The organism is Acinetobacter legionensis, assembly GCF_048552295.1.
GTDB lineage: Bacteria > Pseudomonadota > Gammaproteobacteria > Pseudomonadales > Moraxellaceae > Acinetobacter.
Genome location: NZ_JBIMCW010000029.1, coordinates 1 through 48,588, shown reverse-complemented (window position 1 = coordinate 48,588; position 48,588 = coordinate 1). Strand labels below are relative to the sequence as shown.

The 48,588-nt window shown below is 36.7% G+C and carries 43 protein-coding genes, 2 pseudogenes and 1 other annotated feature; of the genes and pseudogenes, 23 read left to right on the top strand and 22 right to left on the bottom strand.

Annotated elements, in window-relative coordinates:
• Positions 1 to 528: 528 nt before the first annotated feature.
• Both ACG916_RS18115 and repM read right to left on the bottom strand, forming a co-directional pair.
• A protein-coding gene (locus ACG916_RS18115) for an IS5 family transposase (RefSeq protein WP_419286659.1) occupies positions 529 to 1,280 on the bottom strand; the annotation gives its coding sequence in 2 pieces (ribosomal slippage) (positions 529 to 1,052 and positions 1,052 to 1,280; 753 coding nt in all).
• Between the two features lie 150 nt (positions 1,281 to 1,430).
• Positions 1,431 to 2,378, bottom strand: coding sequence for a replication initiation protein RepM (gene repM, locus ACG916_RS18110; RefSeq protein ID WP_010117601.1), 948 nt, complete (start codon positions 2,376 to 2,378; stop codon positions 1,431 to 1,433).
• Positions 2,379 to 2,770: 392 nt separating this feature from the next.
• Between repM and ACG916_RS18105 the strand changes: the two genes are divergently transcribed.
• The 4 genes from ACG916_RS18105 (at position 2,771) to ACG916_RS18090 (ending at position 4,902) form a co-directional block, all read left to right on the top strand.
• A complete protein-coding gene (locus ACG916_RS18105; protein ID WP_004726798.1) occupies positions 2,771 to 3,409 on the top strand; it encodes an AAA family ATPase in 639 nt (212 codons plus the stop codon).
• Between the two features lie 2 nt (positions 3,410 to 3,411).
• Complete coding sequence (locus ACG916_RS18100) at positions 3,412 to 3,711, top strand: hypothetical protein (RefSeq protein WP_004969894.1); 300 nt, start codon at positions 3,412 to 3,414, stop codon at positions 3,709 to 3,711.
• 344 nt (positions 3,712 to 4,055) lie between these two features.
• Positions 4,056 to 4,538, top strand: coding sequence for a transporter (locus ACG916_RS18095; RefSeq protein ID WP_419286660.1), 483 nt, complete (start codon positions 4,056 to 4,058; stop codon positions 4,536 to 4,538).
• 4 nt (positions 4,539 to 4,542) lie between these two features.
• Positions 4,543 to 4,902 carry a hypothetical protein gene (locus tag ACG916_RS18090; protein WP_005245139.1) on the top strand — a complete coding sequence of 120 codons (360 nt, stop codon included), beginning with the start codon at positions 4,543 to 4,545 and terminating at the stop codon, positions 4,900 to 4,902.
• A gap of 533 nt (positions 4,903 to 5,435) precedes the next feature.
• Here ACG916_RS18090 and ACG916_RS18085 read toward each other — a convergent pair.
• The 5 genes from ACG916_RS18085 to ACG916_RS18065 all read right to left on the bottom strand — a co-directional run bounded on the left by ACG916_RS18085 (position 5,436) and on the right by ACG916_RS18065 (position 9,310).
• Complete coding sequence (locus ACG916_RS18085) at positions 5,436 to 6,701, bottom strand: type II toxin-antitoxin system HipA family toxin (protein ID WP_000934717.1); 1,266 nt, start codon at positions 6,699 to 6,701, stop codon at positions 5,436 to 5,438.
• Entirely contained in the window at positions 6,701 to 7,006 is a 306-nt protein-coding gene (locus ACG916_RS18080; protein WP_000366814.1) for a helix-turn-helix domain-containing protein, read from the bottom strand. The genes ACG916_RS18085 and ACG916_RS18080 overlap by 1 nt, the downstream gene beginning before the upstream one ends.
• A gap of 920 nt (positions 7,007 to 7,926) precedes the next feature.
• Entirely contained in the window at positions 7,927 to 8,184 is a 258-nt protein-coding gene (locus ACG916_RS18075; protein ID WP_004726728.1) for a hypothetical protein, read from the bottom strand.
• Positions 8,185 to 8,533: 349 nt separating this feature from the next.
• A complete protein-coding gene (locus tag ACG916_RS18070) occupies positions 8,534 to 9,130 on the bottom strand; it encodes a putative adenosine monophosphate-protein transferase Fic (protein WP_004658347.1) in 597 nt (198 codons plus the stop codon).
• Between the two features lie 12 nt (positions 9,131 to 9,142).
• Positions 9,143 to 9,310, bottom strand: a complete 168-nt coding sequence (locus tag ACG916_RS18065; RefSeq protein WP_002125865.1) for a YhfG family protein — start codon at positions 9,308 to 9,310, stop codon at positions 9,143 to 9,145.
• A gap of 274 nt (positions 9,311 to 9,584) precedes the next feature.
• Between ACG916_RS18065 and ACG916_RS18060 the strand changes: the two genes are divergently transcribed.
• From ACG916_RS18060 to ACG916_RS18050, 3 genes are read left to right on the top strand one after another with little or no spacing between them, the layout of a single operon-like run.
• Positions 9,585 to 10,049: a hypothetical protein gene (locus ACG916_RS18060; protein WP_000911011.1), complete on the top strand. Its 465-nt coding sequence runs from the start codon at positions 9,585 to 9,587 to the stop codon at positions 10,047 to 10,049.
• A gap of 12 nt (positions 10,050 to 10,061) precedes the next feature.
• Entirely contained in the window at positions 10,062 to 12,401 is a 2,340-nt protein-coding gene (locus ACG916_RS18055; protein ID WP_002058482.1) for a hypothetical protein, read from the top strand.
• 4 nt (positions 12,402 to 12,405) lie between these two features.
• Entirely contained in the window at positions 12,406 to 15,606 is a 3,201-nt protein-coding gene (locus ACG916_RS18050) for a tyrosine-type recombinase/integrase (RefSeq protein WP_006582679.1), read from the top strand.
• A 325-nt stretch (positions 15,607 to 15,931) separates the two neighbouring features.
• On the opposite strand, the gene ACG916_RS18045 is transcribed toward ACG916_RS18050, so the two are convergent.
• Positions 15,932 to 16,150, bottom strand: a complete 219-nt coding sequence (locus tag ACG916_RS18045; protein WP_000550047.1) for a hypothetical protein — start codon at positions 16,148 to 16,150, stop codon at positions 15,932 to 15,934.
• A gap of 1,308 nt (positions 16,151 to 17,458) precedes the next feature.
• On the opposite strand from ACG916_RS18045, the gene phnC reads away from it, so the two are divergent.
• The 5 genes from phnC to ACG916_RS18020 all read left to right on the top strand — a co-directional run bounded on the left by phnC (position 17,459) and on the right by ACG916_RS18020 (position 21,825).
• Positions 17,459 to 18,190 (top strand): phosphonate ABC transporter ATP-binding protein, encoded by a 732-nt coding sequence (gene phnC, locus ACG916_RS18040; protein WP_078390317.1) that lies wholly within the window; start codon positions 17,459 to 17,461, stop codon positions 18,188 to 18,190.
• A gap of 67 nt (positions 18,191 to 18,257) precedes the next feature.
• Positions 18,258 to 19,118: a phosphate/phosphite/phosphonate ABC transporter substrate-binding protein gene (gene phnD / locus ACG916_RS18035; RefSeq protein WP_078390316.1), complete on the top strand. Its 861-nt coding sequence runs from the start codon at positions 18,258 to 18,260 to the stop codon at positions 19,116 to 19,118.
• A gap of 18 nt (positions 19,119 to 19,136) precedes the next feature.
• Positions 19,137 to 19,934 carry a phosphonate ABC transporter, permease protein PhnE gene (gene phnE / locus ACG916_RS18030; RefSeq protein WP_004757464.1) on the top strand — a complete coding sequence of 266 codons (798 nt, stop codon included), beginning with the start codon at positions 19,137 to 19,139 and terminating at the stop codon, positions 19,932 to 19,934.
• A gap of 29 nt (positions 19,935 to 19,963) precedes the next feature.
• Positions 19,964 to 20,971 carry a phosphonate dehydrogenase gene (locus ACG916_RS18025; RefSeq protein WP_044432324.1) on the top strand — a complete coding sequence of 336 codons (1,008 nt, stop codon included), beginning with the start codon at positions 19,964 to 19,966 and terminating at the stop codon, positions 20,969 to 20,971.
• Entirely contained in the window at positions 20,968 to 21,825 is an 858-nt protein-coding gene (locus ACG916_RS18020) for a LysR family transcriptional regulator (protein WP_264361666.1), read from the top strand. Before ACG916_RS18025 ends, ACG916_RS18020 begins: the two co-directional genes overlap by 4 nt.
• 493 nt (positions 21,826 to 22,318) lie before the next feature.
• Here ACG916_RS18020 and ACG916_RS18015 read toward each other — a convergent pair.
• The 4 genes and pseudogenes from ACG916_RS18015 to ACG916_RS18000 form a co-directional block, all read right to left on the bottom strand.
• Positions 22,319 to 23,484, bottom strand: a protein-coding gene (locus ACG916_RS18015; protein ID WP_085947552.1) for an IS3-like element ISAba21 family transposase whose coding sequence is annotated in 2 segments (ribosomal slippage) — positions 22,319 to 23,226 and positions 23,226 to 23,484 — 1,167 coding nt in all. Because the reading frame shifts where the segments join, the coding sequence is not laid out codon by codon here.
• Between the two features lie 66 nt (positions 23,485 to 23,550).
• Positions 23,551 to 23,694 (bottom strand): annotated as a pseudogene (locus tag ACG916_RS18010) (SOS response-associated peptidase); the annotation flags it as partial.
• Positions 23,695 to 23,940: 246 nt separating this feature from the next.
• Entirely contained in the window at positions 23,941 to 25,047 is a 1,107-nt protein-coding gene (locus ACG916_RS18005; protein WP_000482094.1) for an ImmA/IrrE family metallo-endopeptidase, read from the bottom strand.
• Positions 25,048 to 25,059: 12 nt separating this feature from the next.
• A complete protein-coding gene (locus ACG916_RS18000) occupies positions 25,060 to 25,770 on the bottom strand; it encodes a hypothetical protein (protein ID WP_001052588.1) in 711 nt (236 codons plus the stop codon).
• An 884-nt stretch (positions 25,771 to 26,654) separates the two neighbouring features.
• On the opposite strand from ACG916_RS18000, the gene ACG916_RS17995 reads away from it, so the two are divergent.
• Both ACG916_RS17995 and ACG916_RS17990 read left to right on the top strand, forming a co-directional pair.
• On the top strand, positions 26,655 to 27,341 hold the full coding sequence (locus ACG916_RS17995) for a phosphoribosyltransferase (protein ID WP_000484193.1): 687 nt from the start codon (positions 26,655 to 26,657) through the stop codon (positions 27,339 to 27,341).
• 393 nt (positions 27,342 to 27,734) lie between these two features.
• Positions 27,735 to 28,934, top strand: coding sequence for a tyrosine-type recombinase/integrase (locus ACG916_RS17990; RefSeq protein WP_348883989.1), 1,200 nt, complete (start codon positions 27,735 to 27,737; stop codon positions 28,932 to 28,934).
• Between the two features lie 48 nt (positions 28,935 to 28,982).
• Here ACG916_RS17990 and ACG916_RS17985 read toward each other — a convergent pair.
• Positions 28,983 to 30,216: pseudogene (locus ACG916_RS17985) on the bottom strand (IS3 family transposase).
• Positions 29,825 to 29,941, bottom strand: a sequence feature (AL1L pseudoknot). It overlaps the preceding pseudogene by 117 nt.
• 163 nt (positions 30,217 to 30,379) lie before the next feature.
• Here ACG916_RS17985 and ACG916_RS17980 point away from each other — a divergent pair.
• Positions 30,380 to 30,928, top strand: a complete 549-nt coding sequence (locus ACG916_RS17980) for a TIR domain-containing protein (protein WP_016653413.1) — start codon at positions 30,380 to 30,382, stop codon at positions 30,926 to 30,928.
• Between the two features lie 558 nt (positions 30,929 to 31,486).
• Here the strand turns inward: ACG916_RS17980 and ACG916_RS17975 are convergent.
• Complete coding sequence (locus tag ACG916_RS17975; protein WP_121775132.1) at positions 31,487 to 32,485, bottom strand: HEPN domain-containing protein; 999 nt, start codon at positions 32,483 to 32,485, stop codon at positions 31,487 to 31,489.
• Positions 32,478 to 33,032: a hypothetical protein gene (locus ACG916_RS17970; protein ID WP_121775133.1), complete on the bottom strand. Its 555-nt coding sequence runs from the start codon at positions 33,030 to 33,032 to the stop codon at positions 32,478 to 32,480. The genes ACG916_RS17975 and ACG916_RS17970 overlap by 8 nt, the downstream gene beginning before the upstream one ends.
• Positions 33,033 to 33,235: 203 nt before the next feature.
• Between ACG916_RS17970 and ACG916_RS17965 the strand changes: the two genes are divergently transcribed.
• The 5 genes from ACG916_RS17965 (at position 33,236) to ACG916_RS17945 (ending at position 40,567) form a co-directional block, all read left to right on the top strand.
• Positions 33,236 to 33,898 (top strand): hypothetical protein, encoded by a 663-nt coding sequence (locus ACG916_RS17965; protein WP_419286629.1) that lies wholly within the window; start codon positions 33,236 to 33,238, stop codon positions 33,896 to 33,898.
• A 21-nt stretch (positions 33,899 to 33,919) separates the two neighbouring features.
• Entirely contained in the window at positions 33,920 to 34,621 is a 702-nt protein-coding gene (locus tag ACG916_RS17960; protein WP_419286630.1) for a hypothetical protein, read from the top strand.
• A 136-nt stretch (positions 34,622 to 34,757) separates the two neighbouring features.
• The gene (locus tag ACG916_RS17955) at positions 34,758 to 36,332 is read left to right on the top strand and encodes a type I restriction-modification system subunit M (RefSeq protein WP_419286631.1); all 1,575 of its coding nucleotides are present in this window, start codon (positions 34,758 to 34,760) and stop codon (positions 36,330 to 36,332) included.
• Entirely contained in the window at positions 36,332 to 37,552 is a 1,221-nt protein-coding gene (locus ACG916_RS17950) for a restriction endonuclease subunit S (RefSeq protein WP_419286632.1), read from the top strand. The genes ACG916_RS17955 and ACG916_RS17950 overlap by 1 nt, the downstream gene beginning before the upstream one ends.
• A gap of 129 nt (positions 37,553 to 37,681) precedes the next feature.
• On the top strand, positions 37,682 to 40,567 hold the full coding sequence (locus tag ACG916_RS17945; RefSeq protein ID WP_419286633.1) for a type I restriction endonuclease subunit R: 2,886 nt from the start codon (positions 37,682 to 37,684) through the stop codon (positions 40,565 to 40,567).
• Between the two features lie 84 nt (positions 40,568 to 40,651).
• Here ACG916_RS17945 and ACG916_RS17940 read toward each other — a convergent pair whose 3' ends face one another.
• Positions 40,652 to 40,876, bottom strand: a complete 225-nt coding sequence (locus tag ACG916_RS17940) for a helix-turn-helix domain-containing protein (RefSeq protein ID WP_070155748.1) — start codon at positions 40,874 to 40,876, stop codon at positions 40,652 to 40,654.
• 152 nt (positions 40,877 to 41,028) lie between these two features.
• Here ACG916_RS17940 and ACG916_RS17935 point away from each other — a divergent pair, with 152 nt between their 5' ends.
• The 3 genes from ACG916_RS17935 to ACG916_RS17925 all read left to right on the top strand — a co-directional run bounded on the left by ACG916_RS17935 (position 41,029) and on the right by ACG916_RS17925 (position 43,352).
• The gene (locus tag ACG916_RS17935) at positions 41,029 to 41,274 is read left to right on the top strand and encodes a hypothetical protein (protein ID WP_419286634.1); all 246 of its coding nucleotides are present in this window, start codon (positions 41,029 to 41,031) and stop codon (positions 41,272 to 41,274) included.
• A gap of 411 nt (positions 41,275 to 41,685) precedes the next feature.
• Entirely contained in the window at positions 41,686 to 42,180 is a 495-nt protein-coding gene (locus tag ACG916_RS17930) for a MobC family plasmid mobilization relaxosome protein (RefSeq protein ID WP_419286635.1), read from the top strand.
• A gap of 11 nt (positions 42,181 to 42,191) precedes the next feature.
• Entirely contained in the window at positions 42,192 to 43,352 is a 1,161-nt protein-coding gene (locus ACG916_RS17925) for a hypothetical protein (protein ID WP_419286636.1), read from the top strand.
• Between the two features lie 120 nt (positions 43,353 to 43,472).
• On the opposite strand, the gene ACG916_RS17920 is transcribed toward ACG916_RS17925, so the two are convergent.
• From ACG916_RS17920 to ACG916_RS17895, 6 genes are all read right to left on the bottom strand, one after another.
• Positions 43,473 to 43,736, bottom strand: coding sequence for a helix-turn-helix domain-containing protein (locus tag ACG916_RS17920; protein ID WP_051065013.1), 264 nt, complete (start codon positions 43,734 to 43,736; stop codon positions 43,473 to 43,475).
• A 159-nt stretch (positions 43,737 to 43,895) separates the two neighbouring features.
• Positions 43,896 to 44,441 carry a Pycsar system effector family protein gene (locus ACG916_RS17915; protein ID WP_419286785.1) on the bottom strand — a complete coding sequence of 182 codons (546 nt, stop codon included), beginning with the start codon at positions 44,439 to 44,441 and terminating at the stop codon, positions 43,896 to 43,898.
• A complete protein-coding gene (locus ACG916_RS17910) occupies positions 44,434 to 45,183 on the bottom strand; it encodes an E2 domain-associated cysteine-rich protein (RefSeq protein ID WP_419286786.1) in 750 nt (249 codons plus the stop codon). The genes ACG916_RS17915 and ACG916_RS17910 overlap by 8 nt, the downstream gene beginning before the upstream one ends.
• Positions 45,170 to 46,672: a transcriptional regulator gene (locus ACG916_RS17905; protein WP_419286788.1), complete on the bottom strand. Its 1,503-nt coding sequence runs from the start codon at positions 46,670 to 46,672 to the stop codon at positions 45,170 to 45,172. Before ACG916_RS17905 ends, ACG916_RS17910 begins: the two co-directional genes overlap by 14 nt.
• Positions 46,673 to 46,931: 259 nt before the next feature.
• Positions 46,932 to 47,168 carry a hypothetical protein gene (locus ACG916_RS17900; RefSeq protein WP_005021575.1) on the bottom strand — a complete coding sequence of 79 codons (237 nt, stop codon included), beginning with the start codon at positions 47,166 to 47,168 and terminating at the stop codon, positions 46,932 to 46,934.
• 39 nt (positions 47,169 to 47,207) lie between these two features.
• Entirely contained in the window at positions 47,208 to 48,140 is a 933-nt protein-coding gene (locus tag ACG916_RS17895; protein WP_419286789.1) for an IS5 family transposase, read from the bottom strand.
• Between the last annotated feature and the right edge of the window lie 448 nt (positions 48,141 to 48,588).

Here is a 48,588-nt window from a genome sequence, read left to right as displayed (position 1 = left end):
CTCAGGATTACATAAGATTGTAAGTTGTGTAAGTTACATAACTTATGTAACTTTATAATTTCATCTTCCTGGCTAATTAATCCAGATCAGTTCTTCGTACTAGTGGAACCTGTAATTTTCAGTGCTGCACTTCCATATATGGACAAATCCCTGACAAGCATTACCGGGAGAGGTTTCCATCGCATCACTCTCCTCAGGATTACATAAGATTGTAAGTTGTGTAAGTTACATAACTTATGTAACTTTATAATTTCATCTTCCTGGCTAATTAATCCAGATCAGTTCTTCGTACTAGTGGAACCTGTAATTTTCAGTGCTGCGCTTCCATATATGGACAAATCCCTGACAAGCATTACCGGGAGAGGTTTCGATCGCATCACTCTACTCAGGATTACATAAGATTGTAAGTTGTGTAAGTTACATAACTTATGTAACTTTATAATTTCATCTTTCTGGCAAATTAATCCAGATCAGTTCTTCGTACTAGTGGAACATATAATTTTCAGTTTATAAAACTAGGGCGTGTCCTCATTTGGCTTGACACCAAATAAACATGCAAGCAATGTAAATCATAGACTGGTAATTTCGTGCAAGCTTATCAAATCGGGTTGCAATCGCTCGGAAATGCTTCAATCTCGCAAACACATTTTCAACTAAATGTCTTAATTTATATAGATATTTATCAAACACCTTATTCGATCTCTTACTGTTTGATCTCAATGGAATAATGGGAATCATATCCTTGTTCTGGGCATATATTTTAATGTGCTCAGCATCATACCCCTTATCAGCAATGAGATAAGTTGCCTCGCCTACAGTATCAATCAGTTGTTTTGCAACTTGACTGTCGTGGACGCCACCCCCAGTGATTTTAAAATCAATCGGTAATCCATTCGCGTCGGTTGCAAGATGTATTTTTGTTGTTCGTCCACCACGTGATTGTCCAATTGCTCTTTCGAAACCATTCCGAGCTCCACTTGCATGTTGATGCACGCGTATGTAGCTTCCGTCAATGAATACCCATTCTTGATCCAAGACGCCTCGTAATCTAAAAAAAATTTATTCCACAATCCCTTGCTTGCCCAACGATTAAAACGATTATAAGCAGTTTGCCAAGGACAAAATTCTTGAGGAATATCACGCCATGTGGCGCCTGTACGCAGTTTCCATAAGATCACTTCCATGATATTTCTACTATTTTTTGAACGGTAGCAACCATGTAATCGCATAGTATCTTGAATTTGCTGCCAGATATCATCGGTAAGAAGAGTACGTGCCATTGAAAATATAGAAATAAAAATAACTCAAAGGAGGATTTTAAGTATTTAAAACCAATTCTTCAAATGAGGACACGCCCTAGGGTTACCAGGGCAGACTAAATTTTTCCTATAGGTTTGTAGTGTTCAAAATAAAAATTTCTATTATTCAGGTTATGATAACTTTTCTGATTTATATTTTTCTTTATAGCCCACTTTTAACAAATCAGAATAATACTTTTTTACCTTTTCAGGGTCGAGGAGTTCAAGTGAAATCCTTTCTTTAAACGCTTCGATCTCTTCGCCTACATTGGCATATTTCCCCCCGAATTCGGGATATTTGATAAGGTCACACAATTTTTGAGCGAAAAATATAGATTGTTTTGGTGTCAGCTGATATGCAGGTTCCAGTACCTTATCACTAACAATTAAGGAAGCTTTTTGATTAAAAGAAAATTCGATATGTGTAATTGTTCTCCCTTCTTTTTTCTGCTCATAACTTACGTCGATATCAGTAAGTTTATTAATTTGATCTATGGCAACCGTCAATACACGCTTTTTGAAATCTCCCATGGTTTTATATTCATTTTCAAGTAGACCTAACTTATCACGCAATTCAACCATACTAATATATAGCTTGCCTTTGCTACGCCATCTAATCAAAAGTTCATACAGCCGTATAGCGTATACACTAGATAATTGAGAAATTTGCTTTAATTCATAACGAGTAAACTTTTCTTCAAGTTTTACAAAAAGCTGTAAAATATCAGGAGCAAAAATTAGTTGAGCACATGCAGCTTCTTTAACATAGCCAACTTTTGATACCCAACGGCTTTTGTAGACCGCTGGCTTACCTGTAACAGGATCTATGGCCTTATAGGTGAGTCTACGTTCAAATAAGTTATCACACGCTCCCTGAAGAGCCTCATAGGCCGCTTGACGACCCAAATTAAAGTGCTTCATGTATTCAGACGCATGTATTGTTAGCAATGTATCCGATGTAAGCTCTTTTTCAATTTCCCTAGCTGCAATAATTGCAACTAAAATTAAGCGTTGTTCAGACAGAGTCAATGCATAAGATGCTTCAATCAAGTTATTGTCTTTATAAATTAGATTTGCCATATTGTGATTAAAGAAATAAATTCCATTAATAGACATTAACATTTAATGTCCATTAATGGAAGATCTATTTATGCCAGGAAAACGTCCATTAAATAAAGGAAAACGTCCATTTAAATAAAGGAAAACGTCCACTTATTGTCAGGAAAACGTCCATTTAAATAAAGGAAAATGTCTACTTATTGTCAGGAAAACGTCCATATAAAACCTCTGAAAACTGGACTTCATAAGGCATTCAGAGGTTCTATAAATATAAATTTATAAAATATATATAAAATTAAAAAAGAACATTACTTGTGGATAACTTTTTTTTAACTTTATTTTTCACAATAGTTGATTCATGAGATTGAAACTTGTACATTATTTTCAACAAAATTACGTAACTTACATAACTTATGATTATTTTAGTAGGTGGTGAAAAAGGCGGAGCTGGTAAAAGCTGCCTTGCCCAAAACTTAGCAGTTTATTTACAAGAAAAGAATAGAGATATTCTGCTTCTAGATGCAGATCCTCAAGGCACAACAACTGACTGGATTAAAGAACGTGATGAGAATGAGGATTTAAAAAATATTCCATCTGTACAAGCTTCAGGCAATATTCGTCAAGTTTTAAAAGATTTATCAAAAAGATATGAAGATATTATCATTGATGCTGGTGGACAAGATTCGGAAGCATTACGTTCTGCTATGACTATAGCAACACATATGCTCTTGCCTTTTAGGCCTAAACGTAGAGATCTAAAGACTTTGGATCATATGGAACAAGTATTAAAACTGGCACGAGCAGTGAATCCAGATTTGAATGCAAGAGCAATCATTACACAATGCCCAACATTACCGTCACAAGTACAGCGAATTTTAGATGCTAAAGAAGCCTGTGTATCGTTCGGAATAAAAGCATTAGACCACATCACGACAAATCGAAATGTTTATGATGATGCAGATGAAAATGGCTTATCTGTTTTTGAAGTAACAAGTGATCCTAAGGCAAAAGCAGAAATTGAAGGGATAGCTCAAGAGTTTTTAGGAGTATAACTATGGCAGGTCTTAGCGGTTTAAAAAAGAAAACTGACGAGCTTTCAGATCAGGATAAACTGGTTGAAAATTTCATATCTGGAGCTGATAAAAGAGTTAAGGATCTAGAAGTTTCACAAAAGAAATTCGTTCGTTGTACCTTTTCTTTGAACCAAGAATTAAGTGAATTAATTGATGAGTTAATTATCAAAAGTAATAACGCTCGTGTTAACAGATCTAGTATTGTAAGAATAGCTTTAGAGTCACTGGCAGAGCAGAATTTAGAAGATTTTAAGCAGCTCGTTGATAAAAGTTTTAAATAAAATAGAGAATGGAAGAGGTTATTCAATCTATAAGATTAAATAACCTAACTTCATAACTTCATAACTTCATAACTTTACTGGCAAATAATTTAAATATTTTGATTTGTTGATAAACCTTATATAGACATCGCGATACTTTGATATTGGAAAATCAAATGGTAAAGTTATTACGTGATATATCACGTTAACTCATTGAGCTGTTCTGTGTTAGCTGGATAGAAACATATAACATCATAATCGGTATTTTTAGGCTAAAGATATTCTGTTGGGCCTAAGTAGTAAATTTAGAAATTAACCATTTCAACTGTATTGAGCTTGTATAGCCAGTATCGATTGAGAGAGTCATGATAGAAAAAATTGGGCATGCAAAAAAAACACCTGAAGTTTTCACCAAGTTAAGTTACGTTTTGATATTAGATTTACCAGACTTTATTCAAGATTTTGTATTGGATCTTAAAAATAAGATGGATGATGAAATCAAAAGAATGCTTGACCAGGCAGCAAAAGACAATCAAAACGTTGATGAATTTGAAATTTTAAAGTGGTTACTCGATACAATTGATGTAGCTCCTGAAGAAACTGAAGAGGTTAAAAAGCACCAACATAAAGAGGTGCATGCTGTGCTATTTACTTGTTTTTTTACTCAATTGTCCGAGGCCTTAAGTCTGAAGTTATCAGAACATATGAGAGTGGAGTCAAAACCGCAGCGTTGTGTTAAAAAATTGACTCAAAGAACTTATAAAAAATATTTTGGTTTGCCTAAAAACTTCAAGCTCAAGTTAGAACGAAACCTGAAAATCAATTTTTACCCTGAAAAATTATGGTAACTGTATGACTAATACTGATGGATTGTCAGATCTACACGAAGAAATCAAAGTATTGGAAAAGTGGGTAAATCAGTCACTTGGTGAAAAAAAAGCTATTTTCAAAGATTTCGACGTTCAAAATAAGAATGAGTTGTATGCTGCTGCAGAAAAAATCCAGGTTACTATTAAAAAAAAGAGAATTGTGACGGAACATAAAATTCTGGCTGGTTTAACTCAATGGACTAAAATTGAACAAGAAGGGCATCAGTATGGTTATCTGTTGACTGGATTAATTTGTGAAATGCTCAAAGAACTTATCAATTTACCGAATTCTAGTTCTAAAGATAACACTAAATATAAAAAAAATGGAAGAATAATTTACTAAGTTATTGTTTTTAAGTTGATCCTTGTTTTATATGGGGGTGATAATAACTTCTGATTACTAGTTTTTACCTTAAATATACCGATTGAAAGATTCATTTAAAGGCTATGAATACATGAGTTTTACAGTTTGGCTAGGTCAGCATGAGTACTTTTCACAAGATTTAAGATCGACCATGAACGTGATTAAGTTATAGGGGATTGATGAAATAGTTTTTATGAATTTCTGGCTTTCTGGGCTGATTTTATCAAATTCATGTCTATGCAAAATTGCGACATATTTCTCGTGCTGGTAGTTATCCAGAGTTTGGTCTGCATCTATCCATAGTGCAGACCTTTTTTTGGTGACAGTTTTTTCTTAGTGATTTTCGATCTGGATGTAGTGATTTCACGTTTGCAGAATATATCTTAGCGGTGATCCATCTAATATTCGTGATTATAAAGAGAGCTAATTCACAGGTTCTACAGATTATGTAGCGACTAACTATATCAAAGTCTATTTGCAGTTGATGGTTGGCGCTTAGTTTATATTTACGCTTAGGTTTCAGTTAAAAAATCAATATTCTGTTGAATCCGTGATTGAATCATCTGTAGGGTAGATTCTCGAATTTGATGGGGATACAGGCGCTGCGCAATTTGACTAAATTGAAGTGCAATTTCACGCATGGTCAAGATGATCTCATCGACTTCTAGAGTAGTCAGATTAGCTTCTGAAGTACCGAGTTTATGTATGTCATTTCGGGAAATATTGAGCGCTTCTCCCATAATGTCCATTTGATGATAACCACCTGGACCCTCGCAGAAGGTCACATCATAGGCTGGAGCCAATTTCCATTGACCATTTTTCTCCATGAGAAATGAAAAGTTCTTAGTATGGTCATCCCGATTATTGAAAAGCACATTAAACACAGCACGTTTAAAAGCATGCAATCTTTCTCGTACATCTTGCGTACACATCAAGGTTGCCCGGAGAAAATTGCGATAGTCTAGGCTACCTGGAACTTTATAGTCTGCTCCTGTATATGCAGCCAAACTCTGCATTGGAATCCGCATACCATTTTGACGATCGAATCGTTTAGAAGCAAAAGCCGTTAAACCATTGGGCAAATTAAAGAAATGGGTATCTGGAGTCTCAATTGCACAAAGTCGCAAACATTCTGCATAGACGGCTTCAATGGCGCAGACTTCAGGATGCTCTTGCTGAGCAGGAAACTTAATCAGCCAGGCTTCATGTTGATCAGAATCTTGAGTCGAAAACTCTAAATTGACAGGATCTCGGTAAACCAACGCTTTTGGTCTGGCACCTTGAGGGGAGCCACCCATGACCAATAAATGCTGTAGAAATTCACCACCTTCACCTTTGAGTACTTCTTGAACTTCCTGGGCCAGTTGTTGTAAAGGGATATTTTCTGAGGTTTGCATGTCAGCAACACAAGGTTCAAAGGAGAGGGCACCCATTGCGTGACTACTAATATAGGTCAGACGCTCCAAAGGTCCAATTCGTGCTGAATTTAAGCCAATTTTTTTGAAATATCGATCCATCAACATCATGCCCCAACCATCTGGTAAAGCGTCATAGACTGGACCTGGGAGTCCCATTTGATGAGTAGGAAAACCTTGTCTGAATGGTAGACCTTTTAAAGGCAGCAAGTAAGAAGAGAGCTCAACACCTTGCTGTATTGCTTCTGGACTATATTCAAAAGCAATGGTGGGTCTACCTGTCGTGGCTGTTGAACTAATCAGCGTTCCCCATAACCATGATTCGCCCCAACCGTTGTAATAAACATTAAGTCTATTGAGCATTATCCCTTCCTCTTAATACGGTGGCGCTTACTTTGACTCTCATAGCGAAGAATGTCATTCACACTGTTAAGCTGAGGTTTAAATAGTTCCTGAAGTTCGTTTAATCGACCCAAGACCATTGCAATACGGACTAAATTTTCAACAGATACATTTCGTCCCGCTTCAAGATTCGAAACTGTATTCACGCCGACACCAGCGCGTGCTGCTACCTCAGCTTGAGACATCTCCAGAAAGAGTCGTTGCTTACGTAAACGCTCACCTAAAAGAGTCACAACTTCTTCTGGTTTAGTGAAATATAAATCCATTAAATTGGGTCTTAAGAATGAATAATTTAATTAAATCACAAAATAATGGAATTAATCTATAGCTATAGTGTGGCTAAGGAGGGCTTTGTTGCACAGCACATCAGAAGGGTAGGTATAGTCCTTGGGTATCGGTTACAGAAAATCATCAGGATGTACTTTGACTGATTGTTGATACGGAGATTTCAGTATTTTCATTTTTCCTAATAGGTCACATTACTTAGAAAGGGTTCTTCGAAAATTAGTTCATACTTTAAAAATCCTATAAATATTGAGGATATTTTCTTAATGCTTTCAATATAGCATGCGGCTATATGTAACTCGAACGGGCTTAATCTGCCTTTCAGTATAAATTTTTTGGGCGTGAGAGGGGAGAGGTGTGAGGGCAAGCAATTTATATCGTGGATACTTCTAAATTACTTATGTAATAGAAGGTGGTAAACATGGATTTAGAGGTAATAACACTAAATATAAAAAAATTGGAAGAATAATTTATTAAATTATTGTTTTTATGTGGTTATTGGTGATGTTATGAATAATAATAACTTTTTTCTTGATGAATTTTACCTAAAAAAATTGATCAGATAATTTTCTTTAAATGTCATGCATACATAAATTTGACAGTTTGAAGGGATCGGTATGTGCATTTTTCACAAGGTTAAAGATCGACCATAAATGTGATAAACGGCAGAGGATCATTGAAAAATGAATGGATTTAAACACTACATGTATGCACGAAAAAAAGTATCGCTGCGGTTCTGCTGACAGGCTGTATTGAGCATTGAATGCAAATGATGTAGTAATTGTCTACAGGCTATAGGACCAGCATGAAGAAGAATGAAATGTAGTTGCCAATTTATAACCTTGGTTGAAAAGCATAGCATTGTTATTCGGAGAAGTGAGGTAAGCCATCCTTCTCTTATTCATTTAAAATGATTCTTACTCAACTGATCTCGACTCATGGGCTGGTTCCAATTAGACGGATAATAACTTCCATCCCCTATCTTTTTCTTACCACATTTCTTGCATTTAATCCCTTCTTTGGAGATTTGATTCAGCATCACTGTTGTCGGTTGAATCAAATCAATGACATAGTTCGTTGGTTCAGGAAAAGCAGAAGAGGCTGCTTTATTGCAAAAGAGAACATTCGGATCAAATGGATTGGATTGCACAAAAGCCATGATACAGCCACAGAGTAATTCACCTGCATGTAATCTGTAACATCCATTCAGGTCATCAGACGAAGATTAATCTGAAATTTAAGCACTAAACGCCATAAATCTATGTATGGGCAGACTTTTTTGAGACATATGTTGATAAACATGCGGCAAGTTACATTGCTTAAAAGTCTATCTAAGTTAACGATCTATTCAATTCTGGATAAGTAATCTGAATATTACGATCCTAAATTACCCGAAGAGTATTAAGATTTCTAAGAATCGTGATTGTTGGTTTATTTGGGAAATTAATCAGTGGATTGAAGCAAAGATGATGGCTCATTAAGGATTGTGGGCTTCGACTACTTAAATTTTAGGTATTTTGAATAAAGCATATTTCAAAAATCTTAATTAATGGATTTAAATTACCATAAAAACCTTCAATATTGGCTTGAATCCATTGTTGTTGAGAGTCAATGCGAGACCAATCAATACCATAACCACAATGAGCAATCAGATGCTCAAAGAAAATCCGTTGTGTACGTCCATTACCTTCACGGAATGGGTGTATGACATTAAGCTCACAATACAAGTCGGCAAGTTGAGGAATCAGTTGTTGTGGTGCTAAGCCTTGAAAGTATTTTTTTTCTTGAAGCGGTTTGAGTAGTTTATTGGTTTCAATTTCAATACGGGAAAAATTACAAAAACGGGTGTCACCTTTGGAAATATCGATTTGTCTTAACTTTCCTGCCCAGTCGTATAAGTCGCCAAAGAGCTGCGCATGAATTGATTTTAAGTATTGTAAGTCGTAAGGTGGTTCAGCATATTCAATTAAGTTACTTGCCAATCCAGACAGTTCTAGTTCAGCTTGTTCTAAAATTTGTTCATCATGAATATTGAGTTTGTTCTTTAGGATATTTGTGCCAGGGTAACAATACAGGCTGTCACCCATTTCCCCATATTTATCCATACATGCACCTGACTAAGTTTCGGGTTGCGAATACTTCTTATATTTTTGCAAGATTTCAGCTTTACTTTGTTGAGTTGTTTGAGCTGTCGTTGTAATGCCTTCAAGCTTTAGGCTGGCTTGATAGTTTTGCGCACGTGTCGCTTGAATATATTTTTTTTTCTGTTCAGTGGTTCTGAGCATTTCGAAACTCCATTGATGCTACACGTGAAGTAAGTATAGCAGAGAATCTTTTTGATCAATGCTGCATACACAGCATTTCAAAATGTAATACAACGGTATTGTTTCATGTAATAACAGAAAACTAAAAAAAAGTGGAAGAATTTTTAAAATTTAGACCACCCATGATAAGTAAACCATATGTATTTGTTGATAATTGTAATTTTGAGAAAATTTAGTTGATAAATTAAATGAATTTTAATATACAAAGATATGCTCATTTTTTATATCGATAAAAATGTTAAAATTTGACTATTTAGTAAAAAATATAGAGATATTTATGGGGCAATTTATCATGCCCTTTTGCTTTGAGCGACAAAATGTTCAATTTAAGATAGTAAAAATTAACTCAGAACTACTGAAAATCAAAAAGATTAAACAGAGCCAGAAAGTAGTAGTACAAGCAAAGTTCAAAATAATCTATGTGAAAATTTGGCAAAAAATATTGCTATTAATGCAAACGGAGCCATGCTTACGTGTACATTCTAATTATGTTGCAATCTTACAGTTGATACATAATCTTGATGATTTTATCGAAAAATCACAGCAACACTTGTGCTTTGAGAGAAAAGCTCAGAAAGAGCTGGATGCTAAATTTTTTGCTAGATTTTTTAAGCTGACAAAGAGTTCAATAAAAGATCAACTTTTACCAAATTGTTCAGATCGTAATGAATTTAACCAATGCAATTTGATAAAAAATTAAGCGAAAGCGAATATGCCAAAGATTGAAACAGAAGAGCAATTCTTAGATTTAGCAGAAAAATTCCAAAAAGATTATTGTTTATTACGCAATCATGTTGTGAATACACAATTTGTCGATCTATCAGATGATTTACGTGAAAAAGCCCATGCTCTATATAAGGAAGCACAACAGATATATGGCTATATATCTAGTTCTAGACAATTAGGTAAATATTATTATCTAGCTTCTTTAAGTTATTTTGCATGCCCGACTACTAGTAATACTCAAGAGCTGTCGTCTGAACGTTATTTGATTCTACAAGCGAGTTTTTTAACATATCGGCAGTATCAAGAATTTGCAAAAATTGATAAAGCTGAGAATAAGCAAAAACATGTTTGTGATCTCTTTCGCTATGTATCACGATATGTTCTGGATTCTAATCATGCTGAATTATTTCAAGAATGCAGTGAGCTACTAAATCGCTATGTCATGTACGAACGTAACTTGAAAAAGGAGGATCGTAATCAACTTTTTAATATTAAAGATTTCAAACAAGTACAAGCCATAGAGTATTTATCGGCTCTATTAATAATTTTTAAAAGACTTGATGATCGTCGTGTTGTTCATCGTCAGCGTAAGTCAAAAAAAAGTAAAGTTTTGCAATGGCCGACGAAAAATGAACTCAAAAAATTTCGTGAAATTAAAACGGGTAAGCAAGTAGATATTGGACATAACGCAAAGATCAGTATTTATGATGCCGCTCTTCACAAAGATGAAGAGGGTGAAGTTGATCTATTAGATCCTGAAATGGAGTTTTATTCAGAAGATGAAAAGTCTAAAAATTTAAATTATATACTCAGCGATAATGCGACGCATCTAATGCGGCATCGCCAGCGCCGTCATGCTCCTTTTGTTACAAATCCACATTATTTGGCGCCAGATATACTGAAGCAAATTGTTTATGTGTTGAGAACCGAGTTATCCGGGCACTGGAGGGATGCTGCAATCGCTGCAGCATGTTTATTGTCACTTTTGACGGGATTATCACCCGTCGCACTGATGGATTTTAACGAGCTTATTCAAGATGGAATTTTGATCCAGAATGGTTCAAGTAGACGTCGCGAATATTTACTCAAATTAAATCTTAAAATTACAGAGCAGAAGATTAAGAGCTTAAATCATGTGCGGTGGAATGAAGTGATGACACATCAACTACATTTACCTTCTGCTTGGTTTGACTATATAGAACAAGCATCGAATCCACTAATTTCATCAACACACATTAATACGAAACTTAAGAATTGGCTTGATAATCGGTTTGTAGGTTCGATCACTGTAGAAAAACTGCAGGCTCAATTATATTTTCATATATATTATGAAACATATAATGAATATCTTGCTCATGTAATTGCTGGGCGGGATAGTCAGCATCACATGCCTGGTATCTATTATGGCGGGCTACCGAAAACTCAACTCAGTAGCACATATCTAGCCTTTTTAGAAAAAGCACTTACACCACATTCCACACATTTTACTGAAGACACGGCTGAACTAAAAATATTGCAACAACAATTCAAAGTGCAATCTGCATTATCTATAGGAAGGATAGGGAGCCAACTGGCACTTGAACCCAATTTTGTGAAAGAGCAATTCCATATTTTACATAGACATTGTCACGAAAACATCCAAGAAGATAAGCACATTATTAATCAACTTAATGCATATGCGTGTTGGATGTGGCATATCAGTTTGTTGAGTTTGGCAAGTCGGCCTAAAAAAAACCTGTTGGGGAATTTGGATGATTATTGTGTTGAGCTCAAGCTTTTATATGTGAATGATAAAAAAAATAGTAAAGCAAGAAAAGATGGTCGTTTTATCCCTTTATCTGATTTTTTCATAAAAACACTGCAAAATTACACTGCCTTTTTAGAACAAATTATTGAAGCGTACGGTTCATTTTTTAGACAAGTCTTTGCAAAGAAGAAGATAACTGTAAATGATCTTTTTGGTAAGGTCATTTTTAGTAAAGATATCTTGCCGATAACTGTCAAAGAATGGCAGAGCAGGAAAATTAAGTTAATCCCTTTATCGAGAAAATGGGTGAATTCATATATGCAAGGAGTCTTTCCAAAGAATATGTATTCGAATTGGTTACGTCATTTTGACATGAACTTTTTGATGCATGAGCAGCAAGAGGGTAAACCAGCATTAGCTTTTCACTTAATTCAGGCCCTGTATGGTCATGACCAACGTGACCGAGAGGCTTTTCATCCGCATTCTTCACTTATCCCGAATGTCTATGTACAGCAAGCCCGCCAGCAATTGCAAGATAATGTCAAATCTTTATCGATTAAACACTTAGAGCGAAAATAGTTGTATGCAAAAAATCAAAGAACTAATAAAACCACAACTAGATGATCTATTTGTTGATATTCATAAAATGGTGAAAAAGTCGCTAGATAGACAGCCTTCTCCACCTGAAGTATTGACGAAAGAAATGCAGCAAAAACTTGATCAGCAGATCGCTGAAAAATGGCATGACATTAAAGATAGTGTTGATTGTTTGAGTCAAAAGTTGAGCCGAGACGAACAATCAAAACTGATGCAATTTACTGAAGATGAATTTAATAAAAGAAGGAAGCAATTCAACCAGAATGTAGATAAAAAATCATACAGAATTAAGCTAAATCCACATACTAAACGGATCGTACTGCCTAGAAAAATTGAGAGTACAGAGTCACGGTTAGAACAGGGGCATCTACATATCCATGTACTTAAGGAATTAAGGCAGTATTGGCAAGATTCATTTGAATATTGGAATGAACCAAAGTACTTATGGGGAAATTTATGCTTAAGTTTTATATATATTTCAGGCTGTGCAGATGAACAGCATTTGATTGCTATTCAGAAGCAATTGCAGGAGGCCATTGAGCTTGGTACAGATCTGAATTGTTTTCGGTTATACCATTCGGACTACAAAAAAATCACTAATCCATTGTTACTACATTATCGTGTTGAAAACTCTCAATATGGCAACGATGTAGAACAGGGAAAGTTGTACCAATGGAAACATGTTTTTTTTAACCCATATGCGCAGTTCATTTTGCAATATTTAAAAAAGTTGAAAGCTACTCAGAAAGAATTTTGTCTGCAACATTCAGTTGAAGATTGTATTTTAGAAAGCTTGAGTAAGATAGGCAGGAAAAAAAGTCTTGGGGATCTGCAATATCAAATTAAACGCCGTGGATTTCGTGCATTTAATGATGTGCAAATGGTACTCGAATTTAATCCAAACCTCAGCATAGATATATTTTTGAGTAATGTGCTTCAGCAAGAGATTAATACTGTTGCTTTAAGGCCATCCGAATTTAGATTGCTGTGGAATAATGATTACAATCAAGTCACAGAACCAGATAATCGCCCTATTCATTTTGAACAAGAGCAGTTACTTCCTGAAGTTCCGACTGTTCAAAGCAAATTACAAACGATTCCGTATGAGTTGATGTTGTTTGGTCAAAAGAAACGTAAAGGTCAAAAAGTTGAGCGTTTAGATAAAAAGAGGAATAAAGAAGAACGCACGCTACGTTTTTGGCAAGAAACTAGAAGGGTGTTAGAGGAGAAGATAGTTGATGCTAATACAGAGGAAAAGTCTTTAATTGATGCTCAACTACGCTTAATTCACTGGTTAATGCATTTAAAAAAACGAGGGCTTCAATTATCAACTATTGAAAGCTACTTAGGATCGTTTGGCAAAGAATTTATATTTGAGATTTGGCTCAATAAATTAGATTTAAAGCAACAATCCATAGATGACTATGAGGATTTATATCGGCAGCTATTGAAATACAGCAGTGAACGTGATGAAAAAGCAGTTCAACGAGATTCGGTGAAAGGAAAAACCTCTCGTAAGATGCACCAAAGCGCAGAATACCGTTTTGGTCGCCTAAAAGATTTTCATCAATTCTGTATAGAGAATTATGATGCTCCAGGGGTATTGGTGCTACAGAATTCAAGTTTTAAGCATTTACAAATTTGCAATGCACGGCTAGTGAGTCCTTTGCTATTTGGCAAATTATTGGAAAAACTAGAAAATTTAAGTCAAGAGCCAACGGCATCAGAGTGGGTCGATCATCTGAGTTGTTTAAAGCTGATGTATTTACTAAGTTATAGAACTGGACTTCGATTAAATGAAGTTCGTTGTCTTAAAATACAAGATATTATTTGCCCAGAGCTACTTTATAAAGAAAAAGAAAATACAGTTTTTAATAATATCACGCTTCATATCCAAGACAATTCATATCGCCGTCTGAAAACGCGAAGTGCGAATCGTCAAATACCATTGAAAATTGCATTGTCAGAACATGAGTTTTTAGTAGTACAACGTTACATACAACATCGTTATGAGCAATATTTGGTTAATCAGCAGGATGATCTACTTTTTAGTGTGAATCATCGTGTATTAACTGATCAATGTATCAGCAAAATTACAGTAGATTTGTTTAGTCAAATATTAGGTATGCATCATGGCTTTAGTTTTCATACATTACGCCACAGTGCTGCTAACTATCTAGCAATAACTTTGCTCGGTTCAAAAGAAATGATCAAGACCTACACAGATTGTCCTTGGGTAAAAGCAAAAAAGATGAGGGATTTATTGTTTGGTATGAAAGCACGTGCTCAAGAAGAGATTATTCAACATAAATGGCAGGTGCTCGCCTCTTGGATGGGGCATAGCAGTATTGAGCAAACGGCTTCAAATTACCTTCATGTTTTGGATTTATTAGCAGTCGATCGAATTTATAATTCGCCGTGTATCATTTCAAAAAAAGTATTAGAACAGTGTTTTAGTCCAGTGAAGTCAAGTACAGACTACATAAACCTAAATCGTTATACTCAGCAGCAGAAATGGTTTAATTCTTATCAGCAAACACAGCCAGTTACGATGGCTGGCCGACAAGAAAAGAAGTTTAGTATAGAGAAGAGTACTCTGACACCTTTTCAACGTTTGATAAGTTTTAGAGAAGGTCGTTTAAGCGAAGATACCCAAGCTCAAGAATGGATGCAACGATGTCAATGGATGAGCACTAAATGGATGGATCGCCAAAAATTTAATTTAAAAACGAATTATGTTTATAGTAAGAATTTAGAAGAGAGTTGGTTTGATGAACTTTACGAAAAGGCTAAAAAACTGACTCGTCCAGATGAAATAATTCCTCTCCTTGATTTTCATTATAAAGATGATAGGCAGCAAGATGCACTGAAAGAAAAGAACATGGTTAAGGCGCTTAAAATATTATTATTATTTGGAAAACTGCGTAAGAATTTTCTACATTTTCAATGCCGAATGAAAGGTGATGAGCAACAAATTGTTAATTTTATTACTGGTATAGAGCCAATGTTAGGAGATCATCTGTATTTAGAAAAACAAAACTACCCAGTTAATTTGGATGCTCCTGAGCGAACCGTTAAATTTAGTTTTCAAAGAGTTGTCGGCTCTAACAAAAAAAATGTTACTCCGCTGGTTATATTTAATTTAATGTTAAAAATGATGCAAAAAGATGAACTCTGGTTGAAATAGCCTAAGCAAACTAAAAGGGGAATTGTTTAAAAATCTCTCTGGTTATAAGTAAACTGTCTTTATGAAAAGCATCATACTAACTTTGATTCATAATAAAGGGAATTTAAAAGCTTTAGCATCACAATTTGGTCACTGGATTTTAGACAATAGTGTAAAGATTAGCACTTTGGTAAATCGATGAGCTAAAGTGTTGTAGTCCAAACTCGATCTGACAATTACCCATTTTTTAGTGTGCCCGTCAGGTTAAATTTGAACTGAATTTTTCTCAGCCCAAATTCATTTCCAATCAAGTTATGTTTCAAGTGGCGTGCGAACACTGCACAATTTAATTCACGGTGCCTAAGACAGGTATCAACTTCGGACCAGCCATTCTAGCTTTGCTAATGATTTCCACCAGCTCATCATAAGTCAGTTCAAACTTATCCTCACTATCAAATACATAGACCATATTCTTGCCTTCATGTTCAGGTGGAGTAGGTGGTACAAATCGTTTCGGGATAAGAATTTGTGCGAGTTGTTCGTCAGTTAATTTAAATAAGTGCATGTTTTTATCCTACTCTTGCTGCTTCAGTTTGCAGTCTATGCACTTCTGCATTGACTGCTGAATGCGGTACAAATCCAAAGTTGAGTTGGCAATGCCAGTAAAACTTCGGTCTACAGGACAGCATATTTTTGCTGCTCTGTAGTTCTCCAATCACACCCCTTTTTTGAGGGGTGTGATTCTTCGTTCCTGATTCCTCAAAAGCATCCAATTTTCTGCTGAAAATCGGCACAGCAATTTCATTGTTTTTCTTCTCAAAAGCCGCTCTATTTTTTCGCTTTTGATCTAAATTATTTTGCGATTTCTTTTATATATTTTTAAAGCTTTTAAAGCTTTTAGCCAGCCTGTAACCATTGCAGTGTAACGATTACAGCGTCCATAAGACTACAGATTCCGACCTTAAAGACGACAGATTCCGACCTATTGACGACAATGTTTTATTAAGTCAGTATAACGCTATAGTTTAACGGATGCGTTTAATGGCTAAGGAAAAGAAATACGGTTTAAGTACCGTTGCACAAAGCAATAAATTGGTCGAAGCGATACACGGCATGACGCTCACTGAAAAGCGACTTTTCATCCATGCTAGCGGTCTAGCGCGACAGCAAAATTTGAAGGAAGGAGAAGTTCTAACCATTACCCCCGCCAAAATAGATATCCATAGTGCGATATGTAGTTGCAGAGTGCCTAACAATATTACTATCTAGGAATATTTTCATGGCCATGCCTAACGAGGCTGTAGCGAAACTCCCAGCCGAATTTTACCCATTAAAGCGGTCCAAATAACAAACATATTTCATGCTGCTATTCAAATTCCAGCTCACTAAAGCGCAACAACTTCGCTACTTTTCAAATAGCCGCGCATCACCAAAAATAAAATATTTGTACTTCGAGTTTTGCTACAACTTCAACGAGTCTGTAGTAAAAGGAATCCGTAAAGACACTTATCCACAGCACTCTCTGTATTGATTAGTAGTAGGTTAAAAGCCACGCAAACGATTTTACATAATCGCCACTTATGAGTAGTGACGTAATTTTAATGTGTCTCGACCTATTTTGAGCCTTCCAGCTGCGTTCGGCCAGAAGCGGACGCCAGGGTGTGCCTTAAAATCCTGCTAAACCCCTCCCAGCTAGCTCCGCCAATTACCGGCGCCTCACTGCATACCAATTGGAAGTCTTATAGCCAAGCGTTTGAGTGCGATTGCTAATTGCTCGCAATAAAACTGTAACATTGAGTCGTTATGCTCACCTCATTATCTGATTTCGTAATCAAAAATAAAGATTGATTACAACAACGAGGGTCTGGCAGCAATGATTCAACTTCAAAATATTACCGTCCAGTACGGACAAATGATTGCGTTGCATCCAACTTCACTCACGTTTCAACAGGGACAGTTTTCAGTGTTGCTCGGTGCCTCTGGTGCAGGCAAATCAACAATGCTCCGTTGTCTTAACCTGATGCAAAAACCCACTAGCGGCAATATAAACATTACAATGTTAGGTTCATTGTTGGACAAAAAAATATTGCAAGAGCATCGTCGGCGTACTGGCATGATATTCCAGCAGCATCAATTAATTGGTCGACTTTCTGTTTTGCAAAATGTGCTAATGGGTAGACTAGGTTATCACTCGACGCTTCGTACTCTTTTTCCTCTATCGAAGGAGGATCAATCTATTGGATTACACAGCCTTGACCGCGTTGGGCTACTTCACAAAGCACTCTCACGAGTGGATGAGTTAAGTGGCGGTCAGCAACAACGCGTGGGTATAGCTCGGGCATTAGCGCAGCGACCGGCACTTGTTTTGGCAGACGAGCCTGTGGCAAGCCTTGATCCAGCAGCCGCCAACAAAGTCTTGGCGCTCTTACACCAGATATGCAAAGAAGACGGCATAACCGCTGTAGTCAGCCTACATCAAGTCGATCTCGCTAAACGCTATGCTGACCGAATCGTCGGTCTGGCTCATGGCAAGGTTGTGTTCGATGCAATACCAGCGGCTCTGACACAAACGCATGTAACTGAACTCTATGAACAAAAAGCGTAATTGAATTCAAACATTCCAAATATTACTCATAACCATTGTTTAACTTAAGAACTGAGGAGAAATAACCATGAAAAAGCTATTCGCTGTACTGGCTCTAATATCGTTTTGCCTCTTAGGTAGTGTCACATATGCCGCACCTAATCCTGACCCCGGCACATTAAAAGTTGCTCTCTTGCCTGATGAAAATGGATCAACCGTCATTAAAAATAATAAGCCTCTAGAGATGTATCTTGAAAAAGCTCTGGGCAAAAAGATTGAGCTTATTGTTACCACTGACTATTCATCAATGATTGAAGCAATGCGGTTCGGTCGTATTGATCTTGCATATTTTGGGCCCTTGTCTTATGTATTGGCCAAACAGAAAAGTAAGATTGAACCATTTGCAGCAATGCAACAAAAAGGCACAACAACTTATCAGTCAGTGCTAATTGTGAATAAGGCGGCGGGCATCAACAACATCACAGATATCAAGAAAAAAGCCGTTGCCTGGGGTGACAAGGCCTCTACATCCAGCCACCTGATCCCCAAATCAATGCTTGCTGATAAAGGATTATTTGCCGGAAAGGATTACAAGGAGCATTTCGTAGGCGCTCACGATGCAGTGGCGATGGCAGTTCAGAATGGACACGCGCAGGCCGGTGGTCTGAGCAAGCCCATTTTCAAATCGCTCGTTCAGAGCGGCTTGATCGATCTAAACAAAGTGAAGGTCTTAGTGGAGTCAAAACCGTTTCCTCAGTACCCATGGACTATGCGCTCTAACTTAAAACCAGAGCTAAAAGTAAAAATTCGTGCTGCCTTCCTCGATTTGAAAGATCCGAACGTGTTGAAACCATTCAAGGCTGATGGATTCGGGCCTGCAACAGATAAGGATTACGATGTCGTGCGTGATTTAGGTAGTTTGCTAAAGCTAGATTTTTCCAAGTTCTAATTTTTTGAGGTCTCTACAATGAATACGAACTTCGAAGCCATATTGTCAGAGCAGCGCCAAAGCTGGAATCGAGTAGTTAGGTATGTGATATTGATTTTAGCTATTGTCGTCGGATGTTGGTATTACGTTGGTCTATTTGATGGTGAGCGTTTAGGCGAAGGCGTGCCAAGTCTTGTTAGTCTCATTGGTGAGATGTTCCCTCCCAACTTTAGTGAGTGGAGAGCATGGGTCAAGCCAGTGCTCGATACCTTAGCCATGAGTATTGCTGGAACCGCCATCGCTGTGCTTTTGTCCGTGCCCTTGGGTATTTTGGCTGCACGCAATACCAGTCCACATCCAGCGGTCTATCAGGCTGCGCGTGCTCTGTTAAATGTGTTGAGATCTGTTCCTGAGCTTATTATGGGTATAGTTTTCGTGGCAGCTGTCGGCTTTGGTGCACTGCCGGGTGTGTTGGCATTAGGCCTGCACTCAATCGGCATGATCGCTAAGTTTTTTGCGGAAGCGATTGAGCATACAGATCAAGCACCAGTTGAAGCTGCGCAGGCCGCAGGTTGCAGCCCGCTACAAGTGATATTTCATGGCATTTTTCCGCAAGTATTACCGCAAATGGCCGACACCGCGATTTATCGGTGGGAATACAATTTTCGCGCCTCAACGGTGATGGGAATGGTCGGTGCCGGCGGTATAGGTTTCGAGTTGATAGGATCGCTGCGTCTTATGCAATACCAAGAAGTATCCGCGATATTGCTGGTCATTCTTGGGATGGTGACGCTAGTTGATACATTCAGTTCATTCTTGCGTCGCAAGTTCAAGTAGCTAACCCATATAAAAAATCAGGTATACACATGAAACAAAAAATAGTTCTTACCCACTGGGTTCATCCTGAAATTATCGATTATTTACAATCTGTTGCGGATGTCGTTCCCAACATGACCCGCGATACTATGTCGCGCGCAGAATTGCTGGAGAGAGCAAAGGATGCTGACGCACTGATGGTATTCATGCCTGACAGTATCGATGATGATTTTCTTGCGTCCTGCCCTAAATTGAAGATTGTAGGTGCAGCACTCAAAGGCTATGACAACTTTGATGTCGATGCTTGTACCCGCCGTGGTATTTGGTTCAGCATCGTGCCGGACCTTCTGACCATCCCAACGGCGGAGCTGACAATTGGATTGCTTCTTGGCCTGACTCGCCATCTGGCCGAGGGGGATCGCCGTATCCGAACTCACGGATTTAACGGGTGGAGACCGGAACTATACGGAACGGGTTTAACAGGACGCACACTCGGAATCATCGGTATGGGTGCGGTCGGGCGAGCGATTGCGAAGCGCTTATCGAGTTTTGATATGCGGGTGCTTTATTGCGATGACATCGCCTTGAATCAAGAGCAGGAAAAGGCCTGGAATGCACGACAGGTGAGTCTCGATGAATTATTAAGTAGCAGTGACTTTGTTGTACCTATGCTGCCAATGACGCCGCAAACTTTGCACTTATTGAATGCAGAAACAATTGGCACAATGCGCACAGGAAGCTACTTGATCAATGCGTGTCGTGGTTCAGTTGTCGATGAATTAGCTGTTGCCGAAGCACTTGAATCTGGAAAATTGGCGGGTTATGCGGCAGATGTTTTCGAATTGGAAGAGTGGATCCGTGTTGATAGGCCAACAGCTATTCCGCAGGAGTTACTGACCAATACAGCGCAAACATTTTTCACCCCACATTTGGGGTCTGCGGTCGACGACGTGCGTTTCGAAATCGAGCAACTAGCAGCCAATAATATCTTACAGGCACTGACCGGCCAAAGGCCATCCGATGCTATCAATAATCCAATTTTGGAAGGCGTTAATTGATCAATCTTGAACGCGTAGTTACTTTTCTGGCTGTCGTGAATCGGGGTGGCTTTCGTGAAGCAGCCAAGCACACAGGGCTCTCACAGTCAGCTGTGACTCAGCATGTTAGGCGCCTAGAAGAGTCGCTGAGTGTCAATCTGATTGTGCGAAACAACGCAGGTAGTACGCTCACAGAGGAAGGCAAAGTGTTTTTGCCTTATGCGGAAAACCTAGTGCGCACCGGATCCAGAGCGTGCGCATTATTCGACACAAATCGTCTTGTAATAGGCGCGAGCTCGAATATCGGCATCTATGTATTGCCACCGCACTTGAGGCGGTTCAAGAAAACAGCAACTTGCAATTTTGATGTAGTCATTGGCGATAATCTTACCATTGTGAAAAAACTGGAAAACTTTGAAGTCGATGTGGCCATTATGGAATGGTGGGATCAACGAGAGGGATTTGATGCATGCGTTTGGCGAAGTGAAGCACTAGCTGTGATTGTGCCGGTGGAGCATCCGTGGGCCAAATTGGCGAGTATTCCATTAGATTGGCTGAAGGGAGAGAAATTGCTGGGGGGAGAAACAAGTAGCGGCACAGGGCGTCTGTTACAGCATTTTTTCGGAAGCGTGGCAGATTCTATTGGTGTATCTATGCAGCTTGGAAGCACAGAGGCGGTTAAACGGGCAGTACAGGCAGGCTTGGGTATTTCATTGGTGATCTCTTCGTCTGTGGTCGATGAGTGCGAGAGTGGTCGACTAAGAAGCGTTAAAATTGAAGGGATCACCCCCTACAAAAATCTTTACGTTATTTGTCGTGGCAATATGCTTGAAAATACACCATCGGCACATTTCAAAAAATTTCTACTTCAGTAGATGGATGGTATGTTGTTTATGCCAACAGTTAGAAAGTGTGAAGTTTGCCGTGACATATCATGATTTTAAGTTGATGGTAGCATTTTATTCATTTGCGTTATTTCTCTAGAAGGTAGGCGTCTAAATACTAAGTTTTCTACCTTTAAAAGGCCATATCGAACATCCACTTTAATCTGCGGTATCAAGAGAAGATTATTTTTTGCGAACATCCGCTTTGGGCACAACTGAGCCGGTTCTGGTGCTTTGAAATTAATTTAGATCAATTGCATCGCATATCCACCAGCTAACGTGTCCGTTAGTCTCACTAGCCCCTTTTCGGGTACATCTAGTGTGTCAGGTGCTTAGGCTCTAGCGCAAAAGGCGTACTCTTAATCTTCTCAAGACTCGCCTGTATCCAACCTGCTTTGGTCGCCTGATCATCACTGTGGTCAATGTCCGCGTCATTCAAACCTGATATGTGCTGAATTAGCAGGAGACTTTCACTTGGGATATGCTAGGCAGCTAACCGATAAAAGTTCTCTGCTATTTGATTTGGCGTTTTAAAATCCAAACTCTTTTGAATTCTTCGCTGATTATAAAATAACACAATGTATTTTGTAATATCTGCTTTAGCTTCATCTCTGGTTTTATAGTTGCAATGATGCACTAATTCATTCTTGAGTATGCCCCAGAAACTTTCAATCGGTGCATTATCGTAACAGTCCCCACGTTTGCTCATTGAACCTTGAAAATCACATTTTTCCAGTATCTTTCGATATTCATGGCTGCAATATTGGCTGCCTCTGTCCGAATGAATAATTAAGCCTTTCGTTGGTTTTTGATTACGAATCGCCATAGTCAGTGCATTGCAAACAAGTTGTGCGGTCATACGCTCATTTAAGCTATAGCCAACCACTTGTTTCGTGTACAGGTCTTTTACTGCTGCCAAGTATAACCAACCTTCAGCAGTCCAAATGTATGTAATATCGCTTGACCATGCAAGATTGGGCTTAGTCATTGAAAACTGTTGCTCTAGTAAATTTGCGTAGATCGCTCGATTATGATCACTCTTCGTAGTTCTTTTGAAACGCTTATGACGCTTACAATACAGCTGGTTGAGCTTTTTTATTTGACGTACAGCATACGTACTGATTTTGATACCTTGCGCTTGTAAATGCTTAGTTAATCGAATATAGCCATAGCTTTGTTTAGTTTCCTCATGAGCTATTTTGACCAAAATTGTCTGTTGATTTCGCTGAACCAATCTTTTATTCATGCCTCGTTTTAGCCAATCATAAAATCGTGACACTGAAACGTGAAGTAATCTAGCCATAAAGCTAATCGGGAATAAATATCTTTGCTGTTTCATATAGGCGTACCTTACTGACTTTCTTTCGCAAAGTACGCTGCTGCCTTTTTTAGAAATTCACGTTCCATTTCAGCTGTTTTGAGCTGTTGTTTGAGCTTTTTATTTTCTTCGAGTAAGGCATTTAGATCAGGTGAATATTGTTTAGTGCCTGCTAAGGTGCCAGTCTTTGCTTTATTATTCCAATTTGAAAGAGTTTGCATTGAAATGCCAAGTTGTCTGGCTGTTTCCGATACATTGCCTTGATTGGCTTCAATCAATTTTATTGCTTCAACTTTAAATTCTGCGGTGTAAGTCTTCTGTTTCTTGCTCATGGTAAACTCCTGATGAGTGTCTATAGTTTACCAAGTTAAAACCTCCTGTTTTCTCAGCACACATCACTCTAAGTGATCTGAGCCGTTCAGAATGATTGGAGCATGATAGGAAGGGAATACATGATCCTTAAGCTCAAGATCAAACTGGCTTGTATCGACACCTAAGAGTGTCAAATTTCTTTTATTTGGAAATAGGTAATTTGAGCACATAGCCTGATCACATAACTAAAGAATTTATCTGAAATTGTATACGATGCTTTATGGAACACATGGGATTTATGGTGTCAGTTCAAGTAGGCTATATGAAAAAAGTCATGATGGGGCAAGTTACATTTTCAGTTAAAGTATGACTTATGGGATGCAAAACTACGTTGGGCGTGAAGTCATAAAAAAATTAATCAGGATTTTGCATAAATAGTGCGCCGTAAGGCGCATTATTTTTAAGGAAGGTTTGTATTACTCGACAATATATAACTTATGTTTTTTCTTCGGGGGCTCAACTTTAGCTAAAGCATCAAATGTTAATTGATTAAAATCTTCTTCAGAGATTCCAATTTCATCAAGCATTTTATTTTTATCAAAAGATGGTTGTGAGGCTAAAACAGAGATAATTTTGGGCAACATCAAACTCTCATCTCGATGAGTTTCTTCAGGTTCATTAATGTTGTAGCCCAACGAATTGATCTTTATAGAGTTACTACGATTAACCCAATCACTAACTAATCCCAGCTTGTGAGCTTTATAGTTAATAGCCTTCAGGGATGTTCGCCAAATCTTTTTATACTCAATCATATTTTCTAGTGAAAAATAGCGTGGAGCAGTAGAAAGAAATGCATCTGTTGGCATTAAAAATTCAGATGAAAATTGATCCGCTTCAGTTTCGAGAACACGATTATCTTTCTCGACACGAATTTTTTTGTTATGCGTATGCATAACGATATGACCAAGTTCGTGTGCACAATCGAAGCGGGCTCTTTCGGCAGACTTAAATGTATTTAGAAATATGAAAGGGCTACCACTTTCATCATCAAAAAAAGATAGTGCATCAATTTCTCGAATTTCAGTCGGTAATCTAAAGACACGGATTCCCTTTAGCTCACACAACGAAACAATGTTATTAATAGGTTGATTACCTAAAGCCCATAAACCTCTCAACTCTGACGCTAGGTGATCGGCATACTTAGATTCACCCAAAAACTCAGTAATATCTAAATCAGGACGGTGAAAAGTAGGTAACTTTACTTTCTGATTTAAGTACTTGTTAATATTTATTGCTAAAAGAGTATATGCCTCATTAGCTTTTCTATGCTGTGCTTTAATACGAGCAACCGATCTATAGAAGATTTGGTCTGTTTCATGTGGTTGTGTGTCATTACCTGCAAAGAATGACTTGGGTAAATTTAATACACGGCATATATCATCTTGATCATTTTCATTGATTTCTTTATCCACGTCTAAAAGTTGCTTTACCTTAGAGATAGAGCAACTCAATTTTTCTGCGAAATCGGTATTGCTAAGTCCTCGTAATTCTTTAGCAATACGTAAACGATCTTTATTAAACACATTAACCTCAGATTAAACTACAAGCTGAATATCAAAATCATCTGGTTTAATTTCATTAGATGGTTCCAATACTGGCTTAGGATCAGTTTTTACAGGAACTGTATTATCTATTTCAAATGCAATTCTGCAAGTATGGTCACTTGGTAAAATTGAAATTTTTTTCGCTTTTAAGTCCTGTACGAAGCTAGTTGGGTATGCAAATTCAAAAGGAATATTTGGGATATCAATGTCTTTATAGGCTGGATGTGATGCTGAAGGAAAGTATAAAATCCATGTTCTCAATTTTGTCTCATCATCATAAGCAGACTGATTCTCCTTAATATTATTTAATGTCATTAATCCTTTTTCACAGTGTGCTGATACAACTTGATCAGCTAACCCCAATGCAATATTCCCGCTCATAAAGATAATTTGTATTTTCTTTACTGTATTCTCAATTCTTGGCTGGCTGTCATTGTGGAATATCCAAGCAGGATCAGATTGTCGAAGCAGTAAAGCAATCTGTTCTCCAATTTTTCCCCATCGTGCAATAAAGCGTGCACGGTTATAGTGAGTATTTGTTCTATAGTCAGCATCACCGATCATAATTGCGTTTCTGACTAACTCGAGATCAGGTAATCCTAACTGTTTAGCTTTTTTGATAGCATTTTCACCTTTGAAAAAATCACATGGCGTGGGTTCAGAAGGTTGGATTGATTCTTCATCAAGGAGATTTAAATTCATCTTAAAAGTTATCCTAAAGTAGCGAATGTCTTTTTTATAACATCTTTTGATGTTTTAAAAAAGACATTTTTATAAATGTGTGCTATCTTCACTTACAACTTGATAATAAGAATTTTGGAGAAGAGACGTTGAGTAACTTATTCATTAATCATAAAAATTGTCCTGAATGCGGTGGCCGTATCAAAGGCTATTATTACTACTGTGGGCAGTGTGGTAGTCAAAATGTTGTAAACTGGAAGCACACGGGGATATTTTTGTTGATTGCTGGAAAGATTTTTCTGGTTGCTATGCTTTTTTTGCTAAAAAATTTTGTTCAAATCCATTTTTTTCACAAGTTTCATTGTGCTAATTTTTTAAATAATTCATAGAGGTTGATAGTAAAATGAAAGTTAAAGATTTAATTAAATAATTAGAAGAGTTTGATCTGGAATTAGATGTTTTAATTGCTAATGAAGAGAACAAAATCATTGGCATAAAAACCCTAGCCCGATTCTTTGAAATAAGCTATGTTTCTTTTGTTCATCCAGAGACACAAAGAAATGATATGGAAAGAAATGTTGAATTTACCTTTTTAGGAATGTCGACTAAAGACTCTAGAGTTATTGTTTTTATTGACGTTGTTCCATAATTTTCAAGTAGTCAAAATGAGTATACAATATTCATGTGATGCAAGAAGATACAACTGGATAGGATGAGCCCATAAGTATTTGAAGCTGCCTCGTGTATGATCATGGGGACTGTCCAAACAAACGGCTTTTGAGAGTGCTGCCTGATACGAAAAATAATATCCAAGAGATGCTAGCGGTAAATTTAGTGTAAAATTTAATGCTAGCCATCATTAAAACTTATTTAAAAATATGAAGTTATATCGCACAGATTGGAATATGTTTCCTAAAACGGTTATTGACCGTGGTCTTGGAGATGCAACCTCTCATTACATGTATGAAGCTGCTAAAGCAGGGGATGTTGAAAGTGCGTATATTTTAGCTAAAGATTTAGTTTCGGATGAGGCGATTGCTGAACTAGAAAGAATTATCGATGGTCGGGAAACTATTATAGTACCTGTACATGCTGAGGAAGCAGTCGGTCGTAATATGATTCCTTTAGCTACTTCAGCAGTTATAGCAAAGAAACTTGGGCTTGAAGTTGATACGAATATAGTTCAAGCTATAAAAGTATCAAGAACTGGCGGTGATGGGTGGCATAGATTAGCCAACCCACCAGCATTTGATGGGACAATAAACAATGATAAATGTGTTATTATTGTTGATGATACCCAGACCCAAGGTGGTACTTTTGCAGCATTAAAAGGTCATATTGAAACAACTGGGACGAATAAAGTTATTGGAGCATATGCACTGACGGGTAAACAATACTCATCACAATTAGCTCTAAGTAAAGAAACTCTTCAGCAATTGAGGGATGTATATGGTAATCTTGAAGCATGGTGGAAATCGATTTACGGGTACGATTTCGAAAGGCTCACAGAGTGGGAAGCAAAGTATATCCTCAACTCTCGTAAAACAGCTGACGAAGTCCGAGATAGAATCATTGCGTCAAAACAAACGTGATGCTTATGCACTTATGATGAAAATGAATTAATTATTATTTAATTAAGTTAAAAGACTGCTATATAGCGGTCTTTTTTGTTTTTGAGCTCTACAAATTTTAATGAGTACATATAGTTACTTTTATAAAAATGATAATAAAGGGTAGAGGAGGTCATCTAAGAATTTAAAGCACAAGACTTATTTAACATTGATGACAGAAAAAGTGAGTTGTTGGGAACTTAAAGAAGAGGTGGTACTTATAATGGTTACTAAAATACAAATACTTAAAATATTAAATATATAAAACAATATATTACAAATATATATGATGCGTAGTGTACGCATCATATATATTTTCTTCTATTTTGATATAATGGATCTCGTCAATCCGCTGATAGGTTTCATTTAAATTTCATGAGTCTTACTGAAATTAAAGTTCGCCAAGCTCATTGCAAGGAAAAAACTTGTTTTTTATCCGATGAAGATGGACTTAGCCTGAAGATTGAGCCGACTGGAAGAAAATCTTGGTGCTATCGCTATACAGATCCACAAACAAAAAAACGTCGCCGCATTCAGTTGGGGCTTTATCCTGATTTATCGCTGAAAAAGGCACGACAAGTCAAAGATGACTTTAAAGACAATAATTATTGTTTTGAGCATGATACTGTCTCTAATGTCATCACCTTTCGTAAGGTAGGGGAGGAGTGGCTGCAGTTCAAACTGAAAAATGCATTTAATGATTCACCCCGCTGCGGTGTACTACAGTTAGCAGAAAGATGTTTACAGCAAGATATTTATCCAGACCTTCAGGATTTACCTTTTCAAAACATCAAGCGTTATGACCTGGTTTCAGTAATCAAAAAAATAGAGGGACGCCAAGTAAAAGAACCTGTCAAGAAAGCTTGTAGTTATTTGAACCAAATTTATGACTACGCTGTAGCGATGGGTTATTGTGAATTCAACATCGCGCATGGTTTAAATAAAATCGCCATTAACAGTAAAATCAAGAAGAATTATCCGTATTTGAAAGCGGAGGATATATCAGATTTTAAGAAAAATTTATTAAAATTGGATGCCCATCCGATTATTAAAAAAGCACTGCTGTTCAAATTACATACTGGCGTGCGAGGGGCTGAATTGTTATTGGCTGAGCCTCATCATTTTGATTTAAATGAAAAAATCTGGAAAATACCTGCCTTGCATATTAAACAGTTTCGACGAAAAGTCATATTAGGCCATGAGATTCCCGACTTCTTAGTTCCACTTTCAGATCAGGCTTTAGATATTTTAAAAGACGTCATGCAATGGTCATACGGTGAAAAGTACATTTTTGCTAGCCCACGGAAACATAATCAACCGATTCATTTTAATACATTAAATATGGCTATACGTAAGATGGGCTATGGAAAACATCAATTATCCTCTCATGGACTACGTTCCACTTTTAGTACCATTTTGAATGACTCAGGTTTGTTCCAGGATAACTGGATTGAGGCACAACTTTCACATATTGATAAGAACCGTACCCGTGCCAGCTATAATCACGCTGACTATTTAGCCCAGCGGACTGAAATGATGCAGTGGTGGGGTGATTATTTAAGTACTAGTAAGTGAAAATCGTACTGAACCGTACCGGGTTTGTCGGAGACTTTTTTATTTAAGTTAGGCCACCTGACCTAACGGGTTAATCTTATCATAGTACATTGCTTCAAACTCAAAAGGCGATACATAACCCAGTGCACTGTGTACACACTTTTTATTGAACCAATCTACCCAGTTTAGTGTCGCAAGTTGTACATCCGCTAAACCTTGCCAATCTGCTTTTAAATATTCAATCACCTCTGTTTTGTATAAGCCATTCACCGTTTCAGCCAAAGCATTATCATATGAATTACCGGTTGTACCGACTGAAGCTCGTAAATTTGCTGCTTCTAAACGATTGGTATAACGAATGGAAAGATATTGCACACCTCTGTCGGAATGGTGAATCACGTTCTTTGGCATGCCTCGATCATGCAATGCTTGCTCCAGTGCATCGAGCACCATATCTGTATTCATACGTGTTGATACTTTCCATCCAACAATTGCTCGCGAGAACACATCAATAATAAAGGCGGTATAGACCCAGCCTGAATGAGTTTGAATATACGTGAAGTCAGCGACCTGAGAAGCACTGCTTCGCAAGGGTCAGGATGATCTGCATTAAAATTGCGTTTTACTAAGTCATCTGCTCGTTTTTGATCATCTCGGCTACGGGTGGTTTGTTTATTCTTACCACGCCAAACACCTTGTATACCTAGCTTCTGCATCAATCGAGCAACTGTACAACGTGCGATAACATAACCTTCACGTTTCAATTGTTGCCAGACCTTACGCACACCATATCGACCTAAACTTTCTTTCCAAATACGTTTGATTTGCTCTGCATGATGTAAATCATGCAGAGCACGTTTCGCTCGATGTTCTGGGTTATCAACGAGATCTAAAGCCCGATAATAGGTCGAAGCTGCAATCGGTAAAATTCTACAAATCGCTTCAACACCATATCGATCTTTATTGTTCTGGATAAAATCCACCATTATTTGTGTGGGCGGTCGAGCTCCGCCTGGGCGAAAAAAGCGGCTGCTTTACGTAGAATTTCGTTAGCACGTTGCAGTTCTTTATTTTCACGTTCGAGTTGTTTAATACGTTCTTGATCTGAAAGTTGCTGTACTTTAATTGGGTTTTGTTTATCTAAATATTTTTGATACCAAACACGTAGAGTTTCAGGAGTACAACCTATCTTGGGAGCAATAGCGGTGATTGCAGCCCAAGTAGAAGGATAATCTTTTTCAGATTCAATCAATAATTGAACCGCTCTATCTCTGATTTCAGGGGTGTATTTTACTTTTTTCATCGGGACATTCTCTCAAGAAAAGTGGTCTCCGACAAACCCGGTACGGTTCAAAAAAAGCTTTAAGGAATTAGCTGACGAGTGGGAATTAGATAGTTATCTAGAATCTAAACAAGTCTTTTTTAAATTTTTAGAACGCTAAAATAATTTTCAGAGGTCATTTTAATTGTATAAAAATCGCCATAACGTATTCATTAGTTATCATGATAAAAATGATCGTGAGTACAGAGATAAGTTTGAAAAACTTTTTCATGATACTTACGACTTGCTTATATCAAAATCTGTGCAAGATGGTGATATTGCCGAGAATGAACCAGCAGACAATGTACAACGTATCATTAGAGATGATTATTTAAGAGATTCTACTGTTACAGTGGTGCTAATTGGAACAGAAACATGGAAGAGAAAACATGTTGACTGGGAAATAGCTTCAAGTATAAGGAAAACCAAGTATAGCTCTAGATCGGGTTTAATAGGTTTACTCTTACCTAGTCGTGCTGATTTTAAGGCCAAAGGGTTTACCAGAAATACGATTCCACCAAGGTTGTATGATAATCAGAAATGTGGTTATGCCAAAATATACAATTGGAGTACTGATCCTGATTTTATTCATAAAATCATTCATGAAGCATTTCTTCGTAGAGATGAAGTACTTCCTGTAAATTCTAGAACTTTATTTGTGAATAATAGATCTAGTGATAAGTGGGAAGACTAGAAAAATTAGGGCCTGTAAATTCATTTATGTAATTTTTCTAAAATTAACATAATGGTGGTTATACGCAATACACTTGTATATTAATTGAAATATCAATTACTTAAAAATTTAGTCATGACTAAGAAATCAGCAAAAAGCCGACTTTGAAACAAGTCGGCTTTTTTGTGAGCGGTTTTGATATTTTTTGCCAACATTTTTGCTCAAAAAACACTCAAAACAGAAAATCACCTACAATCTATAAGACTTTTAGCCTGAAAAAAATCCACAATTTCTGCGGATAACTCTGGGGCTATTTTTAAGCCATTTTTGTACGCTTTGACGTACAGTAATTTAAGGAATCTGCTTCTAGCTGATCAAAGCGTTATTTCTTATGATTAAGTCATAGAGAGCAGGAAGCTCCAAACAACAAGAATAAGAAAGATCAGCACAAGGATGGTTAGGTACGACAGGAGTTATACCTTGCAACCAAACACGAAAAACCCCGACAGGATGTCGGGGTTTTTTATTGTCTAACAAAATGATTTCGGAGAATCGCCATTATGTTAATTTTAGGAAATCTTAAAAATAACTATCGTTTCCATTCAATAGTACTTGATCTAATGAATAAATAATATTCCCATGTATATCATTAGCTCTAGCCGTATTTTCAAAGATATTAGCTATATTTTCCTTGAACTCTACTAGAGTCTTAACATTGTTTAATAATGCAAACCGAACAGCTCCCAAACTCCTAGAGGTTCCATAAATCATAATCTGACTATATAACGCTAGAACTGGCTTTGAAAAATCAACTATCCTAAATCCAGAGTGAGCTGAGTTATTTCGAAAAATTCGAATCTTATCTACATCTTCAATTAGTTTTTTCTTCCAAAAATCATATCTAGGATGATCAGATATACTGGCTAGAAAGGGTTCCGATATTTCTAACCTTTTTTTATTATTAGGAAATCCCATTAAAAAACATATGTTTGAAGAAATATTATCAGACTCTCCCTCTTTTAATAATGCTTCTAACGTAAACCAATTAAACAATATCTTTAACTGACTATTATTTTCATGTCTACCATGCCTAGCCCAATGTAAAGCTCTTAAATATCTTTGACTTAGCTCACAATCTAAACCAAGAATATAGTTAATATCATCCATCCTCTGAATATTTCCATGGGACATAACAAAAGATGTTGATGGATTAAATCCCCACCTTTTAACAGGATGTAGCTCACCTGAAGCTAAATTTTTAGCAAATCCAATCTCTGAAACATCAACATTAGAAATATGAAATTTACTGGCGTTCAAATCCAGAATTGTAGAGAACCGATCAGCAGCTATGCTTAGAGCCTCTAGCACTGTTTCAGAGGAAACAATCGTACAAATCCTTGCCGCATAAGTGTATTTATCAAACTGCAATCTATGATCATCAGCAGATTCTTTTAATGCAGCAAGTTCTTTATCTGAATCAACTGAAGCAGGTCTCAATTCTACATCACCATAAATGATGGTATTCGGTAAAGTAAAACTATTAGACTCTAAAACCCTAACTATAAGAAAATTAAACATTTTTATACTTCGCTAATGAATCTCTTAACCTTTCTAGAACTATACTCCTAATTAACTTATCCATTTGAGAAGTAAGTCGAAGTCTTTTTTTCATTGCATATTTATGAACCATTACTGAGAGTTCATAATTCTGTATATTCCACGTAACTTGCAAAATACTTTCCATATATTCTCTTTCTAAGTTATGTTTTAATAACAAAAACTTAGCACTATTTATAATTTGAGAAATATTATTTACTGAATAGTAGTATTGCAGTCTATACCATTCCAACTCAAAATCATCTTTTCTGTTTGAAAACAATAAGCTATCATAATAAACCACTCTTTTATGATCAAAAATAGCTATGGCTAACTTATAACCCAATCGAATGGAAATTATATTTCCACTATGAGTTTTTTCTAACTGGTCTAAATAAAATCTTGCTTCTAGAAAACGTTCTTTAGATATGAAGAACGTAATTAATTTTGTTAAATTTTTTGCATAATTTTTACTATTTAAGTCAGTAATTAAGTATTTGTGAAAAATATTTTCTAGACAGGGTTCCAAAGTAAATCCTTAAAATAATTTCTGCTATATATGTATTACATGAAAAGTAAGAGTTTTTATAATTCAATCGGTTACTTGCCTATATTTTAAGCAATAAAAAACCCGCAAAAGCGGGTTTTTTAATATATCGTATGTCTACAGGGGGAGGACAAGCCAACGAAGTCCTATAGCTAGTACATTCAATATATGGTTTTTATGAATATATGTCAAATCAAACAATAATAGATGCCGTAACTATTGTTATTTCATCACCAAGAATTTCAACCTATGAAGATGCCACAGGAGGCAAAAAAACTGACAGTTTAGATGCTTTAAATTTGTATGCATGGAATGCTGATGTTTCAGGAGCTTTATTAGTTCCTCTACACATTTGTGAAGTGGCTATACGTAATGCTGTAACTGAAGCAATTGAAAAAGTGTATGGGGATCAATGGCCATGGTCAGTAGGTTTTGAACGAAGTTTACCAAATCCTAGTCGAATATTTAGTCCTAAACGGGATCTAATAAATGCACGATCAAATCAGCCAACAGCAGGAAAAGTTATTCCTGAATTAAAATTTGGCTTTTGGCAAAGTATCTTCACTAGCAGACATGATCAACGTTTGTGGACCCCATATTTTGATAGTATTTTCCCGAATATGGATACATCGAAAAGCATCCAAGAACGTCGAAAACTAATTTATGATGAATTAGAGCAAGTACGACGTCTACGCAATCGTATCGCCCATCATGAGCCAATCTTCAATCGTAACTTAACTGATGATTATCAAAAAATTTTATCCCTGATTAGCTATCGATGCCCTGTAACTGCTGCATGGCTTAATGAACGCCAAAGAGCAACAGAAATAATTCCACAAAAACCATAAATTTAATTTAATCGAATAGATATGAAAGAAATTGAAAAATATGTTGGGCTATATTTACTTGCTTATCTTGTAGTTTTAACGATTTGTGGTTTTTTCCAATATATGACTGTATGTCAGGGAAAGTCTTTAGAATGTTCTTTTAGTCTGGTTGGAATCAACACCATCATTACAACAACGGCATATGTTTTAACTCCAATAGTAGCAATCATTGGTTTTTTAAGTTGGAAAAACCAACATAACATCAAATTGTATTCTGACTATGCTAATGAAGTTCTTAAAAAATATGAGCAAGTATTTGATTTAATGTTGAATATTAATAAACTACATCAATATACTGAAAGTAAAATTTTAAGTTTAGACCAAAATCCCCAGCTCACTAACGAAGAAAAAAATGAGATAGTTAATAATCTAATAGATGAAATGAAAAGTAAATTTTATGAAGAAATTAGAGAAATTTACGCGATGATGGATAAATTAATTCAAAAATCAGTTTTTTTAGGATACTTAGTTCCAGATTCTGTTCCTGTGTCCAAAAAAAGTACAGATTTGAAAGAAGAGTTTAGCATCATAATAAACTGTTTAAATGATATTTCTAAAGAAAACCACATCTCTCATGCAGAAGGTTTTGAGATAATTAAGGAAGTTTGTTCTATCATTTTCCAAAGTGCAGAAAGAAATATACAACCCTGCCTTAGTGAAATTAAAAAATACATTGAAGCCTAATTCCAAACATTTAACATAAAATCTCTTATTCGAAATTCATCATTTATCTACTTTCATAACCTAATAAACCTAATTTTTATAAGCAGATACTCGCTATACTTAAGTAAATTTAGGTATTACTAGAGATTCTTGCTTCATGACCCAGGTTCAACTTCAACAACTACAAAAACATCTTTGGAACATTGCAAACGACTTACGTGGAAAAATGGGAGCCGATGAGTTCCGTGACTACATTCTCGGCTTCATTTTCTACAAATACCTGTCAGAAAAAGCGATTTCTTTTGCCAATGAACTGTTGAAAGATGAAGGCCTTGCAGAAAAATACTATCAACTTGATGAAAATAACCCTGATCACGCTGAACTGATTGACGGCATCAAAGAAAACTCAGTTGAAGAAGTCGGTTATGCCCTAGCACCAAAACAACTGTTCCACACAATTGCTGAACGTGGTCGTCAGGGTGAGTTTATTCTTGATGAGCTTTCAAATACCTTGCGAGAAATCGAACGTAGTACTCTAGGTGCTGAGTCTGAAGATGACTTTGCCAATCTATTTGAAGATTTAGACCTCAACTCAACCAAGCTTGGCAACAATGCTAACGATCGAAATGAATTGGTCAGCAAAGTACTAACGCATTTAGACAATATTGACTTTGATCTCAGTAACTCAGAATCAGATGTATTGGGTGATGCATACGAATATTTGATTGGTGAGTTTGCATCTGGTGCTGGTAAAAAAGCAGGTGAGTTCTATACACCTCAAACCGTATCAACCTTACTTGCAAAGATCGTGACTCAAGGCAAAGAACGTCTACGTTCAGTCTATGACCCGACGTGTGGTTCAGGTTCATTACTGTTGCGTGTAAAACGTGAAGTTCAAGATGTCGATATGATTTACGGTCAAGAGATGAACCGTACCACATACAACTTGGCACGAATGAACATGATTCTACATGATGTTCACTTTGCTAAATTCGATATCAAGCAAGAAGATACTCTCACTCGTCCACAGCATAAAGATTTACGTTTTGAAGCAGTCGTAGCCAATCCTCCATTCTCAGCAAAATGGTCAGCAGATCCAATCTTCTTACAAGATGAACGTTTTAGCAGTTTTGGTAAGCTTGCACCAAGTTCAAAAGCAGATATGGCTTTTGTGCAGCACATGCTTCATCAACTTGATCACAATGGCACAATGGCTGTTGTACTTCCGCATGGCGTATTGTTCCGAGGTTCAAGTGAAGGTGTAATCCGTCAGTACCTGATTGAAAAACTCAATGTCATTGATGCTGTAATTGGCTTGCCTGCCAACATTTTCTATGGCACCTCAATTCCAACCTGTATCTTGGTATTGAAGAAAAACCGTGAGCATAACGGCAATATTCTGTTTATTGATGCCAGCAATGATTTTGAAAAGCAGAAGAACCAAAACAAGTTATTGCCTGAGCATTTGGATAAGATTGTTGCGGCATTTGAAAAGCGTGAAAATATTGAAAAGTATGCGCATGTGGCGACTTTACAACAAGTCAAAGACAATGATTACAACTTGAATATTCCACGTTATGTCGATACTTTTGAAGCGGAAGCCGAGATTGATCTGGATACGATTGCCCAGCAGTTGCAGGCTTTAGAGGTTGAAAGTCAAAAGACTGATGCGGTGATTAGTGAGTTTTGCAAAGAGCTTGGGATTGCTTCGCCATTTGCGGAGGTGAAGTAATGTCTGTACCAAAGTTAAGATTCAAAGAATTTCATGAAGATTGGCCGAAAACTTCTTTTCAAAATCTATTCATCTTTAAAAATGGTATTAATGCATCGAAAGAACAATACGGATCAGGAACTAAATTTATTAATGTTCTAGATATTATTAATAATCCGAATGGTATTACATATGATTCAATCATTGGCTCTGTTCAAGTTTCGCAGAAAGACATTGATAAAAACCTAGTTAATTATGGTGATGTGGTTTTTCAGCGAAGCTCTGAAACAAGAGAAGAAGTAGGACAGTCGAATGTCTATTTAAGCAAGGAACCCGTAGTTTTTGGTGGGTTTGTAATTCGTGGTTCCGCTCAAGTTCCTTATGATCCTTTATTCATGAATGGATTATTAAAGACAGATAAGGTTCGTGATCAAATAACTCAATTAAGTGGTGGAAGTACACGTTTTAATATTGGTCAGGATTCTTTAAATAAAGTATCCATATTTTTGCCATCAAAAGAAGAACAAACCAAAATAGCCACTTTTCTTTCCGTAGTGGATGAAAAGATTAGTCAGCTTTCGCAAAAACTCCACCTTCTAGGCCAATATAAACAAGGCATGATGCAAAAGCTGTTTAGTCAGCAGATTCGTTTTAAAGCCGATGATGGAAGTGAGTTTGGTGAGTGGGAAAAAACTACCTTAGGACTAACAGGTAAATTTATTGGTGGTGGAACGCCATCAAAAGAAGTTACTGAGTTTTGGCAAGGTTCTATTCCATGGATCTCAAGTTCGGACTTGGTGGATGAAAGTATATTTAATATCAATATCACTAGATATATTTCTACTGAAGCTTTAAATCAATCTGCTACAAAGCTTATTCCAGCAAATAGTATTTTAATTGTTTCTCGTGTTGGGGTTGGAAAAGTTGCGGTTACAAACAGAGATATTTGTACAAGTCAGGATTTTACCAGTTTAGTTTTAAATAATGGTAATCCAGTATTTTTTGGATATTTAATTAAATCTTTAACTGGTCGCCTTTTGGAGATGAACCAAGGCACGTCTATTAAAGGATTTGTTAAAGATGATTTATCAAACCTTAAAGTAGAAATTCCTAACCTAGCAGAACAAACCAAAATCGCTAACTTCTTATCTGCAATCGACCAAAAAATTGATGTGGTATCGAAACAACTAGACCAAGCCAAGCTTTGGAAAAAAGGACTTTTACAGCAAATGTTTGTTTAAATACTGAGAACGTTAATTCCTCCATCTGATCTGAAGTATTTGAGGGTAAAACATCACCGTATGTTTCGGGCTTCAATCAGATGGATTTCACTTAGATCACCGTAATTCAATAAAAAATTAGAGAAAGAGATGTCCGTACAAAGCGAAGCTCAACTTGAAAATGAACTCATTGAACAGCTCAAAAACCAGGGCTATCACCAGGTTGATCTCAAAGATGAAAATCAACTGCTGAGCAATCTCAAAATTCAAGTTGAACGCGCCAACGGTATTACTTCTTTCTCTGCAAATGAATGGGCACAAGTCCTGAATCATCTCAAAGCAGGGAACAGCTTCAACTGTGCCAAGGTCCTGCGTAATCGCTTTCCTGTGAACTTTGATGATGGATCTACACGCCACATTGATTTTTTATTCGCAGATCCTACGAAAAACATCTACCAAGTGACCAATCAGATTGCCATTGATCACAGTACGAGTAACGGTCACACAAGTCGCTTTGATGTCACCTTGCTGATAAATGGCCTACCTTTAGTCCAAATCGAGCTAAAACGCGCAGGTGTCGAGCTTCCTGAAGCCTTTAACCAAACCCAACGCTATGCCAAAGCTGCTTATGGTAGCGGAGCAGGTCTGTTTAATTACATCCAACTGTTTGTGATCAGTAATCGTGACCACACCCATTACTATTCAACAGGCACCAGTAATTTCGAATTTACCTTCCCTTGGGCAGATTTTGACAATAAGCACATCCATAAAATCGATACCTTTGCCGAAGCCTTTTTAAACCATCAGCACATCACCCAAATGCTGACCGAATACATGGTGATCCTGGAAGTTGAAAAGCGTTTGATGGTGCTGCGTCCATACCAAATCTATGCGGTACAACAGATTATTCAGCGTGTGCAACATTCAGAGCAAAATGGCTATATCTGGCACACCACAGGTTCAGGTAAAACCCTCACTTCATTCAAAGCCAGTCAATTGATCATGCGCTTGCCTGAAGTTGAAAAGGTGCTGTTTGTTGTGGATCGTAGTGATCTCGATACCCAAACGGTGCGTGAGTTCAATGCCTTCAAAAAAGACAGTGTTGATACCACCAAGAATACAGGCACCTTGGTTACTCAATTGGGCCAAAAGCATGACAAACTGATTGTCACCACCTTACAAAAGCTCAATATTGCAATTAGTTCTGATCGTTATAGCGATCAGATTAGCTATCTCAAAGACAAAAAAGTGGTGATCATTTTTGATGAATGTCACCGTAGCCAATTTGGCGATACTCATCGCAATATCAAACGCTTCTTTAATCAGGCGCAAATGTTTGGTTTTACAGGAACGCCAATTTTTGAGAAAAATAGCCAACTGAAAATTGACTCAAAAGCAGTCACCACCAATGCCCTATTTGACGAATGCCTGCATAAATACGTGATTACGGATGCTATTCGTGATGGTAACGTCTTACCCTTCCAGATTGCCTATCTGGGCAAATACACCAGCAACGGCATCGAAAACAGCGACAGCTATGAAGAAGATGTAGAAGGAATTGATACCAAAGAGCTGTTTGATAACCCTGCTCGCCTCGAAATGATTACCCGATATATCCTGGATAATCACCATATCAAAACCAAAAATAAAACCTTCACAGCGATGTTCTGTGTCAGTTCCGTTGAAGTCCTGACCCAGTACTACGAACTATTTAAAAAAGTACAGCAAGAAAAACAGCAACAAGCCGAAGAACAGGGTGGGATTTATACGCCATTGACCATTGCCACGATTTTTTCCTTTGCAGCCAATGAAGAACTCAAGGTCGAAGATCATAGTGGTTTAATTGAAGAAGAGTCTGCAGATATCCCGACCAAAATCAGCCAATCCCATCGAGATAAACTCGATCAATATATTGCTGAATACAATGCCAAGTTTGGCCAGAACTACAACTCAGGTGATGAGTTCTACGCTTACTACCGTGATATCGCCAATCGGGTACGAAAAAAAGAAATTGATATCCTGCTTGTGGTGAATATGTTCCTGACTGGTTTTGACTCAAAACCACTCAACACCCTATATGTCGATAAGAATCTTAAATATCACGGTCTAATCCAAGCCTTTTCACGTACCAACCGTATTCTGAACGCAGACAAACCATTCGGTAATATCCTGTGCTTCCGTAACCTGAAACAAGCTACGGACCAAGCCCTCACCTTATTCTCAAACAAGGATGAAGCACAAAAAATTGTCCTGATCCCAAGTTTCGACAGCATCAAAGAAAAATACAATGCTGCGGTTGCCCATTTACTCAGTATTGCCCCAGATCCTGATCAAGTACCCAATACGCTAGAAACTGAAGAACAGCAATTGGAATACGTCAAAGCCTTCCGTGAGGTAATGCGGATCAATGCACAATTGGAAAACTTTGTAGAGTATGACCAGGACGATACCGATTTAAACAAAGCAGAATTCCAGAAACATACCTCACAGTACAAATATCTGTACAACAATGTCCGTGTGATCCAGCCTAAAGACAAAGTATCGGTCCTCAATGACGTCAATTTCCAACTGGAACTGATCCACCGCGATACCGTGAATGTCGGTTATATCCTGAATTTACTGCAATCGGTGGTCAATCATAAAGATCCTGAAAAGAAACAGCAGTATCGTTCCCAGGTGCAAGATATCATTTCGACCAATCACAACTTGTATGACAAACAAGAGCTGATTCAAAAGTTCCTGGATGAAAACATTCCACGCATGGCCAATGGTCAAAGTGTTGAAGAGGCCTTTGCTCAGTTTTGGGATGTGGAAAAAGAAAAGGCACTGGATGAGCTATGTCAAAAAGAAGCCATCAAACCAGACGTATTTAAAACGGTGCTCAGCCAATATGAATACACCCAACGTCTACCTAGCCGTGAAGATGTCAAAGACTTACCGATTACTCGTCCTAAGATCTCAGAACGGAATACCATGATGAATACCCTGGTTCTCAAAACTCGGAACTTTATTGAAAAATTCTATCGAGGTTTATAAGTACCTCAAAATAAAAAAATGCCTGAACTTCAGGCATTTTTTACATCATCACTCACAGCTTAAAACAATTAAAAAATGAGAGTTTTAGTCTTTTGAATACGATTTAACTTTTTCAAAAACTGGATAGAAATCCAATCCCTCATCTTTCATCGTAGAAATCAACGCAACAATGACAGCAATATGTGTAGGCACGACACCTTGTTTACTGTAATTCGTAATTGAATTAGGTTTTATACCCAATAATTCAGCAAATTCTTTAATTGAAAGCCCTGCTTTACCGATAAGACGTTGAAATTCAGTATATGGCATTTGATTAAATTTATAGAAATGGTGTTTTGAAATTATAGCATAGGGTTACATTTACATAAAAACACATAAAAATATGTGGCAAACACATATTTTTATGTGTTATAAATAGCTTATCAACTAATCTATTTACCATCTCTATAGGAGAAAACATTATGTATTCGTACCCGAATTCAAATACTGAAAAGAAAATTGCACTGATGATCATCAATGACTTTTTCATTCAAAAAGCACATGAGCTTTGGTTATTTTTAAATATAGATCGATGTTTTAACGATTATGAAGCAACACTGATTTGGGTTAAAGATTATCTAGAAAAACATCCTGAGGGTGAATACAGCGATATTCAAAGAGCCTTTTTGTCTTGTTTTCCAGAAAATTTCTTTAATTTTGACTATTAATTAATTGATGAATCACACTTCCTCTTTTGTAGCATTTGAAATCAAAGTAACCACTACAAAAGAGGAAAAATCCAAACCATAAAAAACAGAAAAATAAAAGTCTTAGATTCGCTTTATAAAAATTATTACCGAGACAAACACACATAAAACATAAACCTTTTTCATGAACTTTTAGCTTTTTTTTTACACATTAAAAGCTCTTCGTCATAGCATCATCCTTGTGATTTTTGGTTCTTTCAGGAATCCGAAATGAGATAAGCAAGCCTACCCGTATATACAAATCCTTTGGATTTCTATATCGGGGCTTGTCAGGAGGGATACCCTCCTAAGACCACCCTTAGCCCATCGCAGATGGGCAGCTCAACTTCGTTGAGCTAAAAGCAAACGCCTTTTATTTAATCGGTTGATGATATGCGAACAAAAAACAGAATTTTCAGGCAGACACAGCTGCAATGGGAACAACTTGAGAAATATCTAAAAGAAACGCAAGAAGGGTTTACGGATTTCATTCAGTCGTTAATCCAACGCGAGCTATCCCAAGCAGCAATGGCATTTAGATACGATGAGCAAGATCCACCGCCTAGATTCAAAATCAAAACGGTTTTTGAAGTCATAAAGCGCTATCAAAAAACAGACCCAGCATTACTGCTCGAGCTGGCCAAGATCGGGAATAATCTCAACCAAATCGCCCGAGCCTTAAACATCCTAAAAAACGCTACCACAGAAGAACAGCGCAAGCTGGATATTTTTAGGTGTTTCCACGCGCTCAAAGCAATTCAAGACCAAATTGAACAGCTCTCCCCCGACTTGCCTAAAATCAGTAGACAGACCCCAGATCGTATTAAAAAACAATTACTTTCTCTTCCTTCTGTCGATTTGATCGAGGAGGATGAAGATGCATATTAAGTTTTTAGCGCATGGAAAGGGATCGGCTATCTGTCCAGTACAAACCTAAAGACAATCCAAGCGCAAAAAGAAATGATTCAACAGAATTCACAAAAAATACAAAGTCAAATCAATATTTTGAACAACCAAAGGAGATAAGTGATGCAGACCGAAATCGACTACTACCTAGCAGAACAAAACGAATTATTGAGTCAACAAAACGCCTTCTTGATGCAGGAAAACAGTTCATTAAAGACCACCTTGGATTTATACAAGAAACTACAACAAGACTTGAACAACAAAATCAGCAACTTGGAAGAGGAGAACGAAACAAGGAAGGAATTAATTTCTCAGATGGAATCGGAATTTTTAAAGCTAGAGCAAGGGAATTTTTCAGCAGATTTTCAGCAGAGATTAATAGCCAATTTCAGCACTCAATATCAAAAATTATGGATGAAGGTCTCAGAAGAGCAGGACTTAGTGAATATGCTAAAAAATATGGTGCAAACGGAGCTGAAAGAGGAAAAGACGCAGCTAAAGACAGCTCTCTTGAAGGTGTCGCAGATGTCTGCACCACAGGATTACAGCGAAGAAATAGAAACATTAATCTCCTCGGTAAGCGACTTAAAGACACAAATGAGGAGTGTCATGAGCTTGCTCGAGAGTTTGATCGACTAGCAACAGAAATCAGGAAAATACGTCTAAAGCCAAAGCCTGCAACTGATTTTAAATACCTACGACTTGATGGCTACTATCCTGACTATACGCTTGCACATCGCGAGTTTTCAGCGCAGCAAGACTATGCCTATCAGCATAGTAGAAAATTTGATGTCATTCATATAATTAAGCGAAAGTCAGAAAAACTGAAAGATTACATGAGTCAGGCAAGAAATATACTGTACCAAAATGACTATGAGCTAATAGAAAAAATTATAAAAAATGATGAAAGAATGCTCAAATATTTGAAATGCGATGTTGTTTTAGAGCCACAAAATTCACGTTTTAAAGACGAAATATCCGCATACAAGGTCAGTTTAGACAACTTTGAAGATATCAAATTGACAATTGAAGCTGTCAAATCGTCAAAACCTAAAGTCACGCCTCAAAGTAACGAGTTAGTTTCAGATCAAAGCTTAGACCTTGACCTCAAACCAAAGTCAAATCCGAAGCAAGACTTTGACTTGAACTTTTAAAGTGTACTCAAACCTGATCTGACAGTTACCAATTTTTTATTGTACCTGTCAGGTTAAATTTGAGCTAAATTCTTATCAGCCGAGGCTGTAAATTATTTTGTGTAAGCTCTCATTTTATTGTTACACATTGAATCCTATATGTTTTCCTGTTGGAAGCTCTACATCAATACGGAGCTTACCGCCCATAGCCTCAACATACTTTTTCATGGTTGAAATCTTTAAATCATTGCCACGATTTTCAATTGCTGAAAGTGATGGCTGTTTTATTCCTAAAGTTTCAGCAAGTTCTTTTTGGGAAATCTCTAACTCTTCTCGAATAAGGTGTAGCTGAGTCTCTAACAGTAGCTCATCAGCCATTTTTTGAATACGTGCTTGGCTTTCAATTTTAGCCTATTATTTCTAGAGTATTCCTAAAATGGGCAAAATGTCAGTTGATACCTACCTAAAGATAGTTTTTTACAGTTATATGCCATCCTCCGGACATTTCTATTTTGGACTTACAGATGAACTGCGTATAAGAGATTTTATGTTAAATAATAATTTTTATTTTTCTTGAGGATTTTTTTGGGTAGTGACATTTGCTTTTGATATGACATATTTATTAGTAAATAAAGTTATACCTAAAGTTGTAGTCCATAAAACGCTAGTTATTAACAAAGTTATAGTAGCTTTTGATAAATTTGAATATTTAGCTTGAGCTATTTGTGCATTCCTATAAATTTGCTCACCTAAATCTTGATTAAAATCTTCTTTTTCCAGATTATTAATTTCATTAGAAAATCTTGTCAAATCATTACTAGCAATAGTTCCAAAAAAAATATTCGACTTATTAGGGGCACCCAAATGAGGTCTAAAACCTAATTTGCAATATATTAAACCAATGAGTATGGAAATACTTGTTAAAACATAAAGTATATCTAATAGAAAATGTCCATCACTGCTGAAGTTATTACCCAAGATTGCTAATAGAGCAAAATTTAGAGTAACAATAGCACCAATTTTCACATCACCATTAGTAATCCAATTTAGTTGTCTCTCTAACACCCATTGATTCTTAACAATATTTTCATCTTCATTAAATTTAGGCATTTAATTCACAATTCTCCATTGTTTTGCAACATTTTAATGTCGATCCCTTAAATGTGTCCCAAAATACCACTTCTTCCTTTTTTCTCAACTCCTCATTAATTAATATTTTAAGAATTATTTCAGCACATTTTTTAGAGCATCTCCCTAAAGTTACATGTTTTCGTCTTCCATTGGGAGTACATATACAAGATTGTCGTTTACAGTGAATCTTTTTTTCAGTCCCTGTGAATATCAACTTATCCTTATGATAAATATGAAAGTAATTATCTTCAAATAACCTACTTTCTACATTGAACAATTGTAGAGAGTTTAGATTTAATCCCAAATCTTTTAAGTTTATAGTTTTTAGTAGTTCTTCCACGTATAACTGATATCTAGCAGCGTCTCCGTGACTCCATTGTTTATAATTTTTTGACCATTTTTTATGATCATTACAAAAAAGTTGTGCCTGTAGAAATTCTCTTAAACTTTTAATCCAATTCTCAGCAATCCAATCATCTAATATACCTAAACAAAAAGAACCATCAGGGTTAATATGTCTATTAGGGCAAAATTTAGGCAATATATCACCTATCTCTTTAACCTTAAGCTGATTATTGACTTCACTAATAATAAGATCAAAAGATGTTCTTCTTCCTTTATTTGATACTATTTTTAATGTAAGTTGAATATCCCCTTCAATTAATTTAAAAGGGATATTCTCTTTTGTTAAGTGATTAATCAGATCTTTAAAATTTGACATGAGCTTTCAAAATAGAAGGTGCAGCTTCATTTACACTATAGAGATTAGACTCCTCGTCATTTTCTATTTTATTTTGCTGAATTTCATCAACAGCATCAAATGTTAAATCATTGGCAATGCGGTTCTTAAATAGATTCTTATAATCATCTTCCAGATGATTATAGGCTTCTTCACCTATTGCTGTTTGATGGCCTTCACAACGTTTCTGTTCATTTTCTGAATTAATTGTAGATAATCCTAGTGAAAATCGACTGTTATCATCACTTCTACCAACTCGACTTAACATCGTCTCACCTAGATCAAATCCAATAGCCAATCCTAAATCACAGCTAATATTAAATGTATCTTGTAAAATATCTTGAGCTAAGGTAAAGCTGCTTCTAATAGCTGCACTAGCTTCCAAAGCTGTATTTACACTCAATGGGATATTAGTAGTTTTTGCAGTACCTTCACATAAGATGCCATGAATGCAATCGCCAACAAAACGAACTCGACGCCCTAAGAATTCTTTATTTAAACAGCCATCTAATTCTGATCGTAATACATGAAGACAGCGTACAATATCTTTTTGTCCGTCTAATGTTGCAATATTTTCGGAAATATAATCAGTAAATCCATCAATATCAGCATAAATAGATACCATTTCTTGTCGTTTTGAATTTTTCCGTGTAAAACCTAAAAAATCCAAAGATTCAAAGGTTGGTGTCACTCTACTAAATTCAAAATCAGATAATTTTTTAGTATGTTCTTTAACTTCTTGAATAGTTTTATTTACTAACTCTTGATTTGCTATGCCTGAGCGAAGAATAGATCGGTCTATCTCTGATTTTTTCATACGTACTGACTTAGTATTCTCAACTTTATCTAAGACAAGTACTTCTCTAGCTTTTTCTGTTAAATAAATTCCTTGGGCAGTACCACTAGAATGTTTAGCAGCATGATTTGCAGGATCACCCAAGAAAAGTGGCTCTTTATTAGCTTTTCTGCCATTATTAACTGCTAAAGCTTTCCCTGTATCTATTCCTATTCGTAATTTTGCAGCTTCAATAATGTCATCAACACCTGAATCACGTTGCTGCTCTACAACATCAATAATTATTTGAGCAATTGTAACAGCACGATCTAATCTTTGTTGTTCATTGTCATAAGGTTTAGGGATAACTGCATGTAGTCTTTGGTTGTGAAAATCAACAAAAATGGAATTAGTCTCTTTAAGAATATATTTTATAGCTTTAAAGTGAGAGTCAAAGAAACGTAAAGCACGTAAATGAGACGTTTCAGTTTCATTACCAAACTGATTTACTAACATATCTTCAAGATTCAAAATATCTACATATATATGAACAGCATCCATTTCATACGCTTCATTAACCTTGATATTTTGAAGAGACTTTTCTTTAGTGTATTGAATAATATTAACTTCTTTGACTTGTTCGCATGAATTATTAATGCGAGCTTCTGCTTCTTCAGGATTCCAACTATATTTCATAATTATAAGTTTTAAAATTTGATCACAGAATATATAGAGACTTAAATAATAAATTCAATGCCTTAAGAAAAATATTTCAAATTAATTTACTAAAATTTTAATTATGAATATTTCCTAAAATTAACATAATACACCTTATACGAAATTATTTTAATTTTTCATTTAAAATCAATCATATAATTACACAACAAAAAGCCCGATCACACTAGATTGGGCTTTTTACGTGAACAGTCATGTTCCATGCCTGTATGGATAGTCACTACATTTCCAGGCGTTCAAGTTTCTTAATGATTTCAGCTTTCGCTTTATCCAATAACTCTGGATTCGTTTTAGATGATAGTAATTCTTTAGGCTTATTCCCGAGAAAATACGCTATTCGCTCCGCATTGGCTCCCGAAGGATGGGGTAAACCACTTAAAACCTGATTACTATTGAGGATACCGTCCTGAATCAGCATTTCAAATACCTGACATACTTTCGGCCGGCTTTGTTGCATAAAGGTTTGAAAGGCTGATTTCCCTTAAGCTACTCAAATTTAAGAGACAACTTGGGTATGAGGGCGACCTAATTCTGTGAATTTATTCAAAACTGCCATGCGTGCATGGATCTCATTCACCTGACTTGGAAAACTCCGCGCTGTTAATTTATCGCCTAATAATTTGATGCAATGCATCTTGGTTTCAACCAAACTTCGACGGTGATAACCAGACCACTTTTTCCAAAGCGATCTGCCTAGCCGTTTGACTGTCTTTAATAATTCATTCCGCTCTATAGACCTCGCTTGCTGATCCTTCCAAGGCTTTGCATTCTTTCTAGGTGAAATGATCGCATGTGCATCTCGATCTAAAATGACTTGTCGGCAGTGCTTTGTGTCATAAGCACCATCTGTATAAACAGAATCAATTGGTTCATCCAAGGGAATTTGAGCAAGTAAATCTTCGAGTACTTGAGAATCACTGACATTATTTATGGTGAGTTGTACTGCACGTATTTGCAGGGTTTTAGCATCCATAGCAATGTGAAGCTTACGCCATTGGCGACGATATTCAGCCCCATGTTTCTTGCGTTTCCATTCACCTTCACCAAGAAACTTCAAACCAGTAGAGTCTACGAGTAGATGCAGTCCATCACTACTTTTTTGATAGCTAATCGCAATATCAATATGCTTTTGTCTACGACAAAGGGGGGAATAATCCGGAGCTGTCCAATCTAATCCGGAGAGTTTAATCAGACTTTGAACAAAACCTGTGACCATACGTAAAGAGAGTCGGAATAGTAATTTGATCATTGAGCAGCATTGAATCGCTGTATCGGAGTAGGTTTGATTTCGGCCTTGCTTGCCTTGTGATTGTGCATACCACTGAGTCTTTGGATCAAACCAAATGGAAATATTACCTCGGTTAATTAAGGCTCGGTTATAGGATGACCAATTGGTTGTACGGTAGATTTTAGAGGCAGGCTTATTCATTTTGAAATTATATTGCTGAATAAGCTTTTGATGCTAGGTTTGTGCAACACAGCCCTTCTCAATTAAGACCTAGTCATAAGTTCATAACTTATGTAACTTTATAATTTCATCTTCCTGGCTAATTAATCCAGATCAGTTCTTCGTACTAGTGGAAACTGTAATTTTCAGTGCTGCACTTCCATATATGGACAAATCCCTGACAAGCATTACCGGGAGAGGTTTCCATCGCATCACTCTCCTCAGGATTACATAAGATTGTAAGTTGCATAACTTATGTAACTTTATAATTTCATCTTCCTGGCTAATTAATCCAGATCAGTTCTTCGTACTAGTGGAAACTGTAATTTTCAGTGCTGCACTTCCATATATGGACAAATCCCTGACAAGCATTACCGGGAGAGGTTTCCATCGCATCACTCTCCTCAGGATTACATAAGATTGTAAGTTG

What these genes read in the sequence shown, in the direction of transcription:
- repM (WP_010117601.1), bottom strand. Translation starts at nt 2,378, where the DNA reads ATGGCAAATCTAATTTATAAAGACAATAACTTGATTGAAGCATCTTAT.
- ACG916_RS18105 (WP_004726798.1), top strand. Translation starts at nt 2,771, where the DNA reads ATGATTATTTTAGTAGGTGGTGAAAAAGGCGGAGCTGGTAAAAGCTGC.
- ACG916_RS18100 (WP_004969894.1), top strand. Translation starts at nt 3,412, where the DNA reads ATGGCAGGTCTTAGCGGTTTAAAAAAGAAAACTGACGAGCTTTCAGAT.
- ACG916_RS18095 (WP_419286660.1), top strand. Translation starts at nt 4,056, where the DNA reads ATGATAGAAAAAATTGGGCATGCAAAAAAAACACCTGAAGTTTTCACC.
- ACG916_RS18090 (WP_005245139.1), top strand. Translation starts at nt 4,543, where the DNA reads ATGACTAATACTGATGGATTGTCAGATCTACACGAAGAAATCAAAGTA.
- ACG916_RS18085 (WP_000934717.1), bottom strand. Translation starts at nt 6,701, where the DNA reads ATGCTCAATAGACTTAATGTTTATTACAACGGTTGGGGCGAATCATGG.
- ACG916_RS18080 (WP_000366814.1), bottom strand. Translation starts at nt 7,006, where the DNA reads ATGGATTTATATTTCACTAAACCAGAAGAAGTTGTGACTCTTTTAGGT.
- ACG916_RS18075 (WP_004726728.1), bottom strand. Translation starts at nt 8,184, where the DNA reads ATGGCTTTTGTGCAATCCAATCCATTTGATCCGAATGTTCTCTTTTGC.
- ACG916_RS18070 (WP_004658347.1), bottom strand. Translation starts at nt 9,130, where the DNA reads ATGGATAAATATGGGGAAATGGGTGACAGCCTGTATTGTTACCCTGGC.
- ACG916_RS18065 (WP_002125865.1), bottom strand. Translation starts at nt 9,310, where the DNA reads ATGCTCAGAACCACTGAACAGAAAAAAAAATATATTCAAGCGACACGT.
- ACG916_RS18060 (WP_000911011.1), top strand. Translation starts at nt 9,585, where the DNA reads ATGTTAAAATTTGACTATTTAGTAAAAAATATAGAGATATTTATGGGG.
- ACG916_RS18055 (WP_002058482.1), top strand. Translation starts at nt 10,062, where the DNA reads ATGCCAAAGATTGAAACAGAAGAGCAATTCTTAGATTTAGCAGAAAAA.
- ACG916_RS18050 (WP_006582679.1), top strand. Translation starts at nt 12,406, where the DNA reads ATGCAAAAAATCAAAGAACTAATAAAACCACAACTAGATGATCTATTT.
- ACG916_RS18045 (WP_000550047.1), bottom strand. Translation starts at nt 16,150, where the DNA reads ATGCACTTATTTAAATTAACTGACGAACAACTCGCACAAATTCTTATC.
- phnC (WP_078390317.1), top strand. Translation starts at nt 17,459, where the DNA reads ATGATTCAACTTCAAAATATTACCGTCCAGTACGGACAAATGATTGCG.
- phnD (WP_078390316.1), top strand. Translation starts at nt 18,258, where the DNA reads ATGAAAAAGCTATTCGCTGTACTGGCTCTAATATCGTTTTGCCTCTTA.
- phnE (WP_004757464.1), top strand. Translation starts at nt 19,137, where the DNA reads ATGAATACGAACTTCGAAGCCATATTGTCAGAGCAGCGCCAAAGCTGG.
- ACG916_RS18025 (WP_044432324.1), top strand. Translation starts at nt 19,964, where the DNA reads ATGAAACAAAAAATAGTTCTTACCCACTGGGTTCATCCTGAAATTATC.
- ACG916_RS18000 (WP_001052588.1), bottom strand. Translation starts at nt 25,770, where the DNA reads ATGAATTTAAATCTCCTTGATGAAGAATCAATCCAACCTTCTGAACCC.
- ACG916_RS17995 (WP_000484193.1), top strand. Translation starts at nt 26,655, where the DNA reads ATGTTTCCTAAAACGGTTATTGACCGTGGTCTTGGAGATGCAACCTCT.
- ACG916_RS17990 (WP_348883989.1), top strand. Translation starts at nt 27,735, where the DNA reads ATGAGTCTTACTGAAATTAAAGTTCGCCAAGCTCATTGCAAGGAAAAA.
- ACG916_RS17975 (WP_121775132.1), bottom strand. Translation starts at nt 32,485, where the DNA reads ATGTTTAATTTTCTTATAGTTAGGGTTTTAGAGTCTAATAGTTTTACT.
- ACG916_RS17965 (WP_419286629.1), top strand. Translation starts at nt 33,236, where the DNA reads ATGTCAAATCAAACAATAATAGATGCCGTAACTATTGTTATTTCATCA.
- ACG916_RS17960 (WP_419286630.1), top strand. Translation starts at nt 33,920, where the DNA reads ATGAAAGAAATTGAAAAATATGTTGGGCTATATTTACTTGCTTATCTT.
- ACG916_RS17955 (WP_419286631.1), top strand. Translation starts at nt 34,758, where the DNA reads ATGACCCAGGTTCAACTTCAACAACTACAAAAACATCTTTGGAACATT.
- ACG916_RS17950 (WP_419286632.1), top strand. Translation starts at nt 36,332, where the DNA reads ATGTCTGTACCAAAGTTAAGATTCAAAGAATTTCATGAAGATTGGCCG.
- ACG916_RS17945 (WP_419286633.1), top strand. Translation starts at nt 37,682, where the DNA reads ATGTCCGTACAAAGCGAAGCTCAACTTGAAAATGAACTCATTGAACAG.
- ACG916_RS17940 (WP_070155748.1), bottom strand. Translation starts at nt 40,876, where the DNA reads ATGCCATATACTGAATTTCAACGTCTTATCGGTAAAGCAGGGCTTTCA.
- ACG916_RS17935 (WP_419286634.1), top strand. Translation starts at nt 41,029, where the DNA reads ATGTATTCGTACCCGAATTCAAATACTGAAAAGAAAATTGCACTGATG.
- ACG916_RS17930 (WP_419286635.1), top strand. Translation starts at nt 41,686, where the DNA reads ATGCGAACAAAAAACAGAATTTTCAGGCAGACACAGCTGCAATGGGAA.
- ACG916_RS17925 (WP_419286636.1), top strand. Translation starts at nt 42,192, where the DNA reads ATGGAAAGGGATCGGCTATCTGTCCAGTACAAACCTAAAGACAATCCA.
- ACG916_RS17915 (WP_419286785.1), bottom strand. Translation starts at nt 44,441, where the DNA reads ATGCCTAAATTTAATGAAGATGAAAATATTGTTAAGAATCAATGGGTG.
- ACG916_RS17910 (WP_419286786.1), bottom strand. Translation starts at nt 45,183, where the DNA reads ATGTCAAATTTTAAAGATCTGATTAATCACTTAACAAAAGAGAATATC.
- ACG916_RS17905 (WP_419286788.1), bottom strand. Translation starts at nt 46,672, where the DNA reads ATGAAATATAGTTGGAATCCTGAAGAAGCAGAAGCTCGCATTAATAAT.
- ACG916_RS17900 (WP_005021575.1), bottom strand. Translation starts at nt 47,168, where the DNA reads ATGCAACAAAGCCGGCCGAAAGTATGTCAGGTATTTGAAATGCTGATT.
- ACG916_RS17895 (WP_419286789.1), bottom strand. Translation starts at nt 48,140, where the DNA reads ATGAATAAGCCTGCCTCTAAAATCTACCGTACAACCAATTGGTCATCC.